This is a genomic window from Rhizobacter sp. P2_G4 (genome assembly GCF_056403575.1).
Window position 1 is genome coordinate 225,878 of record NZ_JBFUFG010000004.1, and the last position, 56,004, is coordinate 281,881.

Here is a 56,004-nt window from a genome sequence, read left to right on the forward strand (position 1 = left end):
GCACGGTGCTGACGATGGACACGAGGCGAAGGGCATTGAGGCGGATCACGAGCGGCTCCTTGTGGGTTCGGTGGCGTTGTGCGTTGCAACGATTATTCCAGAGGGTGGGTTGACGTCTTGTGCACTGGCTGCACGCGACCGCGGTGCCGCGCCGACCGCCACGCGCATGGCCATCATCGATGGCCCGCCACGTATAATCACGGGTTTTCCGTTTTGAATCAAAGGCTTAGCCATGCCCATCTACGCCTATCGCTGTGAGGCCTGCGGCCATGCGAAAGACGTGCTGCAGAAGATCTCGGACCCCGTGCTCACCGTCTGCCCGTCTTGTGGCGCATCGGCATTCAAGAAGCAGGTGACGGCGGCCGGCTTCCAGCTCAAGGGCTCGGGCTGGTACGTGACCGATTTCCGCGGCGGCGCCCAGACGCAAGGCGACTCGGCCAAGACAGAGGCCGCCGGCAGCGCCGCGGCCCCGAAGGCTGACGCACCCAAGGCCGATGCTCCCGCTGCATCGCCTGCGGCATCTCCCGCTCCCGCCGCCAGCACCCCGGCTGCATCGCCGCCTTCTTCGTCTGGCGGCTCGTCGGCCGGCGGCCAGTGAAGCCTGCGTGCCAACAAGGAATCTCGTGAAGAAATATCTGATCGCCGGCCTGCTGGTCTGGTTGCCGCTGGCCATCACGATCTGGGTTCTGCACTCGGTGTTGGGCCTGCTCGACGGCGTGTTCGGCACCATGGTGTCGGCCTCGCAGGCGGTGCTGCCCGAAACAGCGCGCGACTCGCTCGAGATGCTGCGCCAGATCCCGGGCCTGGGCGTGATCGTGATGGTGTCGGGCCTGCTGCTCACCGGCGTGTTCGCCGCCAACATCGTCGGCCAGTGGGCACTGCGTCAGGGCAACCAGCTGCTCACGCACATCCCCATCGTCAAGTCGATCTACAGCTCGGTCAAGCAGGTCTCCGACACGCTGTTCTCTAGCAGCGGCAACGCCTTTCGCGAAGCGGTGCTGGTGCAGTACCCGCGCCAGGGCTCGTGGACCATTGCCTTCGTCACCGGCAAGCCCGGCGGCGAGGCGGCCATTCATCTGTCGGGCGACTACGTCAGCTTGTACGTGCCCACCACGCCGAACCCGACCTCGGGTTTCTTCCTCATGGTGCCGCGCGCCGACGTGATCGTCTTGAAGATGAGCGTCGACGAAGCCTTGAAGTACGTCATCTCCATGGGCGTCGTGGCCCCCTTGATGCCCGATGCCCCGGCCATCACCCGAAATTGACCGGGCTAGGCGGTCAGGCAACCGCCCAGCCCTGATGGCTTGAAACACAGCCTCCCAGCGCCTACCCATTCTGTGCTGGTGTGCCTTCGGGCGTCGCCGCACAATCTTCCCGATTCCGGAGTGAACCATGAGAACAACCTACTGCGGCCTCGTCAGCGAAAAGCTGCTCGGCCAGACCGTGACCTTGATGGGCTGGGCCCACCGCCGCCGCGACCATGGCGGCGTGATCTTCATCGACATGCGCGACCGTGAAGGCCTGGTGCAGATCGTCTGCGACCCCGACCGTGCCGCCACCTTCAAGGTGGCCGAAGACGTGCGCAACGAGTTCTGCATCAAGGTGATCGGCAAGGTGCGCCCGCGCCCCACCGGCACCGAGAACAGCAACCTCACCAGCGGCAAGATCGAAGTGCTGTGCCATGAGCTAGAGGTGCTGAACCCCAGCGTCACGCCGCCGTTCCAGCTCGACGACGAGAACCTGTCGGAAACCACGCGCCTCACGCACCGCGTGCTCGATCTGCGCCGCCCCGCGATGCAGAAGAACATGATCCTGCGCTACCGCGTGGCGATGGAGGTGCGCAAGTTCCTCGACGCCAACGGCTTCATCGACATCGAGACGCCGATGCTCACCAAGAGCACGCCCGAAGGTGCGCGCGACTACCTGGTGCCCAGCCGCGTCAACGAAGGCATGTTCTTCGCGCTGCCGCAGTCGCCTCAGCTCTTCAAGCAGTTGCTGATGGTGGCCGGCTTCGACCGCTACTACCAGATCACCAAGTGCTTCCGCGACGAAGACCTGCGCGCCGACCGCCAGCCCGAGTTCACGCAGATCGATATCGAGACCAGCTTCCTCAACGAGGAAGAGATCCGCGGCATGTTTGAAGGCATGATCCGCACGGTCTTCCGCAGCACCATCGGCGTCGACCTGCCTGGCTACCCGGTGATGACCTACCAGGAAGCCATGCACCGCTTCGGCTCCGACAAGCCCGACCTGCGCGTGAAGCTCGAGTTCACCGAACTCACCGACGTGATGAAGGACGTGGACTTCAAGGTCTTCTCCGGCCCCGCCACCACGCCGGGCGGGCGCGTGGTCGCGCTGCGTGTGCCGGGCGGCGGCGACATGAGCCGCAGCGAGATCGACGCCTACACCGAGTTCGTCAAGATCTACGGTGCCAAGGGCCTCGCGTGGATCAAGGTCAACGACGCCGGCAAGGGCCGTGAAGGCCTGCAGTCGCCGATCGTGAAGAACCTGCATGACGCGGCCATCGCCGAAACCATCGCACGCACCGGTGCACGCAACGGCGACCTGATCTTCTTCGGGGCCGACAAGGCCAAGGTCGTCAACGACGCGATCGGCGGCCTGCGCATCAAGGTCGGCCACAGCGAGTTCGGCAAGAAGAACGGCCTGTTCGAGGACAAGTGGGCGCCGCTGTGGGTGGTCGACTTCCCGATGTTCGAGTACGACGACGAAGGCCAGCGCTGGAACGCGGTGCACCATCCGTTCACCGCGCCGAAGGACGGCCACGAAGACTACATGGACACCGACCCGAGCAAGTGCATTGCGAAGGCCTACGACATGGTGCTCAACGGCTGGGAACTCGGCGGCGGCTCGGTGCGTATCCACCGCGCTGAAGTCCAGAGCAAGGTCTTCAGCGCACTGAAGATCGGGCCGGAAGAAGCGCAGCTCAAGTTCGGCTTCCTGCTTGACGCGCTGCAGTACGGCGCGCCGCCGCACGGTGGCCTGGCCTTCGGGCTGGACCGCCTGGTCACGCTGATGACCAAGGCCGAGTCGATCCGCGACGTGATCGCCTTCCCGAAGACGCAGCGCGCGCAAGACCTGCTCACGCACGCGCCGAGCCCTGTCGACGAGAAGCAGTTGCGCGAGCTGCACATCCGCCTGCGCAACCCGCAGGTGGTGACGCCGACCTGAGCAACCGTAAAGACTTGTGACGCTGGCATCATCGCCGGTGATCGCGCACTTGAAGGGCAGCCATCGCTGCCTTTTTTCTTTCCAGGGAGCAATGCATGCAAATCAAAATGAATCGACATGCCGCCATCGTGACCTTCGCGTCGGCGCTGATGGTCTTGTCCGGCTGCGGCAAACAGGGCGCTGAACTCGGGCAGGGTGGCTCGGTGGTCACCGGCTCGGCCGGGCCGGCGGGCGCGCAAAGCGCGGCACGCGAACTGGTGAAGTGCGACGCGCCGGTGGCGACGCTGGCACTCGTCGAGAACCCCAACGGCTACACCATGGTCACCGGCTACAACCTGCCGCAGTCACCGGTACCGCTGGTGCGCTTGCTGGCCCAGCAGAGCGGCTGCTTCCGCGTGGTCGACCGCGCGGCCGGCCTCAAAGCCACAGTGCAGGAGCAGGAGCTCAAGAACGCCGGCATCGTGCGCCAGAACAGCACGGTCGCCAAAGGCAAGGGCTATGAGGCGCAGTACACGCTGACGCCCAGCCTCACCTTCAACGAACAGAACGCGGGCCGCGAGATCGGCGGCATCCTCGCGATGATTCCGGTGCTCAACAAGTTCGTCGGCGTGGCCGAAAGCGTGAAGCTGAAAGAAGCGCAGGTCGCGCTGCTGCTCACCGACAACGAGACCACCGAGCAGCTGGCCGCCTCCACGGGCTCGGTGCGCGTCACCGACCTCGGCATGGGCGGCGTGGTGCTTGGCAAGCTCGGTGGTGCGGCGGGTGCGGGTTGGAGCAACAGCAACGAAGGCAAGGTGATCGCCGCCGCCTTTCTCGATGCGCACAACCACCTCGTCACCCAGGTGCGCATGCTGCAGTCGAAGGAATTGCCGCCCGCCGTGGCGGTGAAGGTGGGCAGGTAGCAACCCTGAGAAGGTCGGCATCGCCCTTTGCCGCGACAGGAGCCGCGACCCGATGGCAAGATCGGTGCTGATGCAGACCCGCCCGCCCAAGATCCCCGAATCCGTCCTCATCGTCATTCACACTGACGAACTCGAGGTGTTGCTGATCGAACGCGCCGACCAGCCCGGCTTCTGGCAGAGCGTCACCGGCTCCAAGGACCGTGTCGACGAGCCGCTCACCGAGACCGCCGTGCGCGAGGTGGCAGAAGAAACCGGCATCGAGATCGGTTCGCCCGCCGTGCCGCTGGCCAATCTGCGCGACTGGAATCTGCGCAACGTCTACGAGATCTACCCGGTGTGGCGGCATCGCTATGCGCCGGGCGTGACGCATAACACCGAGCATGTGTTCGGCCTGCGCGTGCCACGCGGCACACCCATTGCCCTGGCCCCGCGAGAGCATCTTCGCTACCAGTGGCTGCCGTGGCGCGAGGCGGCGGACCGCTGCTTCTCGCCGTCCAATGCCGAAGCCATTCTTCAACTCCCAAGGTTTTCATGACCCGTGGTGCTGCTTCGTCCACCCTGCACCCCGCGCACGTTCTGCGGGTGGCCACCTACAACATCCACAAGGGCGTGCGCGGCATCGGCCCGCGCAAGCGGCTCGAGATCCACAACATCGGCCTCGGCGTCGAAGCGCTCGATGCCGACATGATCTTTCTGCAGGAAGTGCGCAACTTCAACCACGGCGAGGCGCTGCGCTTTCCCGACACGCATTTCGGTTGGCCCCGTGTGCCGCAGGCCAACCACCTCGCGCCCGAAGGCTATGACGTGGCCTACCGCACCAACGCCATCACGCGCGATGGCGAGCACGGCAACGCGCTGCTGTCGCGCTGGCCGCTGGGCGAAGACGTCGGCCACCACGACGTCTCCGACCACCGCTTCGAGCAGCGCGGCCTGCTGCACGTGCTGGTCGACTGGCACGGCACGCAGGTGCACGCCATCGTCGCGCACCTGGGCCTCATGCATGCCAGCCGCGTGCGCCAGGTCGAGCGCATCGCCGCCTTCTTGTCGAGCAAGGTGCCGCGCCACGAGCCGGTCGTGCTGGCCGGCGATTTCAACGACTGGGGCGAGAAGCTCGACGCCCCCATGCGCGAGATGGGGCTGATGCGCGCCGAGCACGCGGGCAGCGCGTCGCAACGCACCTTCCCGTCGCGCGTGCCGCTGTTCTCCCTCGACCGCATCTACACGCGTGGCTTTCGCTGCACCGCGACCTTCGTGCCGCGCGGCAATGCGTGGGCGCGCATGTCCGACCACCTGCCACTCGTGGCCGACCTCGAACTCGCCTGATGGATCACGACCGCGCCGAAGCCGCCGAATCGCCGCCCGATTCGCTGATGCACGCGTGGCGCCGCGCGGTCTACAGCGGCGGCAACAAGGCCGTGCTGCTGCGCGGTGGCGATGCCTTGTTCCCAGCCATGGTGCGCGCCATCGAGAAGGCGCGCCACGAAGTCTGGCTCGCCACCTACATCTACGACAACCACGGTACGGTGGCCACCGTCACGCAGGCCTTGGTCGATGCTGCGCGGCGCGGCGTGCAGGTCAAGGTGCTGGTCGATGGTTTCGGCACGCGCAGCAACCTGCAGGAGCTGCGCGGGCATTTCGACGACGCCGGCGTCCAGATGGCCGTGTTCCGCCCGCTCGACCGCTGGTGGAGCTGGCTGCAGCCTGGCCAGCTGCGCCGGCTGCACCAGAAGCTGTGCGTCGTCGATGGCGCAGTGGCCTTCGTTGGCGGCGTCAACCTGCTCGACGACCGCTTCGACCAGGTCCACGGCTGGAGTGACGAGCCCCGGCTCGACTACGCCGTCGAGCTGCGCGGCCCGGTGGTCTCATCGGTCGAGCAGGCCACACGTGCCTTGTGGACGCGTGCGCGCATCGGCCGCCACTTCGGCAAGGAGATGGCGGCGCTCGCCCGCAGCGCCGAGCCCGTCGCGCGGGCCAAGCGCCTGCTGCGCCGCCTGCGCATGCCCAAGGGCGCGGCCGTGGCCAGCGGGCTCGACGAGCTGTTGCCGGTGCGCGCATCGTTCGTGATGCGAGACAACCTGCGGCGGCGCCGCGCCATCGAACGCAGCTACATCGACGCCATCCGCAACGCACGCGAGCGCGTCGATTTGATCTCGCCGTATTTCTACCCCGGCCGCGCCTTCCTGCGCGTGCTGCTCGGCGCGGCGAAACGCGGTGTCGAGGTGCGCCTGCTGCTGCAAGGCAAGGTCGACTACCGCATTGCCGCGCTGGCAGCGCGCGCGCTGTACGACGAGCTCATCGGTGCCGGCGTGCGCGTGTTCGAGTACACGCCGGCCTACCTGCACGCCAAGATCGGCTTGGTGGACGAAGGCTGGGCCACGGTCGGCAGCTCCAACATCGACCCGCTGTCCCTGTTGCTCAACCTCGAAGCGAACGTCGTCATCCGCGATGCCAACTTCACGAACGCGCTGGCCGCCCAGTTCGACAACGCCGTGGCCGCTTCGCGCGAGATCGACCCGACGCAAGCCCGCATGCGCTCCCTGCAAGGCGCGCTCAGACGCGGCTTCGTCGCCTGGTGTGCCCACATCTACTTGCGCATCGCAGGCGCGACCGGCAGATATTGAGCGACAGCCATGGACCTGATCGTCCAACGCCCCGAAGGCCTGTATTGCCCGCCCGGTGATTTCTACATCGACCCGTGGCGCCCGGTCGGCCGGGCGGTCATCACGCATGCCCACGGTGACCACGCGCGCATGGGGCATGGCCACTACCTCGCGTCGGCCAAGTCCGAAGGCGTGCTGCGTTCCCGGCTCGGCGAGATCACGCTGCAGACGCTGAACTACGGCGAGGTGATCGACCACCACGGCGTGCGCCTGAGCCTTCACCCCGCCGGCCATGTGCTGGGTTCGGCTCAGGTTCGCATCGAGCACGACGGCGAGGTGTGGGTCGCGTCGGGTGACTACTTCGTCTCTGGGGTCGGGGATGGCAACACCACCTGCGAGCCGTTCGAGCCGGTGCGCTGCCATTGCTTCGTCACCGAGTCGACCTTCGGCCTGCCCATCTACCGCTGGCTTCCGCAGCGCGAGGTGTTCGAGGACATCAACGGCTGGTGGCGCGCCAACGCCCAGGCCGGCCGCGCCAGCCTGCTGATGGGCTACAGCTTCGGCAAGGCGCAGCGCATCCTGGCGGGTGTGGATGCAGGCATCGGGCCCATCGTCGTGCATGGCGCGGTCGAGCCGCTGAACCGCGCCTACCGCGAGGCCGGTGTGGCGCTGCCGCCCACGCACAACGCAAACGAGCTGGACAAGGCCGCACTCTCCAAAGCCTTGATCGTCGCGCCGCCCTCGGTGCAAGGCTCCCCCTGGACCAAGCGCTTCGGCGACTACAGCGACGCCTTCGCCAGCGGCTGGATGCAGCTCCGTGGCGCGCGCCGACGCCGTGCCGTCGACCGTGGCTTCGTGCTCAGCGACCACGCCGACTGGCCCGGCCTGCAGCGCGCCATTGCCGCCACCGGCGCACAGCGCGTGATCGTCACGCACGGCTACGAGGCCATCATGGTCCGCTGGCTCGAAGAGCAGGGCCTGCAGGCCGGCGCGTTCGAAACCGAATACGACGACGAACGCGCCGACGTGCAGAAGCCCGCCGGTGACGTCGAAAGCAACGAGTGAAGCGCCGGCCATGAAACGCTTCGCCCAACTCTTCAACGAGCTCGACGCGAGCACCGCGACCAACGCCAAGGTCGATGCGCTGAAGCGCTATTTCGACCAGGTGAGCGATGCGGATGCCGCGTGGGCGGTGTACTTTCTCTCCGGTGGCAAGCCGCGCCAGGTCGTTCCCACCGGCACGCTCAGCGAGCTGGCCCGCCAGCGGGCCGGCATTGCGCCATGGTTGTTCGACGAGTGCTACCAGGCGGTCGGCGACCTGGCGGAGACCATCGCGCACGTGCTGCCCATGGCCACGAACGTCAGCGACGTCGGCCTCGCCACCTGGGTAGAGCAGCGCCTGCTGCCGCTGCGCGATGCCACACCCGAGCAGCAGGCCGAGCGCATCGCCGCCTACTGGGACGAGCTCGACACCACAGGCCGCTTTGTGCTCACCAAGCTCATCGGCGGTGGCTTTCGCGTCGGCGTGAGCAAGCTGCTCGTGCAGCGTGCCCTCGCGGCCCATGCGCGACTGGATGCCAAGCTGGTCGCGCAGCGCATGATGGGCTTCACCGACAAGACCGCGCGGCCCGACGCGGCGCTGTACCGAAACCTGTTGTCGCACGACGCCGTGCCGCAGGCCGATTCCGGCCAGCCGTATCCCTTCTTCCTGGCCCATGCGCTCGAGCTGCCACTGTCGGACTTCGAGCCCAAGCTCGGCCCGCCGAGCGACTGGTTGGTCGAGTGGAAGTACGACGGCATCCGTGCGCAGGTGGTGCGCCGCGCCGGCAACATCTGGATCTGGTCACGGGGCGAAGAACTCGTCACTGATCGCTTCCCCGAGGTCGTGGCACTCGCCGGCCAACTGCCCGATGGCACCGTGCTCGATGGCGAAATCCTTGTCTGGAAGGATGGCAAACCCGCCCCCTTCAACCTGCTGCAGCAACGCATCGGCCGCAAGACCCTCAACAAGAAAGTGCTCGCCGACGCGCCGGTCAGCTTCATGGCCTACGACCTGCTGGAGTGGCAGGGCCAAGACGTGCGCGAGTGGCCGCAACATCAGCGCCGCGAGAAGCTGCTGGAGCTGACGCGCGAGACCACCCTCAGCGTCTCGCCCGTCGAGCAGCGCGCCACCTGGCAAGAGCTGGCCACACTGCGCGAAGAGTCGCGTGCACGTGGTGTCGAGGGTTTCATGCTCAAGCACCATGCGTCGCGCTACGGCAGCGGCCGCACCAAGGCCGATGGCACCTGGTGGAAGTGGAAGATCGCGCCGCTCAGCGTCGACGCGGTGCTCATCTACGCGCAAGCCGGCCACGGCCGCCGCGCCAGCGTCTACACCGACTACACCTTTGCCGTGTGGAACCGCCAGCCGCGCGACGCCGCTGAAGCGCATGAAGTGATCGACGCCATCGAACGCCGCGACCCGGCACAGCCCGACGCGCTGCAACTTGTCGCCTTTGCCAAGGCTTATTCGGGCCTCACCGACGAAGAGTTCCGCGAGGTCGACCGAGTGATCCGCGCCACCACGCTTGAGAAATTCGGCCCGGTGCGCAGCGTCAAGCCCACGCTGATGTTCGAGCTGGGCTTCGAAGGCATCAACAAGAGCCCGCGGCACAAGAGCGGCATCGCGGTTCGATTCCCCCGCATGCTGCGTATCCGAAATGACAAGCCGCTGCACGAAGCCGACACATTGGCGACACTGCAAGCCTTGATGAACGTGGGAGGCGAGACATGACGAGCTATGACTGTGACCTGTTCGTGATCGGCGCCGGCAGCGGCGGCGTGCGCGCAAGCCGCATGGCCGCGCAGCGCGGCGCGCGCGTGGTGGTGGCCGAAGCCGGCCCGCTGGGCGGCACCTGCGTCAACGTCGGCTGCATCCCGAAGAAGCTCTACAGCTACGCCTCGCACTATGGCGAGCTCTTCGAGCAGTCGCACGGCTTCGGCTGGAAGAGCGAGAAACCGGTGTTCGACTGGGCCACGCTGCGGCAGCGGCGGGCCACCGAGATCACGCGGCTCAACGGCGTCTACGAAGGCCTGCTCAGCGGTGCCGGAGTGCAGCTGCTGCGCGGCTGGGCACGGCTGATCGACGAGCACACCGTCGAGGTCGACTGCGAAGGCGGCGAGCAGCGCCTCACCGCAAAGCACATCCTGCTGGCGACCGGCGGCGAGCCCACGCCGGCCACCGGCCCCGGGGCCGAATGGGCACTCGACTCAGATGCGATGTTCGACATTGACCCGTTCCCCAAGCGCCTCGTCGTGGTGGGTGGTGGCTACATCGCCTGCGAGTTCGCCTCCATCTTCCAGGGCCTGGGCTCGCAGGTGACGCAGGTGCACCGGGGCCCGCAGTTGCTGCGCGGGTTCGACGTCGAAGTGGCCAAATTCGTTGCCACCGAGATGCGCAAGAAGGGCCTCACGCTCAGGCTCGACAGCACCATCGCCAGCGTCGACAAGGTCGGCGATGTGCAGCGCGTGACGCTGAGCGACGGCAGCGTGGTCGAGGCCGACGCGGTGCTGCACGCCACCGGCCGCCGCCCGCGTGCCGCCGGCATGGGCCTCGCCGACCTCGGCATCACGCTCAACGCCGACGGCTCGGTGGCCGTCAACGAGCATCTGCAGACGAAGATTCCGTCCATCTATGCCATCGGCGACCTGATCGGCCGCAAGGCGCTCACGCCAGTGGCCCTGGCCGAAGCGATGTACCTCGTCGACCAGCTCTTCGGCCACGCCGAAGGCAAGACGCCGCGCCACCCGATCGACTACGACCTCGTGCCCACGGCAGTCTTCACCCACCCGAACATCGGCACCGTGGGCCTGAGCGAAGAGGCCGCCCGCGCCAAGTACGGCCGCGTGCGTGTGTACCGCGCCGACTTCAAGGCGCTGCAGCACACGCTGAGCGAAAGCACCGAGCGCACGCTGATGAAGCTGCTGGTCGACGACGCGAGCGACCGCGTGGTCGGCATGCACATGGTCGGGCTCGACGCCGGCGAGGTGATCCAGGGCTTTGCGGTCGCGCTGCAGGGCGGGCTCACCAAGGCGGTGTTCGACCGCACGTTGGGCATCCACCCGACCGGGGCAGAAGAGTTCGTCACCATGCGCGACGTGCTGCGCGTCTCGGAGCGCTGAACCCACGCCCGAGGTGCATCAGCAGCACCTCTTCCACCTGATCTCCCCGCCATGGCTTCTGAACCTTTCTCGCTGCGACGCATCGCCGTCTCGGCGTTCGGCCCGTCCTTGCTGTTCGGCCTGGGGGAAGGGGCCATCCTGCCGGTGATCCCGCTCACCGCGCGCGAGCTTGGCGCATCGGTGCCGATGGCAGCACTCATCGTCACGCTGATCGGCGTGGGCTCGCTGGTGAGCAACATCCCGGCCTCGCTGATCACCATGCACCGCGGCGAGCGCTGGGCCATCGTGGCGGCTGCGCTGTGGTGTGCCGTGGCCATGGCGCTGTGCGCGGCAACCAGCCACCTCGGCATCTTCGCGCTGGGCAGTTTCATGATCGGCATGTCGCAGGCGGTGTTCAGCCTGGCACGGCAGAGCTACCTCACCGAAGCGGTGCCGGTGGAGTTCCGCGCGCGGGCCTTGTCCACACTCGGCGGCTCCATGCGCATCGGCCTGTTCATCGGCCCCTTCATCGCGGCCGCGGCCATCCACAGCTACGGAATCATCGGCGCGTATGGCGTCGGCATCGCGGCGCTGATGGTGTCGGCGATCGTCGCGGCACGCATTCCAGATCTCGAGACCCGGCATGCCACTGCGCAGCCCGATGCGGCCAAGCCCGCGCCTGCCACGCCCACGCTGCTGTCCACGCTGCGCGACCACCGCCACGTCTTCGTCACGTTGGGCGTCGGCGTCACGTTGGTCAGCGCCGTGCGGGCCACGAGGCAGGCGCTGATCCCGTTGTGGGCCGACCACCTGGGCCTCGCGCCTTCGGTCGCCTCGCTGATCTACGGCCTGGCGGGTGGTATCGACATGCTGGTGTTCTACCCCGCCGGCAAGGTGATGGACCAGAAGGGCCGCCGACGGGTGGCTGTGCCGTCGATGGTCATCATGGGCGCCGCGTTGCTGCTCACGCCGTTCACACAAGGCGCCACCACCCTGCTGATCGCCGCCATGGCCATCGGCTTCGGCAACGGCATCGGCTCGGGCATGGTGATGACGCTCGGTGCCGACCATTCGCCCGCTCGTGGCCGTGCGCACTTCCTCGGCGTCTGGCGGCTCATGGCAGACCTCGGCTCCTCGTGCGGGCCAGCGCTGCTGTCCTTGTTGGCCGCCACCATGTCGCTCGGTGCCGGCATCGCCGTCACGGGCGTGATCGCCTTTGCAGCCGCCGCGCAGTTGGCGTACTGGATCCCTCGTGCGCACACGCGAGGGCGAGTTCGCTGAAAGGCGTCATGGCGTTGCCGCAGGCGTAGGTAATACTTCCGCCTGGCGAAGAAGGTCTCCGCCAAGCCGCGGAAGGTGTCCAAGCGCATGTGCAGCGATCGAAAATCTCTCCCTCGCCATGCGTGACCAGCCCCTGCTGATCGCCCTGGTGGCGATCCAGTTCTTCGTTCATGCGCTGGGCTGGTCGATGGCAGCGCACCTCACGCAGCGCTGGCGCGCGGCAGAAGGCCTTTTCGCCGCCTTCTGGCTGTTGCTGGCGGCAGGCCTCATGCTCTACGTGCCGCCCTGGGCCTCGGGCAGTGCGCCGCGCAACCTGGGAGACATCTTCATCGTCGGCGCGATCGCCGTGCAGCACTGCGGCATGGCGCTGTACTGGGATCAGCGCCCCCGCGCGCGGAGCTACCTGGCGTTACTGGCCTTCACGGTCTCGATGCTCGCACTCAGCATGGCGCAGGAGAACGGCCACGGCCTGCGCGTGGCCAATGTGTGCGTGGGCGTCGGGGTGATGCTGCTCGCCACGGTGCGCCTGATCTGGCAGCGCGGCCGGCAGGCCATGCCGATCTTTGCGACCGTTCTGGCGGCCAGCTACGCCGTGCTGGCGCTGGCCCTGCTGGCGCGTGCGGTGCAGGCGCTGATCGTCGGCTCCAGCACCAAGATCTCCATCGACGCGCCAGGCCACTCCAACGTGCCGCTCGCCATCCTGGTGATGTTCGTCGGCGGCATGATCAACCTGTCTCACATCCGCCTCGTGCTCGGCCGCGTGCTGCAGCACCTGACAACGCAGGCGCTGACCGATGCACTCACCGGCGCAGTCAACCGCCGCGGGCTGATGCAGCGTCTCGAAGAACTGCACTCACGCGCACGGCAGGGCGAGCCCGGCTACGTGGTGCTGATGGTCGACGTCGACCACTTCAAGGCCGTCAACGACGAGCATGGGCACAGCGAAGGCGACCAGGTGCTGCAACGCGTGGCCCAGAACCTGCGCGATGGGCTGCGTGTCGGCGACGTGGTCGCACGCTGGGGCGGGGAAGAGTTCTGCGTGCTGCTGCCGCGCATCCGCCTGGCCGATGCCCACGTGCTGGCCGAGCGGGCCTTGCTGCAAGTGGCCGCCTCCGGCAAGCCGCGGGTCACCGTCAGCATCGGTGTCGCCGAAGCCCATCTCGGCAGCGAGGGCGTCGACGCGGTCATCCGCCGTGCCGACGCGGCGCTGTACCGCGCCAAGAAGGCAGGGCGCAACCGCGTCGTCGCGGCCGGCGACATCGCGCCGGCCTGAGCACACACGCGAGGCCGCCGATCAGGCGCCCGCCGGCACCTGATCCAGAAAGCCGATCACCCGGCGAATGCGGCCGGCCTGCAGCGAGACCACGTCGCTGCCCTTGATCGGCGGCTCGGCACCCGCCGGCCCGAGCGACCAAGAGAAACGCACATGCTCGCCATGGCCATTGGGCGTGCCGAGCAGCGAGAAGCGAAAGCCCGGGAAGCGCTCGTGCACCGCACCGATGAGCGCGCCGATTTGCGCCGGCCCTTCACCGCACATCATCGGGTCGACGTAGCTGGCGTCGGCCGTCCAGTGCTCGCGCAGCAGCGCGGCACGCCGCGCGGCGTCGGTCTCGTTCCAGGCTTGCAGGTAGGTGGTGGCGATGGTGTTGGCGTCTGACATGGTGAGAGTCCTTGGTGTTGAGCCGTCGTATCGCGGCATGTGTGACCTTAGGACTCGCGGTGCGGGCGGTCGATGACGTGGGAGGTCATCGTCACGCGGAGCAATCAGATCGGCGACCTCGGCGAGACGCTCGACAGCTTGATGCGGACGGTTCCCGACCGCCAAGCGGTCGGGAACCGTCACATCATCAGCAGTCGACTTGGTCGGATGGGTGTGTGCTCGTCAGCGAACCGATACGAAGACCGGGTTCGAATAGAACCAGAGGCTGGCGTAGTTGCGGTCGTTGATGGCATTGACGCGGGCCGTGTTGTCGGCCAGGTTCGTCTGCTGATCGGCCAGCGGTTCGCCGTTGGCACTGAGCGCGGAGGTATCGGGTGCCAGGTTGGTCCCACGCAAGCGCAGGTATTGGTTCTTCGTCACTTCGAGCTGGGTGCTGACGCTGAAGTAGCCATCTGCATCGACCTTCCAGTCGGCCGCCGTGAAGCGCTGCAACACCCGCGTCGACGCATTGGTCGCAACGTCGTAGGCAGGTGTCCCCGGTGCCGCCTTGCCGGTGACGTCACCGACGATGAGGTCGACGTGATCGACCACGGGCTTCATGTTGCCGAGCGTTCCGCTGTCGACCGGGCGTTGGTAGTTGTTCAGTGCGGGGCTCTTGAAGCGGATCGTGACGGTGACTTTTTCTCCTTGGGCGGCTTTGATCTCCTGACCCATGAATCCTGTACCCGATGAACCGGCAACGCGGAAATCCAGTGCGTTGATCAGGTCGCCGAACGCACCGAACATGCGCCCGTCGCGCAGGCTCTTCAGCAACCCGGACACACCGCTCGCCCCATCTGCCATCCAGACGTGGTTCTTCGAATACTCCCCAGGGTAGTAACCACTGCTGTTGCTGGCGGAATCGATCTCGAAGTGCGAGTCTGAATCGGCGATGTTCCAGATACGCCGCCCCTCGCCGAGCAGCGCGTCCCACGTGCCGCCAAGCTTCGCCACGATGGCGTCCACCCCGCCGTAGGTTCGGTTCGGAAGGTTTGCGTCGATGTAGGCCGACGTGTAGCCCCCGCGATTGGGCTCCATCTGGTTGCCCACCATGCCCTCGATCATGTAGACGATGTCCGGGGCCAGGTCATTCATCTGGCGCAGATCGCTGATGGTGTACTTGGCTGGGTTGCGAGACGGGTGGTTGATGCTGGCGAAGCTGGTCGTCGGATAGTTGGACTTCAACCACGAGATGGCCTGCAGCGCATCGGCCGCGGTGGTGTTGAAGCGCTGCGGATACGTCGTCTTCCATCGCGCCACGTCGGCCGCCTCGAACAGCGACTCGGGCGCCGTGGTGAACGCGTATTGAAACTCCTTGGCCCCGTTCGTTGCGGCCACCATCGGCGAGCCCCCTTCGAACAGTCCGATGCCCAGGTGGTCATGGGTCGGCATGTCCCACTCGAACGCCGAGAAGATCAGTTTGTCGGCATACGTGCCTGCCGCTTGCAATGCTTTCACGCGGGGAATCTCATAGGACTCCATTCCATACGCGAACGCGACGGGTGCGGCCAGAAGCGCGCCGTTGTTGTCGTACTTCGACGACCGGAGGTGATTGGTCACCGCCATCCAGTCGAGCTTGTAGATGGCGAAGGCCTTGTTCAGCACCAGATCGAGCGTCTGCGTGGTTCGGGAATCGTCCGACTGCACCGTGTGAACGTGGAGGTCACCAGTCACCCATTTTCCTGGTGGGTCGCCTGCGGTAGTGGAATCGCTTTGACCGCCACAAGCGGCGAGCAAGGTCAACGTGACCAACGCCACGGCGATTGGCGAGAACCTAAAACGGGATCGCACAGAGATATCCTTCAAGTTGTGAACGTCGTGGCCTTCTTCTTCCACAGCGCACCGTGTTTCAGGTGATGCGGAATGGCCGCTTCGCAGGTGCCTACCTGCTCAAGCGAGTGATGATTGCCTGGAGGTGTGACACCGCCATGAAAGGCCCTCGGGTGCTATTGCGGGTGAGCCATCAGCGATCGCTGTGAACGCTATTCGCGGGTGCTCGACCCCAGCTCGCTTGTTCAGTCCCGCAATCTGCGGTTCTTCTTCAGTCATGCGCCGTTCGCGAGGACGCTGGCCCAAGCCATCTGAGGCTATCAAGTTCAAGGCTTGCAGGTAAGTCACGCGATGGTGTTGGCGTCGGACATGGTGAGCGTCCTTGGCGTTGAGCCGTCGTATCGCGGCATGTGGTCGATGACGTGGGAGGTCATCGTCGGCTTCCCACAGTGCGTTCAGGTGACCCAGTGGACGCGGTTCGAATTTGGGTTGCCGGGCAGCGGTAGCGACAGTGCTTCGGCCGTGACCGCATCGCGATCTGCGGATGACATCCGCCCCCACGGCTGGAGCGTGACGTCTCGGCCCGCGCGGCGCCATGTACCGACCAGTTCGCCGTTGAGCATGATGGCGCCGGGCCACACGCGCGAAGTCCACAGTGCGGCTCGACGGTCGGCCTCGGGAATCAGCAGCTCGCGATCGGCGCCCTGGAGGAGGAAGTACGCGTCCCCGCTCGGCAGAAGCCGCACGCCTTCAACGGGTCCTGGGATCGCCCGAAACCCGGCCTCCTGCTCGGCGAGGATCCAGGCGTCGCCGACCGGCGTTCTGACGGGGATCAGGGTTGGCGCGAGTGCCTTGTGCGCCGCACCTGCGGCGACCTTCGCGATCCCGGTCCATGCGGCGAAGCCCTCAGCGGTGGAGGGACCAAAGACCTGAAGGTGCCGGCGTGCAAGCTCGAGTTGGGCCTCAGCCGGGTCAATCGACGGCCGCAGGACGGTGCGGACAGTGGGCCGGTTGGCGCCGTCCCAGCGAATCAGGACCGTGCCGGTCGCTGCCGCATAGCGCAGCGAGTTGGGAACGACGCCCATTCCTCGTCCGGCCTCGCAATAGGGCATCTCCTCCCCGTCGAGCCATTGGTGCAGGCGTTCGGCGAGATCCTCGGCCCTGCGCCGCTGCGAACCACCAGCCGGAAGTCTGCCGAGCGAGAAGACAGCTTGATCTTCAGCGGCGACCGTGTACGCGCTGAACCGAGGACCCCAGAGCTGAACAAGGGACGGATCCGCCCAGGCTTCCGGCGTCGTGCCCGCGACTCGAGCATGCAGCGACATCACCGCTGCTCGCGGCATGCTGTCCTGGAGGCCAGCCAACGCTGCACGTCGTACCGATGCCGCGCCAAGTGGCAGCCGCCTGACGAGCCCATTGGCTTCTCGTCGGTGGCTCAGGATCTGCTGCCGCGTTAGCTCGAGAGGCCGCCGTGTATGCATGCCTTTCATTTTCCACCGCGGCCGCGACCGGCATCCAGCGCTGTCGTCCGCGGACGAGGACCTTGCCACGCCGGCGGAGACAGCTCGGCTGCCGCGCCACCCCGGATCGCGGCGTACAGGCCCGCGACCAAGAACTCCCGCACAACCTCCTTGCTTCGAGGTGTAGCCAATCCAATGCCGACGGCAAGCTCGTCACCCTCGACCAGGGCTCGATAGGAAACACCTGCCCGTCGCAGTCCTGCAAACGATTTGGGCAGCAAGGCAATGCCACGCCCACCTGCCACATCCGCAAGCAATACGTGATGGTCAGTCGGCTCCTTGACCTTCCGCGGCGCAAAGCCGTGGTGGGCGAAAACACGCTGGCAGTGGTCGTAGAACGCAGGCTGACGCGCACGCTCGAACCAGAAGATGACCTCCGCGGCGAGGTCGGCGAGTTGAACTGTTCGGCGCCGGGCCAGGCGGTGGGACGATGGCATCGCCACCATCATCGGCACCCGGTCAAGCTCCATCACGTCAAGACCCGCGGCCTCTGTCGGCAGCGCGATGAAAGCTGCCGTCAATCGGCCGGCACGCAGTTGGCGCACGAGTCTGGGGGATGTGTCGACGACCACCGACACGGCCGTGTCGGGATGACGCGCCTGGAGCCGTTCCGCGAGCCCGCTGAACCACGCCGGTTCGACGGCGCTCGTGAGACCAAGCCTCAAACTGTGCGGCATGCCCTCATGGGCCAGACTGGCCTCGGCCTCGCGAAGCAATCTTCCAACACTTCGCGCATAGGGCAGCAGCTTGCGGCCGGCGTCGGTGAGGCTCACACCTTGAGTACCGCGGTCGAACAAGCGGGCGCCCAGCCGCTCCTCGAGTTCACGAATCGCACGGCTCAACGGTGGTTGGGATAGGTGCAGCGTCTCGGCCGCTTGCCGAAAGCTCAACGTGTCCGCCACGGCCAAGAAGAGTTCAAGAGAGCGGGAATCCAGGCGTGGTGACATACCAAAAAGGTATCACGAACTTGGTCATTTCAGATGCCGCGACCCGCTCCTACAGTGGCTTGCATCGAAACTCAGGAACTGCTCATGGCCATCAGACATGTACTCACTCAAGACCTTCTGAGTCCTATCCCTATCGCCGCGGCTCGGTCGACAAACGGTTCGAAGCTCGCGGTCGGAAAGTGGCGCGACGCTAGTGCGCGTCCATATCGCCATGGAGCCGCACGATGAGCGCCGACCGCTACGAACGAGGTGCCGCCATGCTGGCTGCCGTCGACGGCCCGACGGGCCTCGCGGTTGTAGAGGGGCTGGCGAAATCCTTTCCCGATTTCGCGCGCTACATCGTTGAGTTCCCGTTCGGTGACATCTATGCGCGCAAGGGGCTGGGCCTGCGCGAACGCGAACTCGCCACGGTCGCGGCACTGTGTGCCCTCGGTCACGCTCAGCCGCAACTTCGGGTGCACGTACACGCCGCCCTTCATGTCGGTTGCTCGCCAATTGAAGTCGTCGAGGTGGTGATGCAGATGGCTGTCTACGCAGGGTTCCCAGCTGCACTCAACGGCTTGGCGGTTGTGCGAGAAGTGTTCGCAGAGTCGGGTATTCCGCTTCCCGTCGGTTCCGACTAGCGCTGCCTGCTCGGATGCTCCGCACCATGCCGCTGCAAGGTCGGCTGTGCATTGGAGGACCGCCATCTGTCCAAGACCGCGAGTTCCAGGGCCGGCCTCGACCGGCAGGAGTCACTGCATCACTGACCTTCACGCCGGCGCCGCCCCCTGCGTTGCGGTGTAGACCGCATACAGCGACTGGCTCGCCGCCATGAAGAGCCGGTTGCGCTTGGGGCCGCCGAAGCAGATGTTGCCGCAGACCTCGGGGAGTCGGATGCGGCCGATCAGCTTGGCTTGCGGTGTCCAGACCGTCACGCCGCTGTAGCCGACGCGGCGGCCGGCATTGCTGGAGCACCAGAGGTTGCCGTCGACGTCGGCGCGCACACCGTCGGGGCCGCAGTTCACGCCGTCGATCATGAAATCGCTGAAGCGCTTGCCGTTGCTGAGCTTGTTGTCCGAGCCCACGTCGAACACGTACATGTCGCCCTTGCCGCCCGCGATGGTGTCGCCGGGGCCCTGGCCGGTGCTGACGATGTAGAGCTTCTTGAAGTCGGGCGAGAAGCAGAGGCCGTTGGGGTCGGGCACCAGGTCTTCGCCGGCCACTTGCGTCATGGTTCCGCTCTTGTCGAGCCGGTAGACCGCAGTGGGCAGTTCGCGTTTGTACGAGCCCAGCTCCGGTGGCTGGCCGAGCCTTGGGTTGAGCTTGCCGGCCTTGTTGGCCGGGCCGCCGGCGGCATCCACCGTGCCTTCGTAGAGCTGCGCGCCATACGGTGGGTCGGTGAACCAATAGCTGCCGTCGGGGTGGGAGACGACGTCGTTGGGTGAGTTGAGTCGCTTGCCGTTGAACATCGAGGCCAGCACGGTGACGGAGCCGTCGAGCTCGTAGCGCACCACGCGCCGCGTGACGTGCTCGCACGAGAGCTGCCTGCCCTGGTAGTCGAAGGTGTTGCCGTTGCTGTTGTTCGAAGGGCTGCGGAACACGCTGACGTGGCCGTCGTCTTCGCTCCAGCGCAGTTGCCGGTTGTTGGGGATGTCGCTCCAGACGAGGAACTTGCCGACCGAGCTCCAGGCCGGCCCCTCGGACCAGAGCGCGCCCGTCCACAGACGCTGGATCGATGCATTCGGCTGGCGCAGGCCGTCGAACATCGGGTCGATGGTCAGCACGTCCGGGTCGCTGAAATAAGTGGTCGGTGCACCGCCGGGGCCGAAATCTCGCGGTGGCTGCGTGATGGTGCTCGGCGGGCCGAGCGGCGCGCCTGCAGCGCTTTGTGCCTGTGCCCAGCGCGGAATGATCATGGCGCTGCCGACGGCAGCTCCCAGGCCGCGCAACAAGGTGCGGCGGGAGGCGGAGTCACTGGAATGCGGATAGCGTGTGGTACTCATCATGTTTGTCTCCAGTCGAGTTGTTGTTTCGAAACCGCCGTCATGGCGGGGTCACCTGCACCTTCAGCGACGAGAACCATGCGGCCAGGTTGTCGATGTCTGCATCGCTCAGCGGCTTGGCCATCAGGCTCATCACCTCGTGCTTGCGCGTGCCGCCTCGGTAGGCCTTGAGCTGCGCGCTGATGTATTCCGCGGGCTGCCCAGCCAGGTTGGGCGCGTCGGGTGTGGCCGACAGGCCCAACGGCCCGTGGCAGGCTGCGCACACACCCGCCTTCTGGCGGCCGACCTTGGCGTCTTGCGCCAGGGCCGGGCCCGCCACGCACGCGATGGCAAGCAGCCAGGTGGCGTGGGTGCGCATGCGGGTGCGCATCAGTTGCCGCTGTAGGTGATGCGGTAGATTGCGCCGGCGTAATCGTCGGACACGAAGAGCGAGCCGTCTTTCGCCACCGCCACGTCGACCGGGCGGCCGCGGTAGGTGCCGGTCTCGTCGTCGAGCCAGCCTTCGGCGAAGACCTCGTTCTTGTCGGCGGTGCCATCCGGCTTCAGCGAGGTGAACAGCACCCGCGCGCCGACGGGCTTGGTGCGGTTCCACGAGCCGTGCTGCGCCGAGAAGAAGCCGTTCTGGTACTTCGCAGGGAACTGCTTGCCGGTGTAGAAGGCCATGCCCAGGTCGGCCGCGTGGGCCACCGTCATCACCTGCGGGTCGACGGCCCCGGCAGGGATCGCGTCCTTGTCGTAGCCGAACTCGGTGACGCGTGTCTTGCTCACGATGTAGGGGTAGCCGAAGAACTGGCCGGGCTTGGTGGCGCGGTTGATCTCGCCCATCGGGATGTCGTCGCCCATGCCGTCGGTCTGGTTGTCGGTGAACCAGAGCGTCTTGTCCTTGGGGTTGAAGTCCATGCCGACCGAGTTGCGCACGCCGGTGGCATAGACCTCGCGGCCGGTGCCGTCCTGGTTCATGCGCACGATGCCGCCGATGCCCACCTTGTTGTACAACGCGAGCTTGTCTCGCGGCTGCACGTTGAAGGGCTGGCCGAGCGTGATGTACAGCTTGTTGTCGGGCCCGATGCGGCAGATGCGGCCGCTGTGGTTGAACGACTCTTCTTCCGGCGGGATGAGCTGGCCCAGCGGCACCACTTCGCCTACCGCCACATCGGCCCCTTCGTAGAAGAACTCAGCCGCGGGGAATGTGTAGACGCGGTTGCTCTCGACGACGATCAGGAAGCCGTCTTTCGTCCAGCACACCGCATTCGGGTTGCGGAATTTGAGCGAGGGCGCGAACTCCTTCACCTCGGTGGCGGTGTCGCCGCTGTTGCGGTTGGTGACGGCCCACACGTTGGTCTTGCGCGTGCCGACGAACATCATGTTGGTCGACGGCGCCACGGCAATCGAGCGCGCATCGGGCACCACGGCATAGAGGTCGATCTTGAAGCCGGTGGGTAGCTTGATGCGTTTCAGGTTCTCGCGCAGCTGGTCGGCGTTCTTGCCGGTCTGCGGCACGGTGGGGATGTTCGGGTCGGTGCCCGACACCTTCATCTGTTTGAGCTTGTCGATGTTCGCCTGCTGCGCCAGCGTGGGCAGGCTCATGATCGCGGCGACGGCCATGAGCGCGGTCGCCTGAAGCTTTCCGTTCGGCATGCTTGTCTCCTGGTGTTGTGTTGTCTGTCGGTGGCTCCGGGATGGCCAGCGCGGGGAACTGTGCTCCTGTTACTTCGGCACCACGAGGCGGCCCGTCAATCGCCATGGCACCCGGCGGGTTTTGGCAAGTTCATTGCCGCTCATAACATTGCGGCTGCCCTGCCTGGAGGCCGTCAATGCGTTGGAGTCTTTATGCCTTTTGTCTCTCAACCGCGATCACGCTGATGGCGGCACCGTCGAGCTCCGCGGCTCAAAGTGAGCGGGGCATGGTGGACGCCGTCACGGCGCGTGCGCTGGTCGACGAGCTGACCGAGCTTGTCGAGTCCCAGTCGCTCGGGCCCCGCGACCCGGCGGAGTACGCGCTAGCCAAGCGCCGCCTCCATGAACAGTTGAAGCCAGAAGGCGCACGGGTCGACCGCAAAGGCCTGTACGCGACGGCACGGGCGCTCCTCGCCACACTGGACACCGACGGACACTCTTTGCTGCTGTCTCGCCAGCAGATGCAGTCATGGGGCTCATCGACCCAGCCGGCCGCGGCCAGTCGTGCTGCTGTGGCGAGCGTGCGGGAGACCAACGCGGGCGCCGTGTTGGTGGTTCGTCCGCCCCAAGCCACATTCACCGATTCGAAGCGCACACTGGAGTACGCGGCGCTGCTTCGGCAGCACATTGTGGGCGAGATGACAAGCAAACTGCCCTGTGCCTTGGTCGTCGACCTGACCGATCAGCGTGGTGGCAACGCCTGGCCGGTGCTGGCGGCTTTCAGCGGGTTGTTCACAGACAAGAACATCGCTAAGACCGTCGATCGGAGCGGCGTGCGCAAGCCCGTGGTCGATGTCGGTTATCTCGACAAGATCAGCCCGCAAGCCGAGAGCCCGCTGCAGGCATTCGCGGGCCAGCCGTTTGCCGTCGTCATGGGCCCACGCACGGCGAGTTCCGGCGAGATGCTTGCCGTGGCGCTGCGTGGCGAACCGGCGGTTCGCTGGTTTGGTCGCTCCTCGTTCGGTGCAACCACGATCAACAGGAGTCCGATGCTGGCCGACGGCGCGATCCTCTTGCTTACGTATGCGCGGTATGCCGTGGGCGACGCCGACCCGATACGCGGCAAGCTCGTTCCAGACGTGCTGGCGGACAACGACACGCCCGAAGCGGCGCTCTCATTGGCCGCCACCTGGGCCTCGGCGCAGGCGCCGGCGTGCCACGTCCATTGAGCGTTGAACCGCTCGGGCGCGCCGGAACCGTCAGGACCGTAGGCTTCGACGCCGCTTGCTCGGCGGGGGCGCCAGCTCGTGCTGCGGCAAGAACAGTTCCGTGTTGCCCGCCACCCGTTCCACCGCCAGGTCGACGAAGGCCCGGACACGCGCCGGCAACGCCACGCGGCTGCCGTAGTACACGTACAGACCCAGGTGGTCGGTCACGTGCTGCGTGAGCAGCGGCACCAGGCGGCCGCTGCGGATGAGCGGTGCCGCTGTCATGCCGATGAGCTGGCCGATGGCCTGCCCCGCGACCACGGCGCGCGCCTCGAACTCAGTGTCGTTGGCGCACACCGCCGCGGCGATGTTGCGAGAGACGACTTCTTCGCCGACCTTGAACTCCCACGGCATCACCTTGTTGGTGGACGCGTGCCGAAAGCCGCTGCAGCGATGGTGGGCCAGGTCGTCGATGCTCGTGGGCACGCCGAAGCGGGCGATGTAGGCGGGCGACGCACACACCACCAGCTGCAGCGTCAGCAGGCGGCGCGCGATCACGCCGCCGGTGGGCTGCGGGCCGGCACGAAAGCCGACGTCCACGCGGTCTTCGACCCAGTTGCCGAGGCGATCGTCGAGCTGCACGTCGGGTTCGACGTCGGGGTGCAGGTGGCAGAACTCTTCGATCACCGGCCACAGCGCTTCCATCATGATCGAGCGCGGCGCCACGATGCGCAGCGGCCCGGCGATCTCTTCGCGCCCGCGCCGCGCGCCGTGCAAGGCGCGCTGCAGCGTCGCCAGACCCGGCTGGGCCGCCTCGATGAACCGGCTGCCTTCTTCGGTGAGGCTCAGGCGGCGCGTCGTTCGATGGAAGAGGCGCACGCCCAGGTGAGCCTCGAGTTGCGACAGCGCCTGGCTTGCCGCCTGCGGCGTGATCGCCTGTGCCGCGGCCGCCTGCCGCAGACTGCCCAACTCAGCCGCCTTGACGAAGGTGGAGATGGCGCGCAGTTCGTTGAAAGCCATGCAGATGCTCCTGAAGCAAGGCGGCAATTATCACGATTCACTTGCCAATGAAGCCAGCGATCGATGGCTAGTCCGAGATCAATCGCCAACCTATATTGCCCTCACCGACAACCCGCCCATCACCTCTCTTCAAAGGAAAACACCATGTCATCGACTACCGACTTCAAGCGCATCTGGATGATCACCGGCGCCTCGCGCGGCATCGGCCTGCGGCTCGTGGAGGCCGCGCTCGCGAATGGCGACGCCGTCGTGGCCACCGCGCGAGACACGGCCTCACTCAAGCAACGCTTCGGCGACAACGCCGCCTTGCTGGCCGTGCCGCTGGATGTGACCGACGAGGCCGCGGCGGCGCACGCCACCGAGATCGCGCTGGCGCGTTTCGGCCGCATCGACGTGCTGGTCAACAACGCCGGCTTCGGCCTGCTCGGCGCGGTGGAAGAGGCCAGCGCCGACGAAGTGCGCCGCCTGTACGACACCAACGTGTTCGGCCTGCTCAACGTGACGCGTGCGGTGCTGCCCTCCATGCGCAAGCGGCGCAGCGGCCATGTGCTCAACATCTCGTCGCTGGGCGGCTACCAGTCTGGCCCGGGCTTTGGCGTGTACTGCTCGACCAAGTTCGCGGTCGAGGGGCTCAGCGAGGCGATGGCCGCCGAGCTGGCGCCCCTCGGCATTCACGTGACGATCGTCGAGCCGGGTTACTTCCGCACCGACTTTCTCGACGGCAGCTCGCTCACGGTGTCACCGCGCATCCTCGACGATTACGCGGCCAGCGCCGGCCAGGTGCGCGCCGCGGCCACGCGCATCAATCACAACCAGCCCGGCGACCCGCAGCGCCTTGCTCAGGCCTTGATCGCGCTGGCCGAGATGCCCGAGCCGCCGCTGCGCCTGCCGCTCGGCACCGATGCCGTGCAGGCCATTCGCGACAAGCATGCTTTCGTGGCGCAAGAGACGGCGCGGTGGGAGCCGCTGAGCGCGTCGACCGATTTCCCGAAGGGGCAGTGAACGCCGTTCCTCTGTCACGCGAGTGGCAGGGGGACTGCCCATGGGCACCGGCGGCACCGGCGCGGCTCTGCCAAACTCCAGCCACCGCAATGACCTGCTCAGACCCATGACAGCCATCTGGAAGCAACCCGTATCGGTGGAGATCCTCACCGCAATCCACGTCAACACCACGGTGCAGCTGCTGGGCATCGAGTTCCTCGAGGTCGGTGACGATTTCATCCGTGCGCGCTGCCCGGTGGACGCGCGCACCAAGCAGCCCGCCGGCATCTTGCACGGCGGCATCTCGGTCGTGCTGGCCGAGACGCTGGGCTCCTGCGGTGCCGCCTTCGCAGCGCCCGAAGGGCACCGCGCGGTCGGGCTGGACATCAACGCCAACCACCTGCGCAGCGTGAGCGAGGGCTGGGTCACCGGCATCGCGAAGCCCTTTCACGTGGGGCGCACCACGCACGTGTGGCAGATCGAGTTGAGCAACGAGAAGGGGCAGCTCACCTGCGTGTCCCGCATCACGATGGCGATCCTGATCCCCAGCGCGTGAGGCTCCTCGCCTTGCTGGCGATCTCGGCGTATCAGCGCTTCGTCTCGCCGTACAAGGGCTTCGGTTGCGCCTATCGGGTGCACACCGGCTGCCAGAGTTGCTCGGTGCTGGGCTACCGGGCCATACGCCGCTTTGGCGTGATCGACGGCGTGGCGTTGCTGCGCCAGCGCTTCTTGCGCTGCGGCGTGGCCCACGAGCGCCACCATGTGTTCGTTGCCAGCCTGCACCGGCAGCGCGGCCTTTGCGACCTGAGTTGCGACGTACCTTCGTGCGACTTGCCCTGCGACGTCCACATGCCCCACAGCGTGTCGGACGCGATCAGCTGCTGTGATTGCGGCAGCTGCGACTGCGGCTCGCGGCGCAGTTCGCGCAACAAGAAGGGCGACGATCGGGCGGTCTACATCCCGCCGCAGAGGCGGCCCGCGCGGGAGCCTCGCTGAGGTGGAGTCGGCGAGAACTTCGCGCGAGTCGTAGCATCGGCCCTGCACGGCAGTTGTGCCCGTGATCATCCGGAAGGTTTAGACATGCAATCCGCTTTCATTCCCCGCCTCTTCGCCGTCTTGTGTGCGGTGTTCGGCATGGCATCGGCCTCGGCCGAAACCACCTCGTTCCGCTGCAAGAACGACCTGGTGAACCTCGGTGATTCAAAGGCCTCGGTGTTGCAGAAGTGCGGCGAGCCGGTGGTGAAAGACAGCTTCTGCAAACCGGTCGAGCCGGCAGTCACTGCCAGTTCGCCCAACGCCACGGTCGTGAACGTCAATGCCTGCCAGAACGTGGACGACTGGACCTACAACCCCGGCCGCGGCCAGTTCATGACCTCGCTGCAATTCGAAGCCGGCAAGCTCTCGGCCATCAAGTACGGCGATCGGGTGAAGTAGCCGGGCCGGCCAGGCATCAGAAGAACAACGGAGCCGACATGACCCAGCAGAAGAACCGCCGCAAATTCCTCGCCCGCTCCGGTGCGCTCGCCATGCTGGCGGGGTCGAAGAACCTGTTGGCTGCGAAGGCACAGCCTCGCGTGCCTTCGCCTCCGGTGGCGCGGGTCGAGGTGGTGCGCGACACCTACTTCGGCGAGACGTTGAGCGACCCCTATCGCTGGATGGAAAGTGGCAAGGACCCGGAGTGGCTGCCCTTCCTCAAGGGGCAGAACGAGTACACCCGCGCGGTGCTCGATGCCTCGCCGCTTCGCAAGGGTCTGCTTCAACGCATACGGCAGCTGTCGGCCGACGTGGCCTTGACGGCCTGGGTGCAACGTGCCGGCGGGCTCACGTTTTTTCAGCAGCGCCCGGTGGGTGCGAACGACTTCCAGCTCCTCGTTCGACAAGATGGAAGCGACCGCGTGCTGATCGACCCAACGACCATGAGCGGGGCGGGCGGTGGGCACATCTCGCTCGACTGGTGGTCTGCTTCGCCCGATGGGCGCTACGTCGTGTACGGCCTGTCGAAAGACGGCAGCGAAGATTCGACGCTGCACGTCATGGCGGTCTCCGATGGCCGTGACCTGGCCGAGCAGATCGCCGACACCGAGGGTGCCAACCCGCAGTGGCTGGACGATGGCTCCGGTTTCTTCTATACGCAGCTCACAGGCGTGATCAACACCCCCGAGCGCTACCTCAACAGTCAAGCGCGTTTCCACAAGCTCGGCACCGACCCGGCGTCTGACCCGATCCTGATGAAGCGCGGCCTGGTGGCCGGTGTGGACTACGAGCGCATCCAGACGCCGTCGATCACCGTCTTCCCTGGGGCGCGGCACGTGGTGCTCGCATTGACCGACGTGCGCCGCGAATCGCGCTTGTTCATCGCTCCGGTGGCCGACGCGGTGGCAGGCCGCGCGAAGTGGATTCCGGTAGCCGGATTCGAAGACGAGGTGACCGATGTCGAACTCGACGGCGAGCAGCTCTACCTGCTCGTCAACAAAGGCACGCCGCGCGGCCGGGTGGTCAGGACGTCGGCCTTCGCACCCGACCTGAAGACCGCGACCGAGGTGGTGCCGCAGGGGCCGCTCGTGATCGAGCACATCACGCGAGCGCAAGACGGCCTCTACCTGCGGATGATGGACGGCGGCATCAGTGCCTTGCGCCGGCTCGGCCGCGATGACCGGCTGACGCACATCGCCCTGCCGTTCGACGGAACGATCCGCGCGGTGTATGCGACGCCGTTGGAAAGCGGCGTGCTGATCGGCCTGTCGGGCTGGCTCGATGCGGCGGGGGTGTGGTCGGTCTCTGCGGACGGCGCCGTGGCCGACACCGGCCTCACGCCCAGGCCGCCCGTGGATGTCAGCGCCTACGAAGCGAAGCGCTTCTTCGCAACGGCGAAAGACGGTACCCAGATCCCCTACAGCCTCATCTACAAGAAGGGGCTCAAGCTCGACGGCCGCGCGCCCACCTGGATCTCGGCATACGGCTCCTATGGTGCGGCGGCCTACACGCCGTCGTTTGCCGGGCGGACGCTGGCGCTTATCGATGCAGGCGCCATCGTCGGCTATGCCAACGTGCGCGGGGGCGGCGAATACGGGCGCGAATGGCACAAGGCCGGGCAGCTGGCTAACAAGCCGAACACATGGCATGACCTGATCGCGGTCTGCGAAGACCTGTGCAAGAAGAAGTTCACGTCGCCGCAGCACCTGGCGATCGGTGGCCGGTCTGCAGGCGGCATCGCAGTCGGCCGCGCCATGACCGAGCGGCCGGATCTGTTTGCCGCCGTGGTTGATGGCGTCGGCTGGTCCAACCCGCTGCGCTATGTGGCCGAACAGAATGGCTTCGCCGAAGAGCCCGAGTGGGGTGCCATCTCCGAACCGGCGGGCTACCGCGCGCTCAAGAGCATCGACAGCTACCACGCGGTGAAGGACGGCACGCGCTACCCCGCCGTGCTGCTCACCACCGGCGTCACCGACCCGCGCGTGGCACCGTTCCACGTCGGCAAGATGGCTGCGCGTTTGCAGGCGGCCACGCGCTCCGGCAAGCCGATCTTGCTGCGCGTCGACTTCGACGCCGGCCATGGGGTCGGCTCCACGCGTACCCAGCAAGACGAAGAGGCTGCGGACACGTACGCCTTTCTGCTGCAGCAGACGCGGGACAAGAGCCGATAACACCGTCATCGGGTGTGAGTGTGCCGAGGCGCCTGCCTCGGCGGCGCTGCTGGCCCGGGCACAATCGAGGGCTTCATGTCCTTGTCCGCCCTGAGCCTCGTTCTGGTTGCCGCCTTGCTGCACGCGTTCTGGAACGTGGTCGCCAAGAAGGCCGGCGGCGACAGCCGCTTGGTGCTGCTGATCGCGATGATGATCGTCGTCGTGTGGGCGCCGGTCGGCATCTGGGTCGGGTGGGACGCCGTGCCGCGCTGGGGCTGGGCGGAGTGGGGTCTCATCGTCGCCAGCGGCATCACGCACCTGGCCTACTTCAACGTGCTGCTGCGCGGCTACGCCGCCAGCGACCTCACCGTGGTCTACCCGGTGGCGCGTGGCACCGGCCCGCTGGTGGCCTCGTTCGGCGCGCTGCTGCTGCTGGGCGAGTCGATGACGTGGCTGGGTGTGATGGGCGTGCTGGCCATTACCGGCGGCGTCTTCCTCATTGCTGGCGGCCCGAGCCTGTGGGCCAAGGCACACGACCCCGCGCAGCGCCAGCGGGTGAGGGCGGGTCTTGCATATGGCGCGGTCACCGGCCTGCTGATTTCGGGCTACACGCTGATCGACGGCTACTCGGTGAAGGTGTGGTTGATCTCGCCGGTGCTGATCGACTACTTCGGCAACTTCGCGCGCATTCCCTTCATGCTGCCGGCGGCGCTGCGAGACTGGCCGCGCTTCATGGAGGCGTGCCGCGCGCAGTGGAAGCACGCGCTGCTGATCGCCGCGGTAAGCCCGCTCGCCTACGTGCTGGTGCTCTATGCCGTGAAGCTCGCGCCGCTCTCGCACGTGGCGCCGGCGCGTGAGGTCTCCATGCTGTTTGCTGCCTTGCTCGGCGGCAAGCTGCTGGGTGAAGGCGAGCGCGGCCTGCGCATCGCCGGTGCCGCCTGCATCGCGCTCGGCGTGGTCGGCCTGGCGTGGGGATGAGCCCGATGCTTCTGCTTGCCGGCATCGACTTCACCAGCCGCCCCACGCGGCGCAAGCCCATCACCGTGGCGCTCGGTGCGCTGGAGCGCGGCGTGCTGCGCCTGGCGCGTGTGGAGTCGCACGAGAACTTCGACGGGTTGGCGGCATGGCTGCGCACGCCGGGGCCGTGGCTTGCGGCGTGTGACTTCCCCTTCGGCTTGCCGCGCGAGCTGGTCGAGACGCTGGGCTGGGCGCGCGAGTGGTTGCCGTTGATGCGGCACTACACCTCGCTGACGCGCGAAGAGATTCGCGACACCTTCGCGGCATTCTGCGACGCGCGGTCGGTGGGCTCCAAGTTTGCGCACCGCGTGTGCGATGGCCCGGCGGGCTCGTCGCCATCGATGAAGTGGGTCAACCCGCCGGTGGCTTACATGATGCATGCGGGCGTGCCCTTGCTGCTCGATGCGGGCGTGCACTTGCCGGGCTTGCATGCGGGCGACGAGCAACGCGTGGCGATCGAAGGCTACCCGGGCTTGCTGGCGCGTGAGTTGATCGGCAACCGCTCGTACAAGAGCGACGACAAGGCCAAGCAGACGGCCGAGCGATTGATTGCGCGCAAGGATCTGATCGAAGGCCTGGAGCAGGGGCGCACGCGCTTGGGGTTGCGGCTGCGGGTGTCGCATGCGCAGCGGGATGCGCTCGTGGCGGATGCTTCGGGTGATTCGTTGGATGCGGTGTTGTGTCTTTTGCAGGCGGGGTGGGCGAGTGGGCAGGTGGGGTGGGGGATGCCGGTGGGGGTGGATGGGGTGGAGGGGTGGATTGCCTCGGCGGGGTGACGCCGACCACGATCCGCTCGGGCTGAGGTATTGAAGCCTCGCTTTGTCGTTGATCTTGTTCACTGCGTGAGGCCGAGTCGGGATGTCGTCCCGACAGCCGACCTACTTTTCTTTGCTTCGCCAAAGAAAAGTAGGCAAAAGAAAGGCGACCCGACGGTGGCGGTCCGGCTACGCCGGACTGCTCTGCGGTGCTCGGTGTTTGGGGCCTCGCGCCCAACTCGCTTTGTTCGCTGCGCTCACGCCGCTCAAACAAACGTCGCGAAGTCAGTTGTGGATGCGCGCTGTCGCGCGCGGCCCCAAACCCCTGCGCTCCTCGACGCCACCCACGGGGACCCGAACACCAGATTCGCCTCGCTTCGCATCGGCCTGATGACGCGTCGCTKCGCTCGCGCCGATGCGAAGCGAGGCGTGTGGGAAGTTGCGAAGCAACGACCGCATTGCTCTTGGGCCCCGTGGGTGGCGTCGAGGAGCGCAGGGGTTTGGGGCCGCGTGCGCAGCACGCTTCGTGATCTGACTTCGCGCCGTTTGTCTGAGCGCAGCGGCCGCAGGCCGCGAAGCGAGTTTGGCGCGGACCCCAAATCCAGAGCACCGCAGAGCAGTCGGCCAAAGGCCGACCGCTACCGTCGGGTCGCCTTTCTTTTGGTTCCTTTTCTTTGGCGAAGCAAAGAAAAGGGACTGCCCTGTCGGGGGCACATCCCGACGCGGCCTCACGCAGTGAACAAGATCAACGACAAAGCGTAGCAACGAATCACATATTTCTGTATTGACAGAAACAAACGACAACCATAAAGTGACCCCATGGACCTCTCCCCAACCCTCTCCCGCTTCGTCCTCCACTGGGGCGAAATGGGCACCCGCTGGGGTGTGAACCGCACCGTCGCGCAGATCCATGCGCTGCTGTACATCACCGGCCGCCCGATGCACGCCGAAGAGATCACCGAAACCCTCGGCGTGGCGCGCTCCAACGTGAGCAACAGCATCCGCGAGCTGCAGAGCTGGAAGCTGGTGAAACTGGTGCACATTGCCGGTGACCGGCGTGACCATTTCGAAACCTCGACCCATGTGTGGGAGCTGTTCCGCACCATCGTGCGCGAGCGGCAGCGGCGCGAAATCGCGCCCACCATCGAGGTGCTGAGCGAGCTGCTGGCTGACCCGGCCGTCAGCCGCGACCCTGCCGAAGCCAAGCTGCGCATGCGCGAAACACTGGAGTTTCTGCAGACGCTCACCGCCTGGAGCGACGAGATGCTACGGCTCGACACCGACACCTTGTCCAAGGTGCTCAAGCTGGGCGCCAAGGTGAAGAAGCTGCTGGGCCGAGACACGGGTGAGGCGCAGCCCAAGGCTGCCGACAGCGAGATCACGCCGGCCCATCTGTTGGGCCCATGAACCGGCCCTTTTTTTGACTGATTATTTCTGTTTTGACTGAAATTACTGGAGGGATCATGAGCGCTGTCTACCCACTCACCTTGCTGTACGACGCGCAGTGCGCGGTGTGCTCGCTCGAGATGGATCACCTGCGCTCGCGCAACGAGGGCAAGCTCCAGTTCGTCAACATCAGTGAGCCGGGCTTCGACCCAGCGCCTTACGGCGCGACGCTCGCGGCGATGAACGCCGAGATCCACGCGCGCCGCGCCGATGGACAGGTGATCAGTGGCGTGCAGGTGCTGCGCCTGGCCTACGAAGCGGTGGGACTCGGCTGGGTGTTTCGGCCCACTGCATGGGCACCGCTGCGTGCGTTCTCGGAAGCCAGCTATCGCGCTTTTGCACGGCACCGTCAGCCGATCTCAAGCGCCGCAGCGCCGCTGATCAACGCGATTCGGAGCTACCGCGCTCGGCGGCTGACCCAACGCATGCGCGAGTGCGCAGCAGGCGCTTGCAACATCGACGACCACGGCCGGAGGCCATCATGAGAGTTCTCGTTTGCGGTGCGACAGGTTGTGTGGGGCAGGCGGTGGTGCATGCACTGCGCTCGCGAGGCCATGCGGTGGTGGCTGGCGCGCGCAGCGCGGTCGATGGGCGCCATGCGATGCATGTCGACTACATGGAAGCACGCAGCCCCGATGCGTGGGCGGCACGGCTGCGTGCCGAGCGCGTCGACGTGGTGGTGAACTGCGTCGGCATCTTGATGGCGTCGCGCAGCCAGAGCTTCGAGCGCGTGCACACCGAAGGTCCGGTCGAGCTTTTTCGCGGTGCCGCGCTGGCGGGCGTTCAGCGCGTCGTGCAGGTCTCTGCGCTGGGCGTGCGCGGCGACGCCGACACGCTGAGCACTCCCTACCTGCACAGCAAGCTGCTGGCCGACGATGCGCTGGCCTCGCTGCCCGTCGACTGGGCGGTGTTGCGCCCCTCGCTGGTCTATGGCCCCAGCAGCCAGAGCGCTGCCTTGTTCGCCACACTGGCGAGCCTGCCCGTGATCTCGCTTCCCGGCCGCGGCTTGCAGCAGGTGCAGCCGATCCACGTGTACGAACTGGCCGAGTCGATCGCGCAGCTGATCGAACGCACAAGCCCGGTGAACGAGGTGTTCGAACTCGGCGGGCCGCGGGCCTTGGCCTACCGCGAGATGCTCGCTCAATACCGCTTAGCACTCGGCCTGGGCGACGCGCTGTGGCTCCCGATGCCTATGCCGTTGATGCACGCGATGGTATGGCTGGCCGAGGCGCTTCCGCAAAAGGTGTTTTGCCGCGACACCATCCGCATGCTCGATCGTGGCAGCGTGCCTGTTGACAACGCTGCAGCGCGCCTGCTCGGGCGCCTGCCGACTCAGCTGGCGCAGGGCCTCACCATCAGCGCACCCGAACCGCTGGTCGACCTGCGTGTGCACCTGAGCCCTGCGATGGCGGCCATGGCGCGTGGCTCGCTCGCCTTCATGTGGCTCTACACCGCGCTCATCAGTGCCGCGCTGCCGCAAGAGTCCGGCGTGCTGAAGCTGCTCGAGCGCTGCGGATTCGAAGGCCGCTGGGGCCTGGCCGCGTTGGTCTTTTCCTGCAGCCTCAACGTCTCGCTCGGGCTGCTGATCCTGCGGCGCCCGTTGCCCTGGGTGCTCGCGCTGCAGGTGGCGGCGGTGCTGGGCTACACCGCCACTGCAGCGTTCAACATGCCTGAACTCACCATCGACCATTGCGGCCCGCTGGTGAAGAACCTGCCGGTGCTCGCGCTCATCATGCTGCTGTGGTCTGCGGCACCTGCGCCGAAGGCACAACGACGCGCCGTTCGCGCGTCGTCGTCGAACCCTGTCAGTGCCGGTGCAGCAACTGTGCGACCTGTTTCACCATCTTCGGCGCTGACGCGACTCGGTTGACGCCCGAATACAAGCGTTCGTCGTAGGTGCGCGGGTGCGGTTTGGAGAGGGATTCCATCGCCGCGTACTTGGCCCAGTCCGACAGCCGCGACTGCCCCGGCGGGCGCGGGCGCAACCTTAGTTTCCGCAAGAAGTGGTTGATCTGGTAAACGCGGGCGACCCTCTCCTGGCCCGGCAAGATGAAATAGAAAGCGGCGCTGACCGACACCTCGCTGCCATTGCGAATGAGGTGCGGCGCAAGCGGCGGGTGGTGCACGCCGCGGCCGGGTGTCAGGTGAAAGCGCTGGCCGACACTGTTGAGCTCAGCGCGGTAGCGGCCTGCGAGCTTGTTGCCGCGGTAGTAGTCCTCAATCTCCGCCTCGGTGAGCACCGCTCGGTCGTTGGGGTCGAAGAGGCATACATCCTTCTCGCCCCTGATCTGCATCAGGAAGTTGCTGTCGTGGTCGAAGTGATATGGCACTTGCAGGTTCGGTGAGTTCATGAACACGTCGAGCCCGGCCCACGTGATGTTCGCGCGAACGGGCCACCCGGTGATGGCCTCGACGTGGCCGAGAAACGCCTGCAGCAACTCGTCGAACTCCGTGCTCAGCGTGTTGACAGCAGAGATCTTCAGCCAGTGCTGGCCTTTGTGCAGCCCAGCGATGTTGTCGAGCATGCGCTGGGTTCGCTCGCTCTTGCTCAGCTGCCGTTCTTCCGTGCTGAGGTACTGGTCGCCGCTCCCTTTCTGAATGGCGACCTCGGCAAGCCGTGCAAGCCGCCCGATGTCGAACAGAGCGTGGTACGCGAGAGGGTGCTCGAACATGAACGGAGATTGATTCACCATCTCCTCGGCCAGGCGATCATGAGGGCAGAGATCGAAGCCCTGAAAAATGGCGTTCAGTTGCGTGCTCATTGCATGCTCCTTTCGGCAGCGGGCCTGTCGAGAGACGGCACAAGGTGTCACGCAAGCCCGTCCGTCTTCGCTGCCCGTCGAGCTTCATCATGGCAAGAGGCATTCCGCCAGATCAAGTGTGAAAATCACTGATGGAAATACCTGCTTCGCGCCCGCGCGTAGTGCGGCGCAGAGTGAAGCGGCTCGCGCGGTTCAGCGCTTGGCGTAGCGGGTCGCCGTGAAGCGGTCAGACACGGCGGTGGTCTTGTTGTCCATGTAGCCGCTGTCTCGCAGACGCTGGCGTATCGCGGTGTCGCCCAGCGTGGCGGCCTTGCCCTTGAGGTGCACGACCCACATCGCGCGGCAGGGCATGTCGGCATGCCGCGCGATGGCCTGCGTGAGGTCCTTGTCGTCGAGGGCGATGGCAATGAGCACAGCCGCATCGCTTGCGCCTGTCGTGCTCGCGCCGGCCAGCGCTTCTGCCAGTGCCGCATCATCAGCGCAGCCCAGCAGGTAGGCCTTCGCGTCTGCGCCGATGCCCAGCTTCGACGCGAGCGAAGGCGGCGGCGTCATGATCTTCTTGAACCACTTCTGCGCTTCTTCAGCGCCGAGTTCCAGCGCCACTCGTTCGCCTGCACACTGGAAGCGCAATGCGTTGCCTTGAACCTCGACGCCGCTCAAGGCAGAGATGGCGAACCGGCGTTTCAGCGAGTCGCCTCGCACCACGAGTTCTGTCGATTCGAGCAGCCCCTTCACGGCCTCGGTGTGCGAGCCGATCGTGCACGGGCCCCGCGCCTCGCGCCCCATTAGTGAGACCGATGCGCTTGCATGCGCGCGTGGGTGTTTCCGCCCGAGAGTTGCTCGCGGCCATCGCCGATGCACCTGACGGCGACCCGGTACACCTCGCGGTAGAGGCGGTCAAATTCGTCTGCGAACTGTGGCGATTCCATGGATTTGATTATGCGAGGCACCCATTGTTTCGAACAGTCCGAAGCATGCTGCTCACTTGGCGCGCGGGCCTTCGGTCTCTCGGCAGACCGTGCGTGCATCAGGCACAGCCCCTGGCGCTGCACGTTCGGCCAGCACCAGCGCATGGATCTGCTGCAGGCAGGGGTTGGTCGGTGTGATGACGGTCTGCACCGCTTCGTCGAGCAGCTGCGCGTCGCCCGACGAGAGCTTGAACGAGGTGGGAATCGCGTCGAGCTTGCGCTTGAGGCCGGCGCCTTGTGGATTCGCTCGGGCCACGTCGTCGAATCCGAAGTGATAGAAGACCAGGCGCTGCGTCAGGTCGAGGTCGGGGTGGCCGCGCTCGTTCAGGGCCTTGCACAACGTGCTGGGCAGCTCGCGGCTTTCGGGCTTGCAGTCGCCATCGGTCCAACGCAGGTGGCCGGAGTCGAATTCGCCGAGCAGCTTGGCGCGGTTGTTTTGCAGCAAGGCGTCGACCGCGTCGCTGACGTTGGCGTCGAGCAGCAGGCCCACCGCGCCGCGCGGGTCGGAGCTGAGCCGGCTCGCGCCGTGCGGGCGCGTGAAGGCGTCGATCAGCAGCACGATGATGCGGTCGTGCGTGAGCTTGCCTTCGGCCTCCATCTGGAAGAGCGCGCGCTTGATCGACTTCAGGCCCAGGTTGTCGGAGTTGCCGCCGTCGAACACGTGCAGGTATTGCTTGTCGGTGCACTGCAATTCGCCGATCCGGTTGTCCTGGCAGTAGCGCTCGAGTGCGGGCGGCCGGTAGTCCTGCAGCGTCTGGTTCGGGAAGATCAGCGGGAAGGCGGACGACGCCATCACCGCGCGGCCCAGTGAGTAGCGGCCGATGTCGGAGTTGATGCGGTCGCGGAAGTCTTCTTCGGTGAAGGTGAACACGCTGCCGAATGCGTATTCGTCGGCCGCGTTGATGCCGGGTGCGTCCTGGTCGGCGGCGGTGGTGGCATTGATGAGCAGGTAGGGGCGCGTCGGGTTCAGCTCACCGATGCTCAGGTCCTTGCCGATGAAGCGGGTGCCGTACAGGTTGTCGGCCAGCGTTTGCGCCATGATGTCGCCGCGGTCATAGGCGGTGAACCAGTAGCGCACCACGTTCGAGGGCCAGAACCAGTTGCCGAACCAGCGCATGAGGTAGTCGCGGCTCGCGAGGCCGAGCACCGGTGTCTTCTCCCAGTCGCGCAGGTGGCTCAGTGGGGCCTGGCGGCACAGGTTGTCGAGCCTGCGCAACTCGGCCGACAACGGTTCGAGCCGGGTCGTGAGCCAGGCCACCTCATCGGGCTCCAGGGGCGACGAACAACGCAGTTCATTGCGCTCCCGGTCGATCTTGATGCGCGATGCGAGCGGCGTGTATTCGATGGTGGCCGGCAGCACCGCCGCGAGCGCCTCGGAGGTGATCGAGGTGTCGCGCGACGCGGCATACAGCGCGGCCGTGACGGACCCTCCTGAGACCGACGACATCACGTCCACTTCGTTCAACAGGTCGACATCGGGGTACAGCGCCTGCAGCTGCAGCATGGTCGCGGCCGAGAGGTACGACGCCCGCGAGCCGCCGCCCGACAGCGCGAGGAGCATCAGCACGCGCGGGTTGCCGCGCTCGCCGCCGACCGAGAAGGTGGCGCGCGTTTTGGTGGGCGTATTGCCAGGCGCGGCCAATGCCGGCGAGTTCGATGCGACCCGCACCAGATCGAGCGCGCAGTTCGTGTGCGTGAGGCTGCCGCATTCGGCGCCGCCGATGCCGGCGCAGGCTGACAGGAGCGCTATCGCAGCCAGCAGCGCGAGGCTTCTGGCCTGCCAGGCCCATGATCTTGCGATGCCGAGATGACGCATCTGCTGGTTATAGGTCTGCGATTCCACACTCATATCCCCACCCTTAGGGAGCGCGGGGTGGTACCCCACTCGAATGAGGTGCGTTGCGGACCGGATTCATGAGGCCAAGGGACCGAGTTCGGGAGCGTGCCCGCGCGCCGCTCGCGGCATTGCGCCTCTGCTATGGTGCTTTGGTCATGGACCTTGTTGCCTCCTCACCCCGCTGATGTTCATCACCTGGTGCCTGATCGTTGGCGTGTTGCTGATCGTCATCGGCCTCACGGATACGCTTCGACAGGAATTGCCCGTGAGCGCGGCCGCGCTGTACCTTCTGGCCGGCTACCTGCTCGGCCCCGAGGTCTATGGTTTGCTGAACTTGCGGCTGGCCGATGACGCTCGCTTGCTTGAGCGAGTGAGCGAAGGGGCGGTGCTGATCTCCCTGTTTGCCGTCGGCCTGCGCTTACGTGCACCGCTCGGCGACCGCCTCTGGCGCACGCCGCTGCTGATGGCCAGCGTGGCGATGGTGCTCACCATCGGCATGCTCGTGGGTATCGGCGTGGGTCTCGGGCTGTCGCTGGGCGGCGCCGTGCTGCTGGCGGCAGTGCTTGCCCCCACCGACCCCGTGCTCGCTTCGGAAGTGCAAGTGCAGCACAGCCTCGACCGCGACCGCCTACGCTTCAGCCTCACCGGTGAGGGTGGCTTGAACGATGGGGCGGCTTTTCCCTTCGTCATGCTGGCGCTTGGCCTGCTGGGCTTGCATGAGCTCGGGCCCCAGGGTCTGCGCTGGTGGGGTGTGGACGTGCTATGGGCGATCCTGGGGGGCGTGAGCATCGGCTGGTTGCTGGGCTTTTTGTTCAGCCGTGCCGTGGTCTATCTGCGCCGCGAACAAGAGCAGGCACTCGGCATGGAAAGCTTCCTGACCCTCGGCCTCATCGCGCTCACTTATGGACTTGCACTCTCGATGCAGACCTATGGCTTCCTCGCGGTATTTGCGGCCGGTCTTGCCATGAGGCACGTGGAGCGCAAGGACAACCCCAACGCCAAGACCGCCGATCCTGCGCCCGACCCCAAGTCGGCCACGGTGTCCGACGTCGGCCCGCCGGCTTCGGCCCGGCCGGCGCAGGCCTCGGCGTACATGGCGAAGGCTGTGCTCGACTTCACGCTCGACCTCGAGAAGCTCGCCGAACTCACGGTGATGGTGCTCATCGGCAGCCTGGTGCAGCGTGCAGCGTTCACTGCCGCGAGCTTGGCGGTGGCTGTTGGCTTGATCTTCGTCGTCCGGCCCATCGCCATCTATGTCACCACCTTGTGGTTGCCGCTTACCGGGGCGCAGCGAAGGCTTGCCGCCTGGTTCGGCGTACGCGGCATCGGCTCGATGTACTACCTTGCCTATGCGATGGCGCACGGCGCCGGCACGCAGGAAACGGCGCTGGTCACCGATGCCGTGTTGGTAACCATCGTCCTGTCGGTCTTGCTTCATGGCTCCACGGCCACGCCGATCATGCGGCTGTACCGCCGAACCTGGGGTGCCCGGCGCTGAACGTGGCCGCGACGGCATCAAGCGCCTGCTGCAACTCGATGGCTCCGAGCAAGCCGAAGCCGAGGCGGAACACGCGCGCCGATTCCCCAAACCACGTGCCTGGCGCCACCCGAACCCCGTGCCGGGAAAGCTGTGCATGGAAGCGATCGACCGCCGCATCGTCGAAGGCCGTTTGTTTCAGGCGCACGCAGCAGAGCGCGCCGGCATCGGGCCGCACCCATTCCACCTGTGCAGCGTGGCGGCCTACCCAGGCCTCCACCAGCGCGCGGTTGCGGCCCAGCAACTCGCGCCGTTCTCCGAGGATGTGGTCGCGCTGGGTCAGCACCTGCACGGCGGCCGCTTCGTCGAGCGCCGAGCAGGAGATCACGGTGTTGAACTTGGCGGTGACCAGCTGCTCGCGCAATGCGGCATCGCGCGTGATGGCCCAGCCGATGCGCAGGCCGGCCGCACCGTGGCACTTGGAGAGCGAGGCCACGGTGACGACGCGTGGCCCGAGCGTGGCCGCGCTGGGCGCGGCGGTGTCGTCGCCGTAGGTCGCTTCACGGTAAGTCTCGTCCAGTACCAGCCAGGCTTGCGGCGCATGCGCCTGCATCATCGCGACGATCTCGCGCAGCGTGGCGGCGGCAATGGCCACGCCCGACGGGTTCTGTGGCGACGCCAGGCTGACCAGCTTGGTTCGCGGCGTGAGCAGCCGACGCAGCTCCGCCAGATCAGGCTGGTAGCCGTGGTCGAACGAGAAGCGCAGCGTGTGCACCGTGGCACCGACGGTGGTCAGCACGTTGCGCGCGAGCGGGAACACCGGGCCCGCGACCACAGCCTCATCGCCAGGCTCGCAAAGCGTGAAGGCCAGGAGAAACAGTGCGTGCATGCCGCCCACGGTGACGACCACGTCGTCGGCCTCCACGCCGTGGGCCGTGGCGATCAGGCGGCGCAGTGCCGCGTCGCCGGGTGCGGTGCCGTAGCCGAGCGACAGGTCGTCGAAGCCCCCGCCCAGCAGCTCGCCGACCCGCAGGTTGGGGCCGACGCTTTCGGCCAGATCGAAGCGCGGCGCCTCGCCGACGAGGGAGATGATTTCGTTGCGTGAGAATCGTGGCATGGGTCGCTCCAGCGGTGTGTCGATGGCCACGATGTTGTTGCGCCATGCCCAGCGATAACAGCCACAATTCACCGTCATTGCCACCAGAACAGTTTGCATGGAAGCCACCTCCCGCTATCGCTATGAAGTGCTGGCCGACCTGATTGCCGGCCTGGTGGCGCAAGGCACGCTGGTGCCGGGGTCGCGCGCGCCTTCGCTGCGCGACATCAGCCAGCAGCAGCGCACCAGCCTCACGACGGCCTTGCAGGCGTACCGCCTGCTCGAAGACCGCGGTGTGCTCGAAGCGCGGCCGCAGTCCGGCTTCTATGTGGCCAAGCCGGCCATCGCGTTGCCGGTGCCCGCGACCAGCCGGCCGCCGTCGCAAGCTACCGAGGTGGCCTTGTCGGGTTTGATGATGCAGATGCTGGAGCACGCGTCGAACCCGCGTTATGCGCCGCTGGGCTGCGCCATCCCGAGCCCGCAGTTGTTGGCCTCGGGCAAGCTCGACCGTTGCCTGGCGCGCGCGGCACGCGTGAAGGGCCTGCACCACAACACCTACAGCCCGCCGCGTGGCGAGGCGGTGCTGCGTGTCGAGATCGCGCGGCGTGCGCTGCGCTGGGGCCAGGCCCTGTCGCCGGACGACATCGCCATCACCTGCGGCGCCACCGAAGCACTGGCACTGGCGTTGAACGCTGTCGCGCGGCCCGGCGACACCATCGCGATCGAATCGCCCAGCTACTTCGGCCTGTTGCAGGTGCTGCGCGCGCTGGGCCTGAAGGCACTCGAGCTGCCGACCGATGCGCGCAACGGCATTGCCGTCGATGCGCTGCGCGACGCACTGGAATCGAAAGACGTGCGTGCCTGCGTGCTGGCCTCGTGCTTCAGCAACCCGCTCGGCTGCACCATGCCCGAGACCAACAAAGTGGCCGTGCTAAAGCTGCTGGCCAAGCACCGCGTGCCGCTGATTGAAGACGACGTCTATGGCGACATCCACTTCGGCAGCGAACGCCCGCGGCCTTTCAGCGCGCTGGATGGCAGCGGCAACACGATCTACTGCGGCTCGTTCTCCAAGACGCTGGCTCCGGGTTACCGAGTGGGCTGGATCTCGACGCGGCGCCACATGGCGCGGGTGCTGGAGAGCAAGTTCTCGTCGACGCTGTGCGGGCCGGTGTTGCCGCAACTCGCGCTCGCCGAGTACCTTGATTCCGGCGGATACGACCACCATCTGCGTCGCATGCGGCAGACCTTTGCCGACACCTTGCGCCGCATGAGCCACTTGATCGAGCAGGTTTTCCCCACAGGTACCAAGGTGTCGCAGCCCGAAGGCGGCTTCGTGCTGTGGCTCGAGCTGCCCAAGGCGGTGGACAGCCGGCGGCTGTTTGCTCAGGCGCTCGAGAAGAACATCTGCTTCGCCCCCGGCGTGGTGTTTTCTGCCAGCGGCAAGTACGCCAATTGCCTGCGTTTGAGCGGGGGCTATGGCTGGGACGCCAGAATCGAAAAAGGCGTGCGTACCCTCGGCGCCATGGCACGTACGCACCTCACAAGGAACGCTTCATGATCTTCAAAGTCGGCAGGCTGCTGCGCGCCGCCAACGCGGCCCGGCTCGCTACCTACGTGGTCGCGCTGTGGAAGCTCTTCAAGCACCCGCAGACGCCGCGCGGCGCCAAGCTCGTGGCGGTGGCAGTGCTCGCCTATGTGCTGAGCCCGATCGACCTGATCCCCGACTTCATCCCCGTGCTCGGCCAGCTCGACGACCTGGTCATCGTGCCGCTGGGCATCGCGCTGGTGACGCGGCTGACGCCCAAGCCGCTGTGGGAAGCGCAGCTGCGCGCCGCCGAGCTGTCGACCGAAAAGCTGCCCAAGCTGTGGTGGGGCGTGCTGCTCGTCGGCCTGGTGTGGGTGACGCTGCTGGGGCTCTTCGTGTGGTGGATGGTTCGCCTGATGGCGTGAGACGTTTCCAAAGGCAATGTCACACGAGGGGCAGGAAGCCTCGGCTACATTGGCCGCGCTTTCCAACCCACTCACTCGTGATCGACACCCATGAACTTCAACTCGCGTCACTTCTTGATGGCAGCCGCGCTGCTGACCGCCGGCACCTGCGCACACGCCCAGTTCATGGATTCCGTGAACCTGCCCAACTCGGGCGGTGAGGGCGGCGAAGGCCGTGTCGGCGCGGCGGTGATCGCCGGCTACAAGTACCTGGGCTCCGATGAGCGCCGCTGGGTCGCGTTTCCGGGCATCGACTACCGCTGGGCCAACGGCTGGTTCGCAGGGTTCAGCACCGGGGTGGGCTACCAGTTCAAGTCCGACCCGCAATGGCAGTACGGCTTGCGCATGGCCGTCGACCTCGGCCGTGAAGAAGACCGCTCCAGCGCGCTGCGAGGCCTGGGCAACATCAATCCACGGCCCGAAGCCGGCGCCTTTTTGAACTGGCAGGCCTCGCCGAGTTTGACCCTCACGAGCTCGGTGCGCTACGGCGCGGGCAATGACCGCCACGGCCTGGTGGTTGACGTGGGCGCACGCCATGGCTTGCAGCTGGCGCCGCAGTGGCACCTGGGCTTCAGCGTAGGGGCCACCTACGTCAACCGCGATTACATGCAGAGCTACTTCGGCATCACGCCGGAGCAGAGCGCGAACAGCGGCTATGCGGTGTCGCAGGTCGGTGCCGGGTTGCGCGACGTGCGCGCCGGCGTGTCGCTCACGCACATCATCAACCGAGACTGGGCCGCCACGCTGGGGGTAAACGCCACTTCGTTGCAAGGCGATGCGAAGGACGCTGCCATCGTGCGCGAGCGCACGCCCATCACGGGCATGCTGGGGATCGGCTACCGCTTCTGACGGCTAGATGGAAGCGGTGAACAGCGAGGGCGGGCCGAGCGCCGGGCCGCTCCCAAGCCGGCCCGCCATCCCCTAGGGGGATCGCTCGGTGTACTCACCGAGCGAGGGGCCAACATCTACTTGCGCATCAGAGTGCTCTTGCCAAACAGGCTCTCGATCAAGTCGACCGCCAGCTCGGCCGTGGCATTGCGCACGTCGAGTGCCGGGTTGAGCTCCATCACGTCGAGCGAAGCCATGCGGCCGGTGTCGGCGATCATCTCCATGCAGAGCTGCGCCTCGCGATAGGTTGGGCCGCCCATCACGGTGGTGCCTACGCCGGGAGCGATGGGTGGGTCGAGAAAGTCGACGTCGAAGCTCACGTGCAGGTGGGTGTTGACGTCCATCGTCGCAAGCGCGAGCTCCATCGCGTGGCGCATGCCCATCTCGTCGATGTAGCGCATGTCGAAAACCTCGAGGTCCATCTCGTGCACGAAGCGCTTCTCGCCTTCGTCGACGCTGCGGATACCGATCTGGCGAATCCACTTCGGGCTGATGGCCGGCACGTGGCCGCCGATCTCGATCAGCTCCTTCGGGCCTGAACCGCACAAGCAGGCCACCGGCATGCCGTGAATGTTGCCGCTCGGTGTGAGCACGTTGGTGTTGAAGTCGGCATGCGCGTCGAGCCACAGGATGCGCAGCTTCTTGTTCGTCTCGCGGCAATGGCGCGCGACCGCGCTGATGGAGCCCAGTCCGAGGCAGTGGTCGCCGCCCAGCAGGATGGGCATGCGGCCGAGGGCCAGTTCGGCGTGCACGGCGTCGTGCACCAGTCGGTTCCAGGCGACGACCTCGGCCAGGTGCCGGTAGCCGTCGACCGGCGGCTGCCAAGGGTTGGCCGGGCCGGAAAGGTTGCCGCGGTCGGCCACATCGAGCCCGTGGCCCTGCAGCACCGGCACGATGTTGGCGACACGCAGGGCCTCGGGCCCCATGCTCGAGCCGCGTGTGCCGGCGCCGATGTCGGTGGGCGCGCCGATGATGCTGACGAGTTTTTGGGGTGCGGTTTGCATGGGTTCAGTGTGTGCGTATCAGTCGTCCAGGCCACTCAGCTCGGTGGCAGGCAGGTCGTAGCCGTACTCGGCCTCGAGGATGTTCCAGGCCTCTTCGGCTGATTCGACGAAGCGGAACAGCTGCAGGTCGAGCGGGCTGATCATGCCCGTCTCGACCAGCAGGTCGAAGTTGATCAGGCTGCTCCAGAACTCTTTGCCGAACAGCAGGATGGGCCGGCGCCGGCACTTGCCGGTTTGAATGAGCGTAAGCACCTCGAACATCTCGTCGAGCGTGCCGAAGCCGCCGGGGAAGCACAGCAGCCCGATGGAGCGCATCAGGAAGTGCATCTTGCGCAGGCCGAAGTAGTGGAACTGGAAGCACAGCTCCGGCGTGATGTAGGGGTTGGGCGCCTGCTCGTGCGGCAGCACGATGTTCAGGCCGATGCTCTTGCCGCCGACCTCGAACGCGCCGCGGTTGCCCGCTTCCATGATGCCGGGCCCGCCGCCGGTGACGACGTAGATCGGGTGGGCCAGCTGCTTAGATTTCTCGGTGACGAGCGCGCCGAAGCGGCGGGCTTCTTCGTAGTAGCGCGACATGCGCACGTGCGTTTGCGCGATGCGAAGGGCAGTCTCGTCGTTGGCAGATTGCGCGTCGGCGACGAGGCGCTGGGCCACGTCGGGCGGCACGATGCGTGCGCTGCCGAAGATCACGATGGTCGACTCGATGCCTTGTTCCTGTTGCACGAGTTCGGGCTTCAGAAGCTCGAGCTGCATGCGCACGGGGCGCAGCTCTTCGCGCAGCAGGAATTTCGTGTCCGTGAACGCCAGGTTGTAGGAGCTTTCAGGCCCGTCATAAAGCGAAGGCGCCGGGCCCTGTCGCTCGGCTTCTTTCTTGGCCGGAGGGAAGTTGCGGGCGGTGAGTTCTGTGCGCTTGTCCATGGGAGCAGCTTAACGCTTGGGAGCTACGAATTGCGTGTGCCGCACACGCTGCAATCGGCGTTGCGCGGGGTGCGGATCTCGGTCCATTCCATCGAGCGCGCGTCCAGCATCTGTAAGCGGCCGGCGAGCGACGAGCCGGTGCCCGCCAGCAGCTTCAATGCCTCGGCGGCCTGCATGCTGCCGATGATGCCGACCAGCGGCGCCAGCACACCCATCGTGGCGCAGCGCACCTCTTCGAACGCGGCATCGGGCGGGAAGATGCAGGCATAGCAGGGGGCTGTGGCCTGGCGCGTGTCGTAGACAGAGATCTGCCCGTCGAAACCGATCGCCGCGCCGGACACGAGCGGCTTGCCGTGCTTCACGCAGGCCGCATTCACTGCGTGGCGGGTGGTGAAGTTGTCGCAGCAGTCGACGACCACGTCGGCCGTGGCCACCAGCTCATCGAGCCGCTGTGCGTCCGCACGCTCCTGCAGCGCCACCACGGTGACTTCGGGGTTGATGTCGTTGACGGACTGCGCAGCCGAGGTCACCTTGGCTTGGCCGATGCGCGACATGTCATGCACGATCTGGCGCTGCAGATTGGTCAAGTCCACGGTATCGTTGTCGACCAGCGTGATGCGGCCGACGCCCGCCGTGCCGAGATACAACACCACCGGCGAGCCCAGGCCGCCGGCACCGATCACCAGCGCGTGCGCGCCCAGCAGCCGCTGCTGGCCTTCGATGCCGAGTTCGTCGAGCAGGATGTGACGCGAATAGCGCAGCAGCTGGTTGTCGTTCATGGGCGGGAGCATACAAACACAAACGCCGGCGAGCATGCCCGGCGGTTCGACAATGAAAAACGCCCGTGGGCGACACGGGCGTTCGGGAGGCGAAAGAACCGACTCAGTTGTTGGTGGTCACCTCGGCCTTGCGTTCCACCACCGTCTTGGACACCAGCACCGGCTTGCCCTTCAGACGGTTGATGGCCTGGGCCAGCTGGAAGTCTTCGGCGCTGCCGAACTCGGGCAGCGGCTTGACTGGCGCGGTGCTCTTGGCTGTTTCTTCCTCGAGTTTCTTGCGCGCTTCTTCGCGGGCCTTCTCGCGCGCCTCGTCCTTCACCTCGGCACCCTGGCCGCTTTGGAGGTGCTTCTCGAGGTCAGCCTCGCGCATGCGCAAGGCAGCGAACAGGTTGCCTTCCATCGTTTCGTCGAGCATGACGTCGGGCACGATGCCCTTGGCCTGGATGGAGCGGCCGCTCGGCGTGTAGTAGCGTGCCGTGGTGATCTTGAGCGCGGTTTCCGGCGACAGCTGGCGCACGGTCTGCACCGAGCCCTTGCCGAAGGTCTGCGAGCCCATGATGGTCGCGCGCTGGTGGTCTTGCAACGCACCGGCGACGATCTCGCTGGCCGATGCCGAGCCTTCGTTCACCAGCACCACCAGCGGCACCTTCTTCAGCGCCTCGGGCAACTTGCGAAGCGGGTCGCTGCCGCCGCGGCGCAGGTAGTCGGACGGGCGGGCCTTGAATTCAGACTTCGACTCGGCGATCTGGCCGTTGGTGGTGACCACCGTGGCGTCGGTCGGCAAGAAGGCGGCCGAGACGGCGACCGAGGCTTCGAGCAGGCCGCCCGGGTCGTTGCGCAGGTCGAGCACCAGGCCCTTCAGGTTGGGCTCAGCCTTGTAGATCTCGGCCAGCTTGTTGGCGAAGTCGTCGACCGTGCGGTCCTGGAACTGGCTCACGCGCAGCCAGGCGTAACCCGGCTCGACGACCTTGGAGCGCACGCTCTGCACGCGAATTTCTTCGCGGGTGATGGTGATCGGGAAGCTGCGGTTCTCGGTCTTGCGGAAGATGGTCAGCGCGACCTTGGTGTTGGGCTCGCCGCGCATGCGCTTGACGGCCTGGTCCATGGTGAGGCCCTTGACGGCGGTGTCGTCGATCTTGGTGATCAGGTCGCCGCTCTTCAGCCCGGCGCGGAAGGCCGGTGAGCCTTCGATCGGCGAGACGACCTTCACCAGGCCGTCTTCCATGCCGATCTCGATGCCGACGCCGACGAACTTGCCCGTCGTGCCCTCGCGGAATTCACGGAAGGTCTTCTTGTCGAAATACTGCGAGTGCGGGTCGAGCCCGGCCACCATGCCGCCGATGGCGTCGGTGATCAGCTTCTTCTCGTCGACCGGTTCGACGTAGTCGGTCTTGACCATGCCGAACACCGCGGCGAGCTGCTGCAGCTCTTCGAGCGGCAATTGCGTCGCGGGGTTGCGAGCGGTGGCTTGCAACTGCATCGTGGTCAGGGCGCCGGCGACGGCCCCCAAGGTGACCCAGCCTGCGACTTTGAGTTTGGCGCCCATATACAACCTGCTTCCTGCCTGAGACGAAGATTTCACGCTTTTCCAGTATAAAACTGCGACCTCGCTTCGAGGGTGTTCGCAGGGTTAAGTTTCAAGACTTTTCGTGACCTTGTGAGACCGCATTGACCCTCGGGATTTGAAGGACTATGCGTCGGCCGCCATTTCGAAGCGCCCGCGGCCGGCCCGCTTGGCCTGGTAGAGCGCCGCATCGGCACGCTGCAGCAAGCCCTGGATCGTGTCCTGGCCGTTCATCGCCAGCGCCACACCGACGCTGCCGCCAATGTGGATCTTCTTGCCATCTACCTCGAACACCTCGCCCAGCGAGCCGACGATCTTGCGCGCCACGGCCTGGGCTGCGGTGGCGTCTTTCGCGTCGTTCAACACCACGGCGAACTCGTCTCCGCCCAGGCGCGCCAGTACGTCGGAGGGGCGCAGCACGCGCTGCAGCCGCTGCGCCACCTGCAAAAGCAGCGTGTCGCCGGCAGCGTGCCCATGCTCGTCGTTGACCGGTTTGAAGCCGTCGAGATCGAGGTACAGCAGCGCCAGCAGGTGCTGCTCGGCGTGGGCATGCGCCAGCGCCTCCTGGATGCGCTGGTCGAAGCCGGCCCGGTTGAGCACGCCGGTCAACGTGTCGGTCTGCGAGGCATCGAGCAGCTTTTGCTGCTGCAGCCGGTGCGTGGTGACGTCTTGCCCGAGGCCGACGAAGCCGGCCACGCGACCATCGGCGGCGTGGAATGGGATGTAGGTGGTCTCGAGGAAGAGCGCCCGGCCGGGCACGCCGCGCTCGCTCTCGAACATGGTTCGCCGGCCGGCCAGCGCCGCTTCGATGTGGGGCCGGCGAAGCTCGTAGGCGGCCTCGTCAAGTGCTTCCCGCATGGTCATGCCGACCAGGTTGCCCTGCGGCCGCCCGGTCAGGCGGTCAAAGGCGTCGTTGGTGAAGAGGTAGCGTTGCTGGTCGTCGAGCACGGCCACGCTGGCAGGCAGGGTCGAGGCGACGATGTTGAGGATCGCGTCGCTGCGCTGCAATTCCATGCGCGCCTGAACCTCTTGGCTGATGTCGCGCATCACGATGGAGAAGGTCTCGATCTGCTGCTGCTCGTCGCGGTGGACGATCAGCATCTCGCTCACCTGGATCTCCCGGCCGCCGTCAGCCAGCACCGAGGTTTCGCCCACCCAGATGCCCTGGGCCAGCGCCGTGGGCATGATCTCGTCGCGCACCTGCAGTTCGCGGTGGGCCGGGGTGAAGTCGTCGTAGCGCAAAGCGCCGAGGGAGTCGTTCGGGCCGATGGACAACCGGGCCCGGCCAGCCGGGTTGAGGTACAGCATGCGGCCGTCGGCGCCGACCTGGGCCACGATGTCGGTGCTCTTCTCGAAGATTGCCGTGAGCATGCGCTGAGCCGTCTGCTGCTGGATGCGCTCGGTGACGTTTTCCAGCGATCCCACCTGGCCGACCACCCGGCCGTCCAGCACCAGGGGCGCGCTGCGCACCGACATCACCGCATCCTTGCCGGTGACGGGGTGTTGGATGTGCAGCTTGTTCCTGATCGACCAGCCCGAAGCCACGGCCTTGCGCCAGGCCTTGATGACCTCTTCGCGTTGGCTCTCTTCGACGATCTCGCTCCAGCCCCAGGCCATGCGCTCTCGCGGCAGGCCAAGCTGCTCGAAATAGGCGTCGTTGGCGTAGGTCGTCTCGCCTTTTTCGTCGGTGCGGAACAAGCCCAGCGGAAATGCGGCGCTGACCGCTGCGAACTCGGCCTGGCTGCGCCGGGCGGCCCGCTGGCTGCGAGCCAGCACGAGCGAGAACAGGAAGGCCAGCACGGTGATGGCGCTCAGGCCGGCCAGCAGCATCTTGCGCCGGGCGTGGAAGGCGGCCATGGTTTCGTCCACTGCCTGCGAGACGAACACGGTGACCGGGTAGCGCTCGAGCCGCTCGTAGCTCACCGTGCGCTCGTGTCCTTCGGTCTCAGTGCCGCCATAGGGAAACATGCCCTGCGGCGCGCTTGCCGGCAGCACGCGCAGCGGGCCTTTCGTGCGCAAGTCGGTGCCGATCTGGTTCTCGGTCCAGGGTGTGCGCACGATCACCACCGCGTCGGACGTTGCCAGCGAGATCGCGCCGGCCGGCTTGTAGCGCAAGCTCTCGTGCAGCGCACTCAGGCGGGCGAGGTCGATCCAGGCCACGGCGCCGACGATGTCACCGGCTGCGGGGCTGATCCGGCGCGTAATGGGCCAGCGCCAGGGCTGACCCGACCCGGCGCGCAGCGGCACGCCGATGCGTGTCTTGCCAGCCTCGGGCCAGGGCACGGCAGGCATGGCTAGCTGCCACGCCGGCGTGCCGGCCACGGCCACACTGGCGCCGGTTTCCGAGGCAAAACCCATGCTCACCAACCCGTCGGTACCCTGGTTCAGGCGCGCGATCAGTTCGGCCAGCGCCGTGTCTTGCCGCGGGTCGCTCTCCGGGTGGGATTGCACCCAGTGGTCGAGCACCTGCAGGTTGCTCTCGACGCCCTGCAGCAGCCCGCGGGTGTGCTGCACCACGGCGTTGTTGACCAGCCGCAGTTGCTGCTGGGCATCGCTGGAAATGCGCTCCTGCTGGATGCCCGACGAGACCAGCACGATGGCCCATAGCAGGGCCACCAGGCCGAACGTGACGATGAACGGCCCGTACGCCAGCAGGCGGCGGCGCAAGCGCCCCTCGCGTGCGCCGGGCCTGGACGTCACTTCTTCGTGGGCCGCTTGGTTGCCGACGCTGCAGATGCTTTCACGGGCAGCGTGGGCTCAGGTGGGCGGGCACCGGCCGAGACGAGGCCGGGTGTGGCAATGCATGAGAGGTTCTTCGGCGCCAGTGCATAGGTGCTCGTGCCGGCGAGGTTCTGCTTCAGCGCGACGCTGATGATTTCGGACTTGGCCGACTCGCAGGCGAGGCCGCTGCTGAAGGTCGCGATGAGATAGGGGTTCATGCCATAGGCCGAAACGACGAAGGCAAAAAGCGATACCACGAGAGAGGCTCCTTGGCCGTGCTGGCCCTGATGTTCTGCGCACCATAACGGATGAGCAATCTGTTACACGTCGGAAGTGGCCGGTGTCTCGGTGCCAGTTGTCGTCGTTACCCGCCACCAGGCGGGCAACAGACGCCGCACCTTGCTGTGGGCGAAGCGGTCGTCCATCAGGCAGACCACCCCGCGATCGGCCGGCGTGCGGATCACCCGGCCGGCCGCCTGCACCACCTTCTGCAGGCCGGGGTACAGGTAGGCGTAGTCGTAGCCATGCGCGGTGCCGAAGCGCTCGCCCAGCCGCTGCTTCATCTGTTCGTTGACGGGGTTGAGCTGCGGCAGCCCGAGTGTGGCGATGAAGGCGCCGATCAGCCGCCGGCCCGGCAGGTCGATGCCCTCGGCGAACGAGCCGCCCAGCACCGCGAAGCCGATGCCCTGGCTGTCGGCGGTGAAGCGCGCGAGAAATTGCTCGCGCTCGGCCTCGTCCATGCGGCGCGACTGCTCCCACACCGGCACGCCGGGGGCCTGTTCGCGAAACAGCGCAACGGCCTTCTGTAGGTAGTCGTAGCTGCTGAAGAAGGCGAGGTAGTTGCCGGGCTGCGCCGCGTACTGCCGCGCCATCAAGCGGGCGATGGGGGCGAGCGAGGCGTCGCGGTGCTGGTAGCGCGTCGAGATGTGGCCGGCCAGCTGCACCTGGAGCTGGTCGGCCGTGAAGGGCGTGGGCACGTCGATCCAGGCGGTGTCGTCGGGCAGGCCCAGCGTGTCGGCGTAGAAGCGCTGCGGGCTCAGCGTGGCGGAAAACAGCGCCACCGAGCGGGCCGCTTCGAGGCGTGGTTTCAGGAAAGGTGCCGGCACCACGTTGCGCAGGCAGAGCAGGGCGCTGCGGCCCGCGAGGCTCACGTCGAAGAGCGAGTTCTCGTCGAACAGCTCCAGCACGCGCGAGAAATGCAAGGCATCGAAGTAGAAGCGCTGCAGCTCGGCGTCGACGGTTGTCGGGTGTTCGGCCAGGTGATCGGTGATCGCTGTGGCGGCCTTTTGCAGTGCGCTGCTGAACGCATCGGGCACGCCGGGGTGCACCTGGTACGGCTCGGTCTGCGCCGTAGCCAATGCATTCCAGGCGCGGTTCAGCTTGCTCAGGGGTGACTTGAGCGCGGCCGGTGCCGTCTTGCGCATGCGCTTGAATTCGGCCTGGTCGAGCTCGGCCGAATACATCTTGCGGGCACGGTCCACCAGGTTGTGCGCCTCGTCGACCAGCACGCTCACGCGCCACTGGTTCAGCTGCGTCAGGCTGTGCAGCAAGGCATTCAGGTCGAAGTAGTAGTTGTAGTCGCCGACGACCACGTCGCTCCAGCGCGCCAGCTCCTGGCTCAGGTAGTAGGGGCAGACCTGGTGCGCCAGCGCCACCTCGCGCAGCGCAGCCTTGTCGAGCGTGGCCTGTGTGAGCGCCGCCGCGCGGGCCGCCGGTAGCCGGTCGTAGAAGCCGCGCGCCAGCGGGCACGACTCGCCGTGGCAGGCCTTGTCGGGGTGCTCGCAGGCCTTGTCTCGCGCCACAAGCTCGAGCACGCGCAGCGTGGGCTGGCTGGCCTCGCGCAGCGTCGGCGCGCCGGCCTGGATGCGCTCGGCCGCGTCGAGCGCCAGGCGTCGGCCGGAACCCTTGGCGGTGAGGAAGAAGATCTTGTCCAGCGACTGGCCCGGTGCCGCCTTCAGCAGCGGGAACAGCGTGCCCACGGTCTTGCCGATGCCGGTGGGCGCCTGCGCCATCAGGCAACGACCGCGGCTGGCCGACTTGTAGACCGCCTCGGCGAGCTCGCGCTGCCCGGTGCGAAACGACTCGTGTGGAAACTTCAGCGCTGCCAGCGTCGCATCTCGCCTGTCGCGGTGCGCCAGCTCCTGCTCGGCGCACTGCAGGAAGCGTTCGCACTGCGTCTCGAAATGCTCTTGCAGCGCCTGCGCTGTGTGCGTTTCACTCAGCACCGTTTCGCGCTGGCTGGCGATGTCGAAGTAGACGAGCGCGATGCGCATCTCCGGCAACGCGAGTTTCTGGCACAGCAGCCAGCCGTAGACCTTGGCCTGCGCCCAGTGCAGCGCGCGGTGGTTGGCGGGCAGGGCGCTCAGGTCGCCGCGGAAGGTCTTCACTTCCTCCAGCAGGTTCTGCGCGCTGTCGTAGCCGTCGGCCCGACCGCGCACGCTGAGGTGCTTGTAATCGCCGGCGAGGCTCAGTTCCGACTCGTAGTGTGTGCCGCGCCGGCGAGCCGCCACCACGGCGTGGCCAGCCTGGCCTTCCTGCGCCGAAGGCGAGGGCGTGAATCGCAGGTCGAGGTCGCCCGCCTTCGCCGTGAACTCGCACAGCGCGCGGACGGCGACGACGTAGGGCCTGTTCACGCGAGAGACGCCAATGCGATGGTGTCGCCCGAGGCGCTGAACAGGCCTTGCGTCTCGCTCAAGGTGTCGGCGTCGCCCCTTGCGCGCGCAGTTTGTCGACGAGTCCTTGCGACTTCTCTAGTTCGAGGTAGACCGAGGCGAACAGGGTGCCCACGTCACTCAGCTTGGAGCGCGACACGCCGGGCGACGGGTTGGTGATGAGGGCGGCGGTGATGGTGGCGGCCGGGACCAGCAGGTCTTTGTTCATGGGGTACCTTGGGGGAGTGTGGGCCATGGTACTTCGCGCAGAGGCCGACCCTTCTGCGCTGACAGACAATGCGAGGCCTCGAAAGCCACCCCCGCACTGTGTTGACTCCTGATCTGCCCACACTTGCCGCCGTCGACCTGGCCTGCCGCCGCGGCGACCGCATTCTGTTCAAGGGTCTGCAGTTCGAGGCGAAACCCGGCCAGGTGGTCTGGCTGCGCGGGGCCAACGGCCGCGGCAAGACGAGCCTGCTGCGTCTGCTGGCCGGGCTGTCCACGCCCGAGGCCGGGCGGGTCGACTGGGCCGGTGGCGCACACCAGCTCGTCTACATCGCCCACGCCAATGCGCTGAAGGAAGACCTCACCGTGCGCGAGTCGCTGCGCTTTCTCGCGCGCCTGCATGGCCGCGACGACAGCACAGCCCGGCTCGACGCCGCGCTGGCCCTGTTCGGCATGGCCAGTCGCCGCGATGCGCCGGTGCGCACGCTGTCGCAAGGCCAGCGCCGCCGCGTCGCGCTCTCGCGGCTGGCGCTCGATGCAGCGCCGTCGCTGTGGATCCTCGACGAGCCTTTCGATTCGCTCGACGTCGAAGGCATCGCCACGCTCAATGGCCTGCTGACCCACCACACCGCGGCGGGTGGCAGCGTGGTGCTGACCAGTCATCAGGCACTGACATTGGTCGAGCCGCAGCCGCTGACCGTTCAACTCGACGAGGTGTCGTCATGACCGCCTTCACCGCGGTTCTTGCACGAGACCTGCGCCTCGCCGCGCGCCGGCGCATCGAAGCCTTGCTGCCGATCGCCTTCTTCAGCGTTGCGCTGAGCCTGTTCCCGCTCGGCGTTGGACCCGAGGCGCAGACGCTGCGGCAGATCGCGCCCGGCATCGTATGGGTCTGCGCGCTACTCGCCGCCATGCTGTCGGTGACCCAGCTCTACGCCGCCGACCATGCCGACGGCTCGCTCGAGCAGATGCTGCTCTGCGGCGAATCGGCGGTGCTGATCGCCGCGGCCAAGGCGCTGGCGCACTGGCTGCTCACCGGCTTGCCGCTAATCCTGGTCGCGCCGTTCTTCGGCCTGCTGTTCGACATGCAGGGCGATGCCATCGCAGCACTCACGTTCGGGCTGTTGCTGGGCACGCCCATCCTGAGCCTGCTGGGTGGCGTCGGCGCCGCCCTCACGCTCGGCCTGCGCAGTGGTGGCGTGCTGCTGATCCTGCTCATCCTGCCGCTGTGCGTTCCCGCGCTGATCTTCGGTGCCGGTGCCGTGAGCGCGGTCGTCTCGGGCATCTCGCCGCAGGGCCACTATTCGCTGCTCGGGGCGCTGCTCATCGTGACGGCCTTGCTCGCACCGTGGGCCACGGCAGCGGCCTTGCGCATCTCCACCGAGTGACGGCTTGACCTCGCACCGAACGTCTTGATACTGACCACCCATCCGGCGCCCACACACTGACACCCCCATGAGCTCCTCACCCACACGCCTGTTCACCTTTGCGGCACCGTCCCGCTTCTATGGGTTGGCCGGGGCGTTGACGCCCTGGTTCTGGGTCGCAGCGATCGCGCTCAGCGCCGCAGGCCTGTACATCGGCTTCTTCGTCGCGCCGACCGATGCCACGCAAGGCGAGGCCTATCGCATCATCTTCATCCATGTGCCTGCGGCCTGGGTGTCGATGGTGCTGTACATGGCCATGGCCTTCTGGGCCGGCATCGGCTGGGCCTTCAAGGCGCGGCTCGCATCAATGGTGGCGCGTGCCATTGCACCGACCGGCGCCATGTTCACCTTCGTCGCGCTGTGGAGCGGTGCGTTCTGGGGCAAGCCGACCTGGGGCACCTGGTGGGTGTGGGACGCGCGGCTCACCTCGTACCTGATCCTGCTGTTTCTCTACCTCGGCTACATCGCGCTGGTCGAGGCCATCGACGACACGCGCCGCGCCGACAACGCCGGCGCACTGGTCGCCCTCGTCGGCGCGATCAACGTGCCCATCATCTATTTCTCGGTGAAGTGGTGGAACACGCTGCACCAGGGCGCCACCATCAGCGCGACCGCCGCGCCCAAGATGGCGAGCACCATGCTCACCGCCATGCTGCTGATGACGCTGGCCTGCTGGGCGTATGCCTTTGCCGTCGTGCTGACACGAACGCGGGCGATCATCCTTGAGCGTGAGCGGCACACCGATTGGGTCGCCACACTGGCCCGGGGAGGGAGCAAACAATGAACTGGAACAGCGCCGCCGAGTTTTTCGCGATGGGCGGCTACGGCCTCTACGTTTGGGGTTCGTATGCGGTGGCCGCTGCGTGCATGCTGATCGAGCCCGTGCTCGTGGTGCGGCGCCGCCGCAGCGCCCTGCGCGCCGCCGTGGCGGCGGAATGACGGGCCGCCAGCGGTCGGTCACCCTGTCACTCTGCCTCTTGCTCGCCGCGGCCGCGCATGCGCAGCCCGCGGCCGAGCCGCCGCCTGCTGCAGCCAGTGCGGCCAGTGCAGCCAGCTAGGCTGAGGGCGGCGTGCTGGCACCGGTGGTTGTCACCGGGCGCCGCGAGGCCAACACGGTCAGCCGCAGCGTGCTCACCGGCGATGAGCTGCGCACCGTGCCGGGCACCGGCGGCGACCCGATGAAAGTGCTGCACAGCCTGCCCGGTGTCACCGTGGCCGACGACAGCAGCAGTGCGCCGGCCGTGCGCGGCTCGCGCCCCGACGACAACGCCTACTACATCGACTACCTGCCCGTGGGCTACCTCTTCCACGTGGGCGGCCTGGTGAGCGTGGTGCACAGCGACCGGTGAGCCAGTTCGAGCTCTACAGCGCGGCCTTCGGCCCCGAGTACAGCGACGCCATCGGCGCCGTGCTCGACGTGACCCTGCGCAACCCGCGCACCGACCGCCTTGGCGGCACGCTCAACGTGAGCCTGCTCGGTGCCGACTTCCTGGTCGAAGGGCCGGTGAACGACAAGCAGTCGTTCTACTTCGCGGTCAAGCGCAGCTACCTCGACCTGCTGATCGACACCGTCGAAGACGAAGATTCGGGCGTGATCATCACCGTGCCCCGGTACAGCGACTACCAGGGCAAGTACCTCTGGAAGCTGAGCGACGCACATCAGCTGAGCTTTCACGCCACCGGCGCGTCCGACCACCTCGACTTCAAGATCCCGCTCACCGCCGGCCTGGCCCAACAGGAGCCCGTTCTCGCCGGAGACAGCGCCTTCGACACCTCGTACGCCACCCAGGCCGTGGTGTGGGACGCCGACTTCGGCCGCGGCATGAGCAACAAGCTCGCGCTCGGCCACACGCTCGACACCAACGACAGCGCCGTCGGCCGCGCCGCCCGCGTCGCGGCGCGTTCGCACACGGCCTTCGTGCGCGAGCAGTTCAAGTTCAAGCCAGGCGCCGACCACGAGGCCTCGGTGGGCGGCTCGCTGCAGTCCATCAAGCTCGA

At 66.6% G+C, this 56,004-nt stretch carries 54 protein-coding genes (1 of these 54 running past the window's edge); 34 read left to right on the forward strand and 20 right to left on the reverse strand.

Going from position 1 to position 56,004, the window contains the following annotated elements:
* The first annotated feature begins 232 nt into the window (after positions 1-232).
* The 12 genes from AC1DYS_RS17045 to AC1DYS_RS17100 all read left to right on the forward strand — a co-directional run bounded on the left by AC1DYS_RS17045 (position 233) and on the right by AC1DYS_RS17100 (position 13,385).
* The gene (locus tag AC1DYS_RS17045; RefSeq protein WP_477901206.1) at positions 233-598 is read left to right on the forward strand and encodes an FmdB family zinc ribbon protein; all 366 of its coding nucleotides are present in this window, start codon (positions 233-235) and stop codon (positions 596-598) included.
* 25 nt (positions 599-623) lie between these two features.
* Complete coding sequence (locus tag AC1DYS_RS17050) at positions 624-1,265, forward strand: DUF502 domain-containing protein (protein WP_477901208.1); 642 nt, start codon at positions 624-626, stop codon at positions 1,263-1,265.
* Between the two features lie 127 nt (positions 1,266-1,392).
* Positions 1,393-3,189: an aspartate--tRNA ligase gene (gene aspS / locus AC1DYS_RS17055; RefSeq protein WP_477901210.1), complete on the forward strand. Its 1,797-nt coding sequence runs from the start codon at positions 1,393-1,395 to the stop codon at positions 3,187-3,189.
* 95 nt (positions 3,190-3,284) lie between these two features.
* Positions 3,285-4,091, forward strand: a complete 807-nt coding sequence (locus AC1DYS_RS17060) for a CsgG/HfaB family protein (RefSeq protein WP_477901212.1) — start codon at positions 3,285-3,287, stop codon at positions 4,089-4,091.
* Between the two features lie 52 nt (positions 4,092-4,143).
* Positions 4,144-4,626, forward strand: coding sequence for a dihydroneopterin triphosphate diphosphatase (gene nudB / locus AC1DYS_RS17065; RefSeq protein ID WP_477901214.1), 483 nt, complete (start codon positions 4,144-4,146; stop codon positions 4,624-4,626).
* Positions 4,623-5,414, forward strand: a complete 792-nt coding sequence (locus AC1DYS_RS17070) for an endonuclease/exonuclease/phosphatase family protein (RefSeq protein WP_477901216.1) — start codon at positions 4,623-4,625, stop codon at positions 5,412-5,414. Before nudB ends, AC1DYS_RS17070 begins: the two co-directional genes overlap by 4 nt.
* Positions 5,414-6,712 carry a cardiolipin synthase ClsB gene (gene clsB, locus AC1DYS_RS17075; protein WP_477901218.1) on the forward strand — a complete coding sequence of 433 codons (1,299 nt, stop codon included), beginning with the start codon at positions 5,414-5,416 and terminating at the stop codon, positions 6,710-6,712. Before AC1DYS_RS17070 ends, clsB begins: the two co-directional genes overlap by 1 nt.
* A 9-nt stretch (positions 6,713-6,721) precedes the next feature.
* Complete coding sequence (locus AC1DYS_RS17080; protein WP_477901220.1) at positions 6,722-7,756, forward strand: ligase-associated DNA damage response exonuclease; 1,035 nt, start codon at positions 6,722-6,724, stop codon at positions 7,754-7,756.
* A 10-nt stretch (positions 7,757-7,766) separates the two neighbouring features.
* The gene (locus AC1DYS_RS17085) at positions 7,767-9,464 is read left to right on the forward strand and encodes an ATP-dependent DNA ligase (RefSeq protein ID WP_477901222.1); all 1,698 of its coding nucleotides are present in this window, start codon (positions 7,767-7,769) and stop codon (positions 9,462-9,464) included.
* Positions 9,461-10,852, forward strand: coding sequence for a glutathione-disulfide reductase (gene gorA / locus AC1DYS_RS17090; RefSeq protein WP_477901224.1), 1,392 nt, complete (start codon positions 9,461-9,463; stop codon positions 10,850-10,852). The genes AC1DYS_RS17085 and gorA overlap by 4 nt, the downstream gene beginning before the upstream one ends.
* Before the next feature lie 51 nt (positions 10,853-10,903).
* The gene (locus tag AC1DYS_RS17095; RefSeq protein WP_477901226.1) at positions 10,904-12,112 is read left to right on the forward strand and encodes an MFS transporter; all 1,209 of its coding nucleotides are present in this window, start codon (positions 10,904-10,906) and stop codon (positions 12,110-12,112) included.
* 118 nt (positions 12,113-12,230) lie between these two features.
* Entirely contained in the window at positions 12,231-13,385 is a 1,155-nt protein-coding gene (locus AC1DYS_RS17100; protein ID WP_477901227.1) for a GGDEF domain-containing protein, read from the forward strand.
* A gap of 21 nt (positions 13,386-13,406) precedes the next feature.
* Here the strand turns inward: AC1DYS_RS17100 and AC1DYS_RS17105 are convergent, their stop codons facing one another.
* The 4 genes from AC1DYS_RS17105 to AC1DYS_RS17120 form a co-directional block, all read right to left on the reverse strand.
* On the reverse strand, positions 13,407-13,772 hold the full coding sequence (locus AC1DYS_RS17105) for a nuclear transport factor 2 family protein (RefSeq protein ID WP_477901229.1): 366 nt from the start codon (positions 13,770-13,772) through the stop codon (positions 13,407-13,409).
* 222 nt (positions 13,773-13,994) lie between these two features.
* Entirely contained in the window at positions 13,995-15,485 is a 1,491-nt protein-coding gene (locus AC1DYS_RS17110) for a CehA/McbA family metallohydrolase domain-containing protein (protein WP_477901231.1), read from the reverse strand.
* Positions 15,486-16,036: 551 nt separating this feature from the next.
* On the reverse strand, positions 16,037-17,071 hold the full coding sequence (locus tag AC1DYS_RS17115) for a DNA glycosylase AlkZ-like family protein (RefSeq protein WP_477901233.1): 1,035 nt from the start codon (positions 17,069-17,071) through the stop codon (positions 16,037-16,039).
* On the reverse strand, positions 17,068-18,048 hold the full coding sequence (locus AC1DYS_RS17120; RefSeq protein WP_477901235.1) for a LysR family transcriptional regulator: 981 nt from the start codon (positions 18,046-18,048) through the stop codon (positions 17,068-17,070). Before AC1DYS_RS17120 ends, AC1DYS_RS17115 begins: the two co-directional genes overlap by 4 nt.
* Before the next feature lie 224 nt (positions 18,049-18,272).
* On the opposite strand from AC1DYS_RS17120, the gene AC1DYS_RS17125 reads away from it, so the two are divergent.
* Positions 18,273-18,671, forward strand: a complete 399-nt coding sequence (locus AC1DYS_RS17125; RefSeq protein WP_477901237.1) for a carboxymuconolactone decarboxylase family protein — start codon at positions 18,273-18,275, stop codon at positions 18,669-18,671.
* A 129-nt stretch (positions 18,672-18,800) separates the two neighbouring features.
* Here AC1DYS_RS17125 and AC1DYS_RS17130 read toward each other — a convergent pair whose 3' ends face one another.
* Genes AC1DYS_RS17130 through AC1DYS_RS17140 form a run of 3 tightly spaced genes read right to left on the reverse strand, consistent with a single transcriptional unit; the run spans position 18,801 to position 21,671 of the window.
* Positions 18,801-20,036, reverse strand: coding sequence for an SMP-30/gluconolactonase/LRE family protein (locus AC1DYS_RS17130; RefSeq protein ID WP_477901239.1), 1,236 nt, complete (start codon positions 20,034-20,036; stop codon positions 18,801-18,803).
* 37 nt (positions 20,037-20,073) lie between these two features.
* A complete protein-coding gene (locus AC1DYS_RS17135; RefSeq protein ID WP_477901241.1) occupies positions 20,074-20,391 on the reverse strand; it encodes a c-type cytochrome in 318 nt (105 codons plus the stop codon).
* Positions 20,392-20,402: 11 nt separating this feature from the next.
* The gene (locus AC1DYS_RS17140; protein WP_477901243.1) at positions 20,403-21,671 is read right to left on the reverse strand and encodes a PQQ-dependent sugar dehydrogenase; all 1,269 of its coding nucleotides are present in this window, start codon (positions 21,669-21,671) and stop codon (positions 20,403-20,405) included.
* Between the two features lie 266 nt (positions 21,672-21,937).
* Here AC1DYS_RS17140 and AC1DYS_RS17145 point away from each other — a divergent pair, with 266 nt between their 5' ends.
* Positions 21,938-22,879 carry a S41 family peptidase gene (locus tag AC1DYS_RS17145; protein WP_477901245.1) on the forward strand — a complete coding sequence of 314 codons (942 nt, stop codon included), beginning with the start codon at positions 21,938-21,940 and terminating at the stop codon, positions 22,877-22,879.
* Between the two features lie 30 nt (positions 22,880-22,909).
* Here the strand turns inward: AC1DYS_RS17145 and AC1DYS_RS17150 are convergent, their stop codons facing one another.
* The gene (locus AC1DYS_RS17150) at positions 22,910-23,878 is read right to left on the reverse strand and encodes a LysR family transcriptional regulator (protein ID WP_477901247.1); all 969 of its coding nucleotides are present in this window, start codon (positions 23,876-23,878) and stop codon (positions 22,910-22,912) included.
* Positions 23,879-24,022: 144 nt separating this feature from the next.
* On the opposite strand from AC1DYS_RS17150, the gene AC1DYS_RS17155 reads away from it, so the two are divergent.
* From AC1DYS_RS17155 to AC1DYS_RS17200, 10 genes are all read left to right on the forward strand, one after another.
* Positions 24,023-24,880, forward strand: coding sequence for an oxidoreductase (locus AC1DYS_RS17155; RefSeq protein WP_477901249.1), 858 nt, complete (start codon positions 24,023-24,025; stop codon positions 24,878-24,880).
* A 106-nt stretch (positions 24,881-24,986) separates the two neighbouring features.
* Positions 24,987-25,415 (forward strand): hotdog fold thioesterase, encoded by a 429-nt coding sequence (locus tag AC1DYS_RS17160; protein ID WP_477901251.1) that lies wholly within the window; start codon positions 24,987-24,989, stop codon positions 25,413-25,415.
* A complete protein-coding gene (gene yidD / locus AC1DYS_RS17165; protein WP_477901253.1) occupies positions 25,412-25,855 on the forward strand; it encodes a membrane protein insertion efficiency factor YidD in 444 nt (147 codons plus the stop codon). Before AC1DYS_RS17160 ends, yidD begins: the two co-directional genes overlap by 4 nt.
* Positions 25,856-25,939: 84 nt before the next feature.
* Positions 25,940-26,293 carry a DUF2845 domain-containing protein gene (locus AC1DYS_RS17170; RefSeq protein ID WP_477901255.1) on the forward strand — a complete coding sequence of 118 codons (354 nt, stop codon included), beginning with the start codon at positions 25,940-25,942 and terminating at the stop codon, positions 26,291-26,293.
* Between the two features lie 38 nt (positions 26,294-26,331).
* A complete protein-coding gene (locus AC1DYS_RS17175) occupies positions 26,332-28,503 on the forward strand; it encodes a prolyl oligopeptidase family serine peptidase (protein ID WP_477901257.1) in 2,172 nt (723 codons plus the stop codon).
* Positions 28,504-28,578: 75 nt separating this feature from the next.
* Positions 28,579-29,460: an EamA family transporter gene (locus AC1DYS_RS17180; protein WP_477901259.1), complete on the forward strand. Its 882-nt coding sequence runs from the start codon at positions 28,579-28,581 to the stop codon at positions 29,458-29,460.
* The gene (locus AC1DYS_RS17185; protein WP_477901261.1) at positions 29,457-30,275 is read left to right on the forward strand and encodes a DUF429 domain-containing protein; all 819 of its coding nucleotides are present in this window, start codon (positions 29,457-29,459) and stop codon (positions 30,273-30,275) included. Before AC1DYS_RS17180 ends, AC1DYS_RS17185 begins: the two co-directional genes overlap by 4 nt.
* 798 nt (positions 30,276-31,073) lie before the next feature.
* Complete coding sequence (locus tag AC1DYS_RS17190; protein WP_477901263.1) at positions 31,074-31,661, forward strand: GbsR/MarR family transcriptional regulator; 588 nt, start codon at positions 31,074-31,076, stop codon at positions 31,659-31,661.
* Between the two features lie 56 nt (positions 31,662-31,717).
* A complete protein-coding gene (locus tag AC1DYS_RS17195) occupies positions 31,718-32,185 on the forward strand; it encodes a thiol-disulfide oxidoreductase DCC family protein (protein ID WP_477901265.1) in 468 nt (155 codons plus the stop codon).
* Positions 32,182-33,570 (forward strand): SDR family oxidoreductase, encoded by a 1,389-nt coding sequence (locus AC1DYS_RS17200; RefSeq protein WP_477901267.1) that lies wholly within the window; start codon positions 32,182-32,184, stop codon positions 33,568-33,570. Before AC1DYS_RS17195 ends, AC1DYS_RS17200 begins: the two co-directional genes overlap by 4 nt.
* On the opposite strand, the gene AC1DYS_RS17205 is transcribed toward AC1DYS_RS17200, so the two are convergent.
* From AC1DYS_RS17205 to AC1DYS_RS17215, 3 genes are all read right to left on the reverse strand, one after another.
* Positions 33,506-34,462: a cupin-like domain-containing protein gene (locus tag AC1DYS_RS17205; protein ID WP_477901269.1), complete on the reverse strand. Its 957-nt coding sequence runs from the start codon at positions 34,460-34,462 to the stop codon at positions 33,506-33,508. The two genes, AC1DYS_RS17200 and AC1DYS_RS17205, sit on opposite strands and share 65 nt — an antisense overlap.
* A 192-nt stretch (positions 34,463-34,654) precedes the next feature.
* Positions 34,655-35,197, reverse strand: coding sequence for a hypothetical protein (locus AC1DYS_RS17210; RefSeq protein WP_477901271.1), 543 nt, complete (start codon positions 35,195-35,197; stop codon positions 34,655-34,657).
* 246 nt (positions 35,198-35,443) lie between these two features.
* Positions 35,444-37,279, reverse strand: coding sequence for a patatin-like phospholipase family protein (locus AC1DYS_RS17215; protein WP_477901273.1), 1,836 nt, complete (start codon positions 37,277-37,279; stop codon positions 35,444-35,446).
* Positions 37,280-37,451: 172 nt separating this feature from the next.
* On the opposite strand from AC1DYS_RS17215, the gene AC1DYS_RS17220 reads away from it, so the two are divergent.
* The gene (locus AC1DYS_RS17220; RefSeq protein ID WP_477901275.1) at positions 37,452-38,765 is read left to right on the forward strand and encodes a cation:proton antiporter; all 1,314 of its coding nucleotides are present in this window, start codon (positions 37,452-37,454) and stop codon (positions 38,763-38,765) included.
* Here the strand turns inward: AC1DYS_RS17220 and AC1DYS_RS17225 are convergent.
* Entirely contained in the window at positions 38,725-39,960 is a 1,236-nt protein-coding gene (locus AC1DYS_RS17225) for a pyridoxal phosphate-dependent aminotransferase (RefSeq protein ID WP_477901277.1), read from the reverse strand. The two genes, AC1DYS_RS17220 and AC1DYS_RS17225, sit on opposite strands and share 41 nt — an antisense overlap.
* Here AC1DYS_RS17225 and AC1DYS_RS17230 point away from each other — a divergent pair.
* From AC1DYS_RS17230 to AC1DYS_RS17240, 3 genes are all read left to right on the forward strand, one after another.
* Positions 39,959-41,398, forward strand: a complete 1,440-nt coding sequence (locus tag AC1DYS_RS17230) for an aminotransferase-like domain-containing protein (protein WP_477901279.1) — start codon at positions 39,959-39,961, stop codon at positions 41,396-41,398. The two genes, AC1DYS_RS17225 and AC1DYS_RS17230, sit on opposite strands and share 2 nt — an antisense overlap.
* Complete coding sequence (locus tag AC1DYS_RS17235; RefSeq protein ID WP_477901281.1) at positions 41,395-41,790, forward strand: YkvA family protein; 396 nt, start codon at positions 41,395-41,397, stop codon at positions 41,788-41,790. Before AC1DYS_RS17230 ends, AC1DYS_RS17235 begins: the two co-directional genes overlap by 4 nt.
* A gap of 90 nt (positions 41,791-41,880) precedes the next feature.
* Entirely contained in the window at positions 41,881-42,678 is a 798-nt protein-coding gene (locus AC1DYS_RS17240; protein WP_477901283.1) for a MipA/OmpV family protein, read from the forward strand.
* Between the two features lie 116 nt (positions 42,679-42,794).
* Here the strand turns inward: AC1DYS_RS17240 and rocF are convergent, their stop codons facing one another.
* From rocF to AC1DYS_RS17280, 8 genes are all read right to left on the reverse strand, one after another.
* The gene (gene rocF, locus AC1DYS_RS17245; protein WP_477901285.1) at positions 42,795-43,721 is read right to left on the reverse strand and encodes an arginase; all 927 of its coding nucleotides are present in this window, start codon (positions 43,719-43,721) and stop codon (positions 42,795-42,797) included.
* Between the two features lie 18 nt (positions 43,722-43,739).
* Positions 43,740-44,639 (reverse strand): LOG family protein, encoded by a 900-nt coding sequence (locus AC1DYS_RS17250; RefSeq protein ID WP_477901287.1) that lies wholly within the window; start codon positions 44,637-44,639, stop codon positions 43,740-43,742.
* Positions 44,640-44,662: 23 nt separating this feature from the next.
* On the reverse strand, positions 44,663-45,418 hold the full coding sequence (locus tag AC1DYS_RS17255) for a HesA/MoeB/ThiF family protein (RefSeq protein ID WP_477901289.1): 756 nt from the start codon (positions 45,416-45,418) through the stop codon (positions 44,663-44,665).
* Between the two features lie 103 nt (positions 45,419-45,521).
* Positions 45,522-46,964: a S41 family peptidase gene (locus tag AC1DYS_RS17260; protein WP_477901291.1), complete on the reverse strand. Its 1,443-nt coding sequence runs from the start codon at positions 46,962-46,964 to the stop codon at positions 45,522-45,524.
* Positions 46,965-47,108: 144 nt separating this feature from the next.
* Positions 47,109-49,682 (reverse strand): diguanylate cyclase domain-containing protein, encoded by a 2,574-nt coding sequence (locus AC1DYS_RS17265; RefSeq protein WP_477901293.1) that lies wholly within the window; start codon positions 49,680-49,682, stop codon positions 47,109-47,111.
* A complete protein-coding gene (locus AC1DYS_RS17270) occupies positions 49,679-49,960 on the reverse strand; it encodes a hypothetical protein (RefSeq protein ID WP_477901295.1) in 282 nt (93 codons plus the stop codon). Before AC1DYS_RS17270 ends, AC1DYS_RS17265 begins: the two co-directional genes overlap by 4 nt.
* A 63-nt stretch (positions 49,961-50,023) precedes the next feature.
* Positions 50,024-52,336, reverse strand: coding sequence for an ATP-dependent DNA helicase (locus AC1DYS_RS17275; RefSeq protein WP_477901297.1), 2,313 nt, complete (start codon positions 52,334-52,336; stop codon positions 50,024-50,026).
* 58 nt (positions 52,337-52,394) lie between these two features.
* A complete protein-coding gene (locus AC1DYS_RS17280) occupies positions 52,395-52,583 on the reverse strand; it encodes a hypothetical protein (RefSeq protein ID WP_477901299.1) in 189 nt (62 codons plus the stop codon).
* 101 nt (positions 52,584-52,684) lie between these two features.
* Between AC1DYS_RS17280 and ccmA the strand changes: the two genes are divergently transcribed.
* From ccmA to AC1DYS_RS17310, 6 genes are all read left to right on the forward strand, one after another.
* The gene (gene ccmA, locus AC1DYS_RS17285; protein WP_477901301.1) at positions 52,685-53,305 is read left to right on the forward strand and encodes a cytochrome c biogenesis heme-transporting ATPase CcmA; all 621 of its coding nucleotides are present in this window, start codon (positions 52,685-52,687) and stop codon (positions 53,303-53,305) included.
* On the forward strand, positions 53,302-53,967 hold the full coding sequence (ccmB, locus tag AC1DYS_RS17290) for a heme exporter protein CcmB (RefSeq protein ID WP_477901303.1): 666 nt from the start codon (positions 53,302-53,304) through the stop codon (positions 53,965-53,967). Before ccmA ends, ccmB begins: the two co-directional genes overlap by 4 nt.
* Before the next feature lie 67 nt (positions 53,968-54,034).
* The gene (gene ccmC / locus AC1DYS_RS17295; protein WP_477901305.1) at positions 54,035-54,790 is read left to right on the forward strand and encodes a heme ABC transporter permease CcmC; all 756 of its coding nucleotides are present in this window, start codon (positions 54,035-54,037) and stop codon (positions 54,788-54,790) included.
* On the forward strand, positions 54,787-54,945 hold the full coding sequence (gene ccmD / locus AC1DYS_RS17300) for a heme exporter protein CcmD (protein WP_477901307.1): 159 nt from the start codon (positions 54,787-54,789) through the stop codon (positions 54,943-54,945). Before ccmC ends, ccmD begins: the two co-directional genes overlap by 4 nt.
* 131 nt (positions 54,946-55,076) lie before the next feature.
* Positions 55,077-55,355 (forward strand): hypothetical protein, encoded by a 279-nt coding sequence (locus AC1DYS_RS17305; RefSeq protein WP_477901309.1) that lies wholly within the window; start codon positions 55,077-55,079, stop codon positions 55,353-55,355.
* Positions 55,352-56,004 carry the start of a TonB-dependent receptor plug domain-containing protein gene (locus tag AC1DYS_RS17310; protein WP_477901311.1) on the forward strand. It continues 973 nt past the right edge of the window, so only the first 653 of its 1,626 coding nucleotides appear in the window; it begins with the start codon at positions 55,352-55,354; its stop codon lies beyond the right edge, outside the window. The genes AC1DYS_RS17305 and AC1DYS_RS17310 overlap by 4 nt, the downstream gene beginning before the upstream one ends.

Excerpts from the sequence above, each read along its gene's own strand:
- AC1DYS_RS17045 (WP_477901206.1), top strand. The coding sequence starts at position 233 with ATGCCCATCTACGCCTATCGCTGTGAGGCCTGCGGCCATGCGAAAGAC.
- aspS (WP_477901210.1), top strand. The coding sequence starts at position 1,393 with ATGAGAACAACCTACTGCGGCCTCGTCAGCGAAAAGCTGCTCGGCCAG.
- AC1DYS_RS17060 (WP_477901212.1), top strand. The coding sequence starts at position 3,285 with ATGCAAATCAAAATGAATCGACATGCCGCCATCGTGACCTTCGCGTCG.
- nudB (WP_477901214.1), top strand. The coding sequence starts at position 4,144 with ATGGCAAGATCGGTGCTGATGCAGACCCGCCCGCCCAAGATCCCCGAA.
- AC1DYS_RS17070 (WP_477901216.1), top strand. The coding sequence starts at position 4,623 with ATGACCCGTGGTGCTGCTTCGTCCACCCTGCACCCCGCGCACGTTCTG.
- clsB (WP_477901218.1), top strand. The coding sequence starts at position 5,414 with ATGGATCACGACCGCGCCGAAGCCGCCGAATCGCCGCCCGATTCGCTG.
- AC1DYS_RS17080 (WP_477901220.1), top strand. The coding sequence starts at position 6,722 with ATGGACCTGATCGTCCAACGCCCCGAAGGCCTGTATTGCCCGCCCGGT.
- AC1DYS_RS17085 (WP_477901222.1), top strand. The coding sequence starts at position 7,767 with ATGAAACGCTTCGCCCAACTCTTCAACGAGCTCGACGCGAGCACCGCG.
- gorA (WP_477901224.1), top strand. The coding sequence starts at position 9,461 with ATGACGAGCTATGACTGTGACCTGTTCGTGATCGGCGCCGGCAGCGGC.
- AC1DYS_RS17095 (WP_477901226.1), top strand. The coding sequence starts at position 10,904 with ATGGCTTCTGAACCTTTCTCGCTGCGACGCATCGCCGTCTCGGCGTTC.
- AC1DYS_RS17100 (WP_477901227.1), top strand. The coding sequence starts at position 12,231 with ATGCGTGACCAGCCCCTGCTGATCGCCCTGGTGGCGATCCAGTTCTTC.
- AC1DYS_RS17105 (WP_477901229.1), bottom strand. The coding sequence starts at position 13,772 with ATGTCAGACGCCAACACCATCGCCACCACCTACCTGCAAGCCTGGAAC.
- AC1DYS_RS17115 (WP_477901233.1), bottom strand. The coding sequence starts at position 17,071 with ATGAAAGGCATGCATACACGGCGGCCTCTCGAGCTAACGCGGCAGCAG.
- AC1DYS_RS17120 (WP_477901235.1), bottom strand. The coding sequence starts at position 18,048 with ATGTCACCACGCCTGGATTCCCGCTCTCTTGAACTCTTCTTGGCCGTG.
- AC1DYS_RS17125 (WP_477901237.1), top strand. The coding sequence starts at position 18,273 with ATGAGCGCCGACCGCTACGAACGAGGTGCCGCCATGCTGGCTGCCGTC.
- AC1DYS_RS17130 (WP_477901239.1), bottom strand. The coding sequence starts at position 20,036 with ATGATGAGTACCACACGCTATCCGCATTCCAGTGACTCCGCCTCCCGC.
- AC1DYS_RS17135 (WP_477901241.1), bottom strand. The coding sequence starts at position 20,391 with ATGCGCACCCACGCCACCTGGCTGCTTGCCATCGCGTGCGTGGCGGGC.
- AC1DYS_RS17140 (WP_477901243.1), bottom strand. The coding sequence starts at position 21,671 with ATGCCGAACGGAAAGCTTCAGGCGACCGCGCTCATGGCCGTCGCCGCG.
- AC1DYS_RS17145 (WP_477901245.1), top strand. The coding sequence starts at position 21,938 with ATGGTGGACGCCGTCACGGCGCGTGCGCTGGTCGACGAGCTGACCGAG.
- AC1DYS_RS17150 (WP_477901247.1), bottom strand. The coding sequence starts at position 23,878 with ATGGCTTTCAACGAACTGCGCGCCATCTCCACCTTCGTCAAGGCGGCT.
- AC1DYS_RS17155 (WP_477901249.1), top strand. The coding sequence starts at position 24,023 with ATGTCATCGACTACCGACTTCAAGCGCATCTGGATGATCACCGGCGCC.
- AC1DYS_RS17160 (WP_477901251.1), top strand. The coding sequence starts at position 24,987 with ATGACAGCCATCTGGAAGCAACCCGTATCGGTGGAGATCCTCACCGCA.
- AC1DYS_RS17170 (WP_477901255.1), top strand. The coding sequence starts at position 25,940 with ATGCAATCCGCTTTCATTCCCCGCCTCTTCGCCGTCTTGTGTGCGGTG.
- AC1DYS_RS17175 (WP_477901257.1), top strand. The coding sequence starts at position 26,332 with ATGACCCAGCAGAAGAACCGCCGCAAATTCCTCGCCCGCTCCGGTGCG.
- AC1DYS_RS17180 (WP_477901259.1), top strand. The coding sequence starts at position 28,579 with ATGTCCTTGTCCGCCCTGAGCCTCGTTCTGGTTGCCGCCTTGCTGCAC.
- AC1DYS_RS17185 (WP_477901261.1), top strand. The coding sequence starts at position 29,457 with ATGAGCCCGATGCTTCTGCTTGCCGGCATCGACTTCACCAGCCGCCCC.
- AC1DYS_RS17190 (WP_477901263.1), top strand. The coding sequence starts at position 31,074 with ATGGACCTCTCCCCAACCCTCTCCCGCTTCGTCCTCCACTGGGGCGAA.
- AC1DYS_RS17195 (WP_477901265.1), top strand. The coding sequence starts at position 31,718 with ATGAGCGCTGTCTACCCACTCACCTTGCTGTACGACGCGCAGTGCGCG.
- AC1DYS_RS17200 (WP_477901267.1), top strand. The coding sequence starts at position 32,182 with ATGAGAGTTCTCGTTTGCGGTGCGACAGGTTGTGTGGGGCAGGCGGTG.
- AC1DYS_RS17205 (WP_477901269.1), bottom strand. The coding sequence starts at position 34,462 with ATGAGCACGCAACTGAACGCCATTTTTCAGGGCTTCGATCTCTGCCCT.
- AC1DYS_RS17215 (WP_477901273.1), bottom strand. The coding sequence starts at position 37,279 with ATGAGTGTGGAATCGCAGACCTATAACCAGCAGATGCGTCATCTCGGC.
- AC1DYS_RS17220 (WP_477901275.1), top strand. The coding sequence starts at position 37,452 with ATGTTCATCACCTGGTGCCTGATCGTTGGCGTGTTGCTGATCGTCATC.
- AC1DYS_RS17230 (WP_477901279.1), top strand. The coding sequence starts at position 39,959 with ATGGAAGCCACCTCCCGCTATCGCTATGAAGTGCTGGCCGACCTGATT.
- AC1DYS_RS17225 (WP_477901277.1), bottom strand. The coding sequence starts at position 39,960 with ATGCAAACTGTTCTGGTGGCAATGACGGTGAATTGTGGCTGTTATCGC.
- AC1DYS_RS17235 (WP_477901281.1), top strand. The coding sequence starts at position 41,395 with ATGATCTTCAAAGTCGGCAGGCTGCTGCGCGCCGCCAACGCGGCCCGG.
- AC1DYS_RS17240 (WP_477901283.1), top strand. The coding sequence starts at position 41,881 with ATGAACTTCAACTCGCGTCACTTCTTGATGGCAGCCGCGCTGCTGACC.
- rocF (WP_477901285.1), bottom strand. The coding sequence starts at position 43,721 with ATGCAAACCGCACCCCAAAAACTCGTCAGCATCATCGGCGCGCCCACC.
- AC1DYS_RS17250 (WP_477901287.1), bottom strand. The coding sequence starts at position 44,639 with ATGGACAAGCGCACAGAACTCACCGCCCGCAACTTCCCTCCGGCCAAG.
- AC1DYS_RS17255 (WP_477901289.1), bottom strand. The coding sequence starts at position 45,418 with ATGAACGACAACCAGCTGCTGCGCTATTCGCGTCACATCCTGCTCGAC.
- AC1DYS_RS17260 (WP_477901291.1), bottom strand. The coding sequence starts at position 46,964 with ATGGGCGCCAAACTCAAAGTCGCAGGCTGGGTCACCTTGGGGGCCGTC.
- AC1DYS_RS17280 (WP_477901299.1), bottom strand. The coding sequence starts at position 52,583 with ATGAACAAAGACCTGCTGGTCCCGGCCGCCACCATCACCGCCGCCCTC.
- ccmB (WP_477901303.1), top strand. The coding sequence starts at position 53,302 with ATGACCGCCTTCACCGCGGTTCTTGCACGAGACCTGCGCCTCGCCGCG.
- ccmC (WP_477901305.1), top strand. The coding sequence starts at position 54,035 with ATGAGCTCCTCACCCACACGCCTGTTCACCTTTGCGGCACCGTCCCGC.
- ccmD (WP_477901307.1), top strand. The coding sequence starts at position 54,787 with ATGAACTGGAACAGCGCCGCCGAGTTTTTCGCGATGGGCGGCTACGGC.